Below are 55,783 nucleotides of genomic sequence, written 5' to 3'. Positions count from 1 at the left end.
GCGAGAAGTCGACGTCCGGCAGCATGCCGCGATGCGGACGCCGGCGCGTCTCGGCGTGCACCGCCGACGAGTAAGTCTCGCCGATCAGCAGCGCCCAGGTCGCCACCTTGCGCTCATGCAAGCTTCTTGAACCCGGTATTTTAAAGGGATCGAACATCGGTCCGTCCTCCATGTGCAAATGCGTTAAAAAGGGTGATGCGAGCTCGACCTCCGGCATTCGGCCGGAGGGACGCGACGCAGTCAGGACATGACGGCAAGCGTCAGTCCCGACATGACGGCCAGCGTCGGTGTCGACACGTTCAGGCGGGGCGCGGCGCCGCTTTGGCAGTTTGAGAAACATCGCAAGATTCCTTCGAAGGCCGAAAACTGGGTTCGGCGGGAATCGGTGCGATGAGGTCTTAAAGTGTCAGAAGAATCGTCGTACCGAAACCGCCGTTGGGCATACGTGGGCCCCAAAGAGGAGCTGCCCGGAGAAGGGCTGGAAGTGCATGGTCATCATGTGGTCCCTCTCCTTCGGTTCGGGTTGACGATGATGGGCGTATACTCGACTTCGCAGAAAATGGCCACCCGCCAGTCTAGAAATCGCCAAAAGCCGGAGCCGCCTGTGGCCGTTCTGCCACTTATTAGAAGGATGCGGAAATGAACGACCGTCTCCGCATCGGGCTCTACCAACCGGATATCGCCGGCAATACCGGGACGATCCTGCGCTTCGCCGCCTGCCTTGATCTTGGCGTCGACATCATCGAGCCGGCCGGTTTCCCGCTCTCCGATCGGGCGCTGAAACGCGCCGGCATGGACTATCTCGAAATGGCGGCGCTTACCCGCCATGCCGACTGGCACGCCTTCGAGGAATGGCGCCGAACGAACGCGCGGCGCCTTGTGCTGCTCACCACCAAGGCCGAGACCGCCTACACGCAGTTTGCTTTCGCCGCCGGCGACGTGCTTCTGTTCGGCCGCGAATCCGCCGGCGTGCCGGAAGAGGTTCATCAGGCAGCGGATGCGCGACTGACCATTCCGATGCGGCCGGGCGCCCGCAGCATCAATGTCGCACTGTCCGTCGCGATGGTCGCGGGCGAAGCGGTCCGCCAGCTCGGATAGGCTGCCCAAGCCCTGCTCGTCGTCGCGAACGCCTCCCACTTGCGGCGTCAGTCTCACCCAGGCGCACATCGCCTTCTCCTCAATTTGCCTTGTCAGGCTTTCCTCGCTACAAGCTCAACCTAACTTGAGGTCAAGCGGAAAGTGCGAGATGGCTCCGGTGAAGGAATTGACGGTCGGTCAGGTGGCGATGCGCAGTGGCGTCGCGGTCTCGGCGCTCCATTTTTACGAAGCGCGCGGGCTGATCCGCAGCCATCGCACCGCGGGTAACCAACGGCGCTACGGCCGCGACGTGCTGCGACGGGTGGCGATCATCCGCGTCGCCCAGGAGGTCGGCATCTCGCTCGCCGAAATCGCCGCGGCATTCCAATCCCTGCCCGAGGGCCGCACCCCGACGCGCGAGGATTGGAATCTGCTTTCAACGGCTTGGCGCGACGGCCTCGATCATAAGATCGCCCAATTGAAGAAGCTGCGCGACGGCCTGACCGACTGCATCGGCTGCGGTTGCATGTCGATCGACAAATGCCCGCTTCGGAACAAGGAGGACCGACTGGCCAGAGAGGGAACTGGAGCGAGACGGCTACTGGTGCCCTGAGGATTTTTCAATCTGCCGCCGGCAGCCGTCGCATGGTGAATTCGATGACGTCGCCCGGGCGCTCGAACCAGCTTTCGATCTCGGTCCAATAGGCCTGCTTGGGAAAGCGCTCGAACCATTCCTTGGCCTTGAGGCGCGCGGCCGGCCGCGGCAGCACGAAAGTCTCGCGCAAAAATCCGTCGCGCGGCTCTCTTTCGCGCTCGGCCCGTGAGCGCTCCAGCCTCTTCTTCAAGCCATCCAGCGGCGGTCTTGCCGGGGTGCGCACGAGCAAACTCCTTGCACCTTGGTCAGACAGGACTTGACCCTTGCCCTTAAGAGATTAGGGATCGCGCGCAGAAAAAACGAGTCATTTGTCGGGCAAGCAGCCTGGACTGGAGACGGAATTGGAACGACCCGACATTGCGGTGGGCCTGCCTGACGACATCGAGCAGAAGAAGATGAAGGCCCGCCTCTGGTTCGAAGCGCTGCGCGAGCGCATCTGCGCCGCCTTCGAGCAGATCGAGCAGGAACTCACTGGACCGCAATCGGCATGGTCGCCTGGGCATTTCGAGAGGACGCCTTGGGAGCGCGACGAGGGCAAAGGTGGCGGCGGCACCATGTCGATGATGCACGGGCGCGTCTTCGAGAAGGTCGGCGTGCATACCTCGACCGTCCACGGCGAATTCTCTCCCGAATTCCGCAAGCAGATCCCGGGCGCCGACGAGGATCCGCGCTTCTGGGCGAGCGGCGTTTCGCTGATCGCGCACCCCTGGAACCCCAACGTTCCGGCCGTGCATATGAACACGCGCATGGTCGTGACCACCCGCCACTGGTTTGGCGGCGGCGCCGACCTGACGCCGGTGCTCGACCGCCGCCGTACCCAGGACGATCCCGACACGATCGCCTTCCACCGCGCCATGCAGTTCGCCTGCGAGAAGAACGCCGGGGTGGCCGACTACCCGAAATTCAAGGCGTGGTGCGACGAGTACTTCTTCCTGCCGCATCGCAACGAGGCGCGCGGAGTCGGCGGCATCTTTTTCGACTGGCTGCATTCCGATGAGGGCAAGGGCGGCTGGGACGCCGATTTCAATTTCGTCCAGGATGTCGGCCGCTCTTTCCTCGTCGTCTATTCCCATCTGGTGCGGGGCAATTTCAACCAGAACTGGACCGACGGCGACCGCGAGGAACAGCTCGTCCGGCGCGGCCGTTACGTCGAATTCAACTTGCTTCACGATCGCGGCACCATCTTCGGCCTGAAAACCGGCGGCAATGTCGCCTCGATCCTTTCCAGCCTGCCGCCCGAGGTAAAGTGGCCGTAAAAATCCGGTGAGCGGAAGGACAGCCGCATTGCTGTCCCATTCGCCGAATTTTGACCGGCAATGTGGCAGGGGCGATTTCTTTTTCGTCTAATATCCTTTTGAAAAAATTGATCTATTTAACGTGCCGGGTCGGGAAGCGCCGGCGGCTCGTCACTGCTACGAGCCGCGACCCGACGCGTCCGGACGGCCCTGATCGAGCGGAGTGCCTTCCCAATGGTGCCCGCATCCCAGGAGAACATCCTATGCGCAAGCTTATTGTGACGGCGGCAACCGCCGCCTTTCTCGCCTCCGGTGGCGCCGCGTTCGCCGCGGTCAAGCACACCACGGGAACAGTGAAGAGCTTTGATGGAACGGCCATGAGCCTTGTTCTGGACAACGGATCGACCTTCACGCTGTCCAAGGCCTTCAAGGATCCGGGCATCAAGCCGGGCGAGAAGGTTCGCGTTTCCTGGGACATGAGCGGCAAGAACAAGATTGCCGAGGCTGTCAAGATCATGAAGTGACGGCCTGCACGGCCAGCATTTGCAGAAACGTTGAAGCGGTTTCCGCCGGAATTGCGTCAAAACAAAAAGACAGTGCGGTTCATCGTTTCACGGAAACCAGGTGGCAACGGGCGGAGCAGCAATGCTCCGCCTTTGATTCGCGCGGAGACCGTGAAAAAACAATTCGCCACCGGCTCCAATGCAACCGAAGCCGGCGACATGTGTTATGGTTTTCCACCGGGGCAATTTCAGGAAAATGCGATGCGGCTTTCCATGCGGAATTGCATGACAACAAGGAGCGGAATCAGGGCTCCGGACCTAGGAAAGGAAAAACCATGAAGGAGTTCCAATGCGGGACACTCGTCCCGGGCTGCGATTGGCACACGCGCGCCGAGGAGGAAGCCGAGGTCATGCGCCGCGCCGTCGAGCACATGCGTGAAACCCATGGCGAAACCACCATCCGCGAGACCATGATCGAGGCGATCCGCTCGCGCATCCAAAAGGTCCGCGACGCGGCCTGAGGCATCGGGTCACCGTTTTCGGACGACCATTGGCAAAGCCGGCGAGTTGGATGCAGCATCCGGCGCATCTCGCTTCGTTTGCGTCTGATCGCTGGCAACGGCCTGGCTTCGCCGAATTCAAGCAAAAACTTATATTCGTACCGGCTTGGATAACCCCGCGGTAACGGTCTCCATGCGATCGTCGCGCATGATCCGGCGACCGCGGCTGCCCGAGGAGCCGTCCGCCACAAGGCGCGTCTGGATCCGGTGGGGCGAGGTGCTTCGCGCATGCGCGAAAGATCCAACAAACGAGACGGTTTCGGCGCAGCCGCACTGTTGCTGTGCCTAGTCGTTGGCGCCTCGCCGTCGATGGCCCAGGAAATGACCACGTCGCTCGTGAACATCCACCAGGGGTCATGGCTCAGCGACCGCGCCAGAGCTCTCGGCAATGGCGGCTATGAGCTGCAGGACGGGAGCTGGGTCTCATTCAATCGTTGGTACCACAGCGATTGGGTCGACATGCACGTCGACTTCATCACGCAACTTACCGAAGACAGCGGCTTTCTGTGGGGAGTGGGAACCGGGGAACAAGCCGAGAAGTACCGCATCGCGCCGAGCCTCAAGCTCGGTTTTCTCACCCAGACCCATCCGAGCCTCAACAGCACTCTCTCCCTTTCGGTTACCTCGACCTTCGGCGGCAACCTGAGCGAAAAGCCATGCGTGGCCGACTACGGGGATCTGGGCACCTACAGCGTCAACTGCCGGCTTGCGGCCGGGGAGACGGCGCCTGAGGACACGCTGAAATATCTGGTTAACGCTACGCCCGAAAGGCTGCGCCTGTGGCTCAACTACCGTGTTACTTTCTGATCGCCGGGATGCCGCGCATGAGAAATCTTCCTGATCCCGAACTTCGCGATCGTCCGTCCTCGTTCCTGCTTTGACCGGGAGTAAGACCATGTCTGGTAATTTCTGGAAGCTCGGCATTGCCGCGGCACTGACCATTCTGCCGGCATGCCTGGCGTCGGCGCAGGAAGCTCTCGACGCGGACCAAGCGGCCGCGCTGTGCCACGGCGGCGGGTCCATATGCGTAAGCGCAAAGATACCGGTTGCGCGAACGACACAAGCGGTGCAGAGCTGGATGAGTCCCGATGTCGGCGCCGCGTGGGCGGCTGGCTATAAGGGCAAGGGCGTCACCATCACCATCGTCGACGACTTCAGCAGTTCATCGCGCTTCTCCGGCAATTTTGGCATCGGCACGCAATATCAGCGGCACGGAGAGTGGACGCGCGAGGAAGCAAGCATGATCGCTCCTGCGGCGACCATCCGCTCCAAGGACTTCTCGACGGGTTCGGCCGTCCCGCTGGCAAGTGGCCGCAACGTTCTCAACCTCAGCTACGGCATGTACGCGAACGCGGGTTACAGCGTGAACCAGATCCGCTGGGCCCCGGAGGAGCAATCGATCATCTCCTACGCCAGCAAGGGATCGGCCATCGTCTCGAAAGCGGCTGGCAACGATTCGGTTGCGGTCGGCGGCGTCACCAGCGGACAGCAGGATTATCTCGATCTCGCTCTGATCGGCAAACCGACGGCGATCTTTGTTGGCGCGCTGTCCACAAACGGCACGGCGTCAAACAAGGCTCAGCTTGCCTGGTATTCCAATTACGCCGGCTCCGACCCGACCGTGCAGAGCCATTTCCTGGTGGTCGGCGTCGAAGGCGACAAGACCGGCCTTTACGGCACATCGTTCGCAGCGCCTATCATCTCCGGATATGCCGCAATCATCGGCAGCAAATTCACCAAGGCGACCCCGGTTCAGATCACCAACGACCTGCTCAACACGGCTCGCACCGACACGCTGGTCAACTACAACCCCTCAGTCTACGGCAAGGGCGAGGCAAGCCTTTCGCGCGCCCTGGCCCCGGTGGCGATACGCTGAGCGACGCCACGATTTAGGGACTCATCTAAGCCTCGAGTGCCTGCGCGGCGCGTTTGAGCAGCGCGCCGCGATCCATGGCGAATGCTGAATCCACCCATTCCCTTTCGAGATTCTTCAGCGTGGCGCCAAGCTTCGGGCCGGGCGCGGCGCCGAGTTCGGTCAGGTCGGCCCCCTTGATCGGAAAGCTCGGCTTTTGCCATTTCAAGGCGAAGCCGAGCAGGCGCGAGAAACCGCCGGCTTCCATCATCGCCTGATCGTCCTCGATGGCCCGTGTCCGCGCGGCGGCGAGCGCGAGCCGCAGCCGATCGACGAAGCCTTCGCGGTCGCCGAAATAGAGCTTTTTCGACAATTCCGTCTCGGTCGTCTTGGGTTCAGTCGGAACCGTCAGTGCCCAGTGCCGCAGGCGCGCCGCCTCGTCGGTCGAAAATCTCAGCCTTTCGGCAAGCGTCTTCATGCGCGCGGCATCCGGCGGAACGACGGCCTCCAGCCTGAGCAGCGGATCGGCATCCCAGCCGAGATCCTTTTCGGTCCTGACCAGCCCGTGGATGGCGTCGATGCCCCATTTCTCGCTCTCCGGCAGCACGGCGGTGAGGACACCGGCCTGGCGCATCCACAGCAGGGCACGCGATGGGTCGGGCGCCGAAAGCAGCTTCTTCAGTTCGGACCACACGCGTTCGGCTGACAGCCTGCCGAGCCCGTCCTTCAGCCTGGCGCAGGCCTTCAAGCCCTCGGCGTCCGGCCGGCCGTCGCCATACCAGGCGAAGAAGCGGAAGAAGCGCAGGATACGCAGATAATCCTCGCGGATGCGCGCTTCCGGATCGCCGATGAAGCGCAGCCGCCGCACCTCGATATCGGCGACGCCGCCGACAAGGTCGACGATGGTGCCGTCGGCTTCGGCATAAAGCGCATTGATGGTGAAGTCGCGCCGCGCGGCGTCGGCCTTCCAGTCGCGCCCGAAGATGACTTTCGCCCGCCGACCGTCGGTCTCGATGTCGGCCCGGAGCGTCGTGACCTCATAGGCCTTGCCGCCGGCGATTGCCGTGACCGTGCCGTGCTCGATCCCTGTCGGCACGGTCTTGAAGCCGGCTGCCTGGGCGCGGCGGATCGTGTCCTCGGGCACCGTCGTGGTGGCAATGTCAATGTCGGCCACCGGCTGGCCGATCAGCGCATTACGGACCGCTCCACCGGCCACCCGCGCCTCCTCGCCGCCCTCCTTCAGCGCGGCAAGCAGCTTCTGCAGATGCTTTTCGCCCAGCCAATCGGCCCTGCCCGAGAGAGACACCTCAGCGCTCACGCATAGAGCCTTTCATAGAGTGTGCGGATGATGCCGGCGGTGACGCCCCAGATCCGCTGGCCGCCATAGGGCATCTCGTAGAAGAACCATTCGAGGTCGTTCCACATGCGGCTGTCGCGCGCGTGGTTGACAGGGTCCATCAGGAAGCGCAGCGGCACCTCGAAGGCGGCGTCGACCTCGTCGGCGTTGAGCATCAGCGAAAAGCCCGGCCGCACCACCGAAAGCACCGGCACGATGCGGTAGCCGCTGCCGGAGACATAATCGGGCATGCGGCCGACAATTTCGATGTGATCGCGGTCGAGGCCGATCTCCTCGAATGTCTCCCGCAGCGCTGTGGCCTCAGGACTGGGATCGGTCGGATCGATGGTGCCGCCGGGAAAGGCGACTTGGCCGGAATGGCTGCGCAGCTTCTCCGCCCGCTTGGTGAGCAGCACCGTGGCGCCGTCGGCGTGATCGATGACCGGGATCAGCACCGCTGCGTCGCGCAGCGGTGCTATGTGCTTCAGCCTGGGATGCCCTGGATTGAAGCGGTGGTCGCCGAACTCGTCGCCGGATTGGACCTCGGCCTTGGCCGCTGCGCGGGCGCGAAAATCCGCGATCGAGAACTGCACCGGCGCCACTTGGTCCATCACGCGCTTAGCCGCTCGAGCTTTTCGGCCGGCATGATCGGATAGACTTCGCCGCCGGAGCGGACGGCGAACATTGCCCTGCCGCCGACGTCGATCACCTCTCCATGCTCGACCAATTCGTACATCACCGGCCGCGCCACCAAGGCTTCCAGCCGCCCGCGCACCAGCACATAGGGCTTGAGCCCGCCGGTGGCGTCCTCGTCGACGAAGCGCAGCGGATGGCCGGGCCCGGCGGCAACCACGTCCCCGACATTGGTGCGGAACGTGATGATCTGGCCGTCACCGGTCCCGGACACGTTCATCTCGACGGCGATGAAGGGCGCATCGGCGACGCGGATGCGGACGCGCTCCACCGGCGTCACCAGGTAGATCTTGCCGTCGGCGTCCTTGCGCAACACGCTGGAAAAGAGCTGCACCAGCGGCATGCGCCCGATCGGCGTGCCGAGGTAGAACCAGGTGCCGTCGGCCCTGATCTCCATATCGAGGTCGCCGCAGAAGTCCGGATTCCAGCGCTCCACCGGAGCGGGCCCCTTGCCGGCGCGCGCCGCGCGCGAGATCAGCGCCTCCAGCCCGCGCGCCTCGGTGGCGCTGGTCAGGCCCTTTTCACCGGATTCTGTGCGATGCGTCATGGTCACGAAATAGTCACTGTTGTCCGGATTGTCAGCCTTGTCAGCCCAAGCCTGTGATTTAAGTTCAATCGCAGGCGCCGGGCGAGGCCGAATCGCGGCATTCTGCGAATCGAGAATGCAAGCCGGTATTTCCAACCACAAGGATCGAACGGCATGAGCGTGATGATCAAGGAAAGCCCGTTGAGCGACAAGGCGATGATCGAGCAGGCCGAGAAGGCGCTGTCCGACATCTCCAAGGTCCGCGACGCCGTAGGCCGCGTGATCTTCGGCCAGGAAGCCGTTGTCGAGCGCACGCTGGTTGCGCTGCTTGCCGGCGGGCATGCGCTCCTCGTCGGCGTGCCAGGCCTCGCCAAGACCAAGCTGGTCGAGACACTGGGCATCGTGCTCGGCCTCGATTCCCGCCGCATCCAGTTCACGCCCGACCTGATGCCGTCCGACATCCTCGGCTCCGAAGTCATGGAGCAGGATGAGCTTGGCAAACGATCCTTCCGCTTCCTCCGCGGGCCTATTTTTTCGCAGCTTTTGATGGCCGACGAGATCAACCGTGCCTCGCCGCGCACCCAGTCGGCGCTGCTGCAGGCGATGCAGGAATATCACGTCACCATTGCCGGCGTTCGCCACGACCTGCCCTCGCCCTTCCACGTGCTGGCGACGCAGAACCCGCTGGAGCAGGAAGGCACCTATCCGCTGCCGGAAGCGCAGCTCGATCGTTTCCTGATGCAGGTCGACATCCTCTATCCGGAGATCGAGGCCGAACGCCGCATCCTGCTCGAAACCACCGGCGTCGAGGAGGCCAGGGCCGACAATGTGCTGCAGCCAGCCAGGCTGAGGGAGATTCAGACGCTGATCCGCCGCATGCCGGTGCCCGAAAGCGTCGTCGAAGCGATCCTCAAGCTGGTGCGCTCGGCTCGTCCCGGTCAGGGGATTGCCGACACCGACAAGCATGTCGCCTGGGGTCCTGGTCCGCGCGCCAGCCAGGCGCTGACCCTGTGCGCCCGAGCACGGGCTCTATATGATGGCAGGCTGGCGCCGTCGGTCGACGACATCCGTGCCCTCGCCGAGCCGGTGCTGCAGCATCGCATGGCGCTGACCTTCGCCGCCCGCGCCGAAGGCACATCCGTGCGCGACGTGGTGGCGAAACTGGCAAAAGGCATCTGATGGGTCGAATAGGCGAGGTCCAGGCACCGGTTGCGACGCGCGACGCGCTCGCCCGTGGCCGGTTGCGGGCCTCTCTGGTGCCGGATCTGCTGGTCGAGGCGCGCCGCATCGTCAACACGGTGATCGCCGGCTGGCATGGCCGCCGCAAGCGCGGCATCGGCGAGAATTTCTGGCAGTTCCGCCCCTATGTCGAAGGCGATGCCTCGCGCATCGACTGGCGCCGCTCGGCCCGCGACGACCACACCTATGTGCGCGACCGCGAGTGGGAGGCGGCCCATACCGTCTGGCTCTGGTCGGACCCCTCCCCGTCGATGCTCTACAAATCCTCGGGAGCCGGCGTTTCCAAGGAATCGCGCGCGCTGGTGCTGGCGCTTGCGTTGGCCGAGCTCCTGTCGCGCAGCGGCGAGCGCATCGCCTGGCCGGGCCTCACCGACCCGTTCACCGCCCGCAACGGCGCCGAACGCATTGCGGCCCAGCTCAGCCATGCCGGCAACCTGGCGGCGAAGCCCGATCTCTCCACCATCCGCCGCTTCTGCGACATCGTCATCGTCAGCGACTTTCTCGATCCGGTCGAGGAGACCATGGCCTGGCTCGACGTGCTCGCCCGTCACGGCGTGCGCGCGCATCTGATCGAGGTCGCCGACCCGGCCGAGGAGACCTTCCCCTATGCCGGCCGCACCGAATTCACCGATCCCGAGACCGGCGACAAGCTGACCGCCGGCCGCGCCGAAACGCTTAAAGACGAATACCGCCTGCTCTATATCGCTCGCCGCCAGGAACTGGCCGGCTGGTGCAAGCGCCTCGGCTGGAGCTTTACCGTCAATCATACCGACCGCCTCGCCTCCGAGGCGCTCGTGCGCGTCCACATGGCGATGACCGCCGACAGCAGCCGTCCGGGTCTGACCTCGGGTCATGCCGGGCTGACCGCCGGTGGCGGTCATGCAGGGCTGACCGCGGGCGGTGATGCCGGAAAGGCGGTCGCATGAGTTGGCTGCCGCTTTCCTTCGGCGCGCCGATGGTGCTGTGGGGGCTGCTGGCCCTGCCGGTGATCTGGTACCTGCTGAGGCTGACGCCACCCAGGCCGCGGACTGAGGTCTTTCCGCCGCTGAGGATCCTCGCCCGCGTCCTGAGGCGCGAGGAGACGCCGCATCAAAGCCCCTGGTGGCTGACGCTGCTTCGCCTGCTGATGGCCGCCCTTGTCGTCACCGCGCTCGCCGAGCCGATCTTCAATCCGCGCGAAAAGCTGCCGGCCGAGGGCTCGGCGCTCGCGCTGGTCATCGACAATGACTGGGCAAGCGCCGCCGACTGGGGCAAGCGCGTCGCCACCGCCGAGCGGCTGATTGCCGATGCAGGCTCGAACGGCGTGCCGGTCGTCATCGCCTTTACCGCCGAGAAGCCGAATGCCGAGATCGGCCCCTTCGATGCATCGGCCGCGCTCGACCGCCTGCGCGCGGCAAAGCCGCGCCCGATCCCGACCGACCGCCCCGCCGTCTATGCCCGCGTCGCAGCCACTTTGGAGCGCCTGCCCGGCGCCAGCGTCGCCGTGCTTGCCGATGGCCTTGCCGCCACCGGTGACGAAGCAGCGTTCAAGACGCTCCTGGAAAGGAATGCCGCGAGGCTGGTCTGGGCTACCTCGGACCGGCTCTCGCTCACCGGCCTGACCGGCGCCGACAATCAGGTCGACGGCTTCACGCTGACCGCCATCCGCGCGCCGGGCGATCCGGCGCCGGCGCAGATCACCGCGGGCGCCTTCGACGACAAGGGCCGCCGCATCGCCGACGCGACTCTGACCTTCGCGCCGGGTCAGACCACCGCCACCGGAACGATGAAGGTGCCGTTCGAATTGCGCAACGACTTCGCCTCGATAGCACTCGATGGCGAGCACCAGGCCGGTGCCGTTCGTGTGCTGGACGAGAGCTCCAAGCGCCGCCGCGTCGGTCTGCTTTCGCAGGCCGAGGCAGACCAGGCGCAGCCGCTGCTGTCGCCGCTCTATTACATTCGCCGCGCGCTGCAGCCTTTCGCCGATCTGGTGGAGCCGTCGAGCGCCGATCTGGCCGATGCCATTCCGCAGCTTCTCGACCAGAAGCCGGCGATGATCATCATGGCCGATGTCGGCACCATCCCTGCGCAGGTCCGGCAACGGCTGGTCGACTGGGTGAACAATGGCGGCACGCTGGTGCGTTTTGCCGGTTCAAGGCTGGCTGCCGCCGGCAACGACGATGATCTCTTGCCGGTCCGGCTGCGCAGCGGCGAGCGCGCGCTGGGCGGCGCGCTTTCCTGGACGACGCCGCAACCGGTCACCGAATTCCCGAAGAACGGCCCGTTCGCCGATCTCGCGCCGCCGACGGAGGTGACGGTCAGCCGGCAGGTGCTGGCCGAGCCGACGCCCGACATCGTCGAGCGCACCTGGGCGACGCTTGCCGACGGCACGCCGCTGGTCACGGGCATGAAGAAGGACAAGGGAACGCTGGCGCTCTTCCACGTGACACCGGAGGCGACCTGGTCGAACCTGCCGATCTCCGGCAGCTTCGTCGAGATGCTGAGACGCATAGTGCAATTGTCGCGCAACCAGGGCGCCGCGGTCGCCAATGCCGAGGCGGCCGCCGCTTCGCTGGCGCCCTATCGCATGATCGGCGCCGACGGCGCGCTGGTGCCGCCGACACCCGATGCGCGGCCGCTCGTGCCCGCCGCCGGCCCGCTTCCGGTGACGCTGGAAAACCCGCCCGGCCTCTACGGTTCGGAAACCGGCGTTTTCGCGCATAACCTGCTCAACGCCTCGAGCACATTCACGCCGCTTGCTCGGCCACAGGTCTCGCTGCCGGTGACGGCCATCGCTTACGCCTTCGACGAATCGGAGAACCTGAAAGGCCCGCTGGTCACATTGGCCCTCTTGCTGATGGTGCTCGACACGCTTGCCGTGTTCTGGATGGGTGGGCTGTTCTCGCGCCGGCCGCGCCGCGCCGCGGCGACCGCCGCTGCCCTGCTGATCGTGTTCGGCGGGCTCTTCGGCCACGCCGACTTTGCCCGCGCCGATGATTCGAAGCCGGGCGATTCCCAGGCCATCGAGGACATTTCGAAAACTCGGATCGCCTATGTCATCACCGGCGAGCCCGGCGTCGATTCAATCAGCCGCGCCGGCCTCGAAGGCCTCACTCGCTTTCTGATCGAGAAGACCGCGCTGGAACCCGGCCCGCCGGCGGGCGTCGACATCTCCAAGGACGAACTGACCTTCTATCCGCTGATCTACTGGCCGATCGACGCCACCGCGCCGATGCCCAGCGAAGCCGCGATCGCCCGCATCGACGCCTATATGCAGCAGGGCGGCACGGTTCTCTTCGACACGCGCGACCAGTTCTCCAACGGCATCGGCGCCGGCTCGGCAAGCTCGGCCACCGAGCGGCTGCGCGATATTCTCGGCAATCTGAACGTGCCGCCGCTGGAGCCGGTGCCCTCGGACCATGTGCTGACGAAGTCCTTCTTCATCCTTCCCGAGTTTCCCGGCCGCTTCAACGGCAGTCCGCTCTGGGTCGAAGCCTCGCTCGATGCCAGCAATACCGAGAACCGTCCCGTGCGCACCGGCGACGGCGTCTCCCCGATCATGATCACCGGCAATGATTTCGCCGGCGCCTGGGCGGTCGACGAGAACGGCGATCCGATGCTGCCGACCGTGCCGCCGGATCCGATGCAACGCGTCTACGCGCTGCGCGCCGGCGTCAACATCATGATGTACATGCTGACCGGCAACTACAAATCCGACCAGGTGCATGTGCCCGTCCTGCTCGAACGGCTGGGACAGTAGATCATGAACTGGTCGATCTCCTTCGAGCCGCTCGTTTCCTGGCCGCTGTTCTGGGTCGTCATCGTGCCGCTCGCGCTGCTCGCGCTGGCCGGCCTGTGGTTCCGTCAGCGCGGCTCTGTCCTGCGCTTCATCGCCCTGCTCGCGCTGGGCGCGGCACTGCTCAATCCCGTTTTCCTCGACGAGGAACGCGAGGCATTGAAAAGCGTCGTCGCTGTCATCGTCGATCGCAGCCAGAGCCAGGACATCGGCGACCGCACCAAGCAGACCGACGAAGCGCTGACGGGCCTTCAGCAGCGCCTCGGCCGCTTCAAGCAATTCGACGTCCGCGTCGTCGAGGCCGGCAAATCCGAGGCCGCCGATGAGCGCACGGAAACCAGGCTGTTCGGCGCGCTGGAAAGCGCTTTCCGCGATGTGCCGCCCTCTCGCATCGGCGGCGCCATCATGATCACCGATGGCGAGGTGCATGACGCGCCGGCCGGCGCTCCGGAATTCAATGCGCCGCTGCATGCGCTGATCACCGGCAACGAGCACGAGAAGGACCGCCGCATCCGCTTCGAGAACGCGCCGCGGTTTGGCCTCGTCGGCAAGCCGCTCGACATGAGCTATCGGGTCCTTTCCACGGAAGGCCAGGGCGGCCCGGTCGACGTGCGGGTCTCGGTCAATGGCGAGCAGGTCTCTGTCGAGCATGCGACCATCGGTCAGCCGATGAAGCTTGAAGTCACCATTCCCAACGCGGGCCGCAACATCGTCCAGCTTTCGATCGATCACGAGCCGGGCGAGCTGACCGACACCAACAACCGCGCCATCGCGCTGGTCGACGGCATTCGCGATCATCTGCGCGTGCTTCTGGTCTCCGGCGAGCCGCATGCCGGCGAGCGCACCTGGCGCAACCTGTTGAAATCCGACGCTTCGGTCGACCTCGTCCACTTCACCATTCTGCGACCGCCGGAAAAGCAGGACGGCACGCCGATCAACGAGCTGTCGCTGATCGCCTTCCCGACGCGCGAGCTGTTCGTCGAGAAGATCAAGGACTTCGATCTGATCATCTTCGACCGCTATCAGCACCGCGACGTGCTGCCGATCCTGTATTACGACTACATCTCCGAATATGTCGAAAAGGGTGGCGCGCTGCTGATTGCCGCCGGCCCCGAATATGCCGGCGAAAGCTCCATCGCCCGAACGCCGCTGATGTCGGCCCTGCCCGCGATGCCGAGCGGCGAGGTCGTCGATAAGGCCTTCTATCCGCGTCTCACCGATCTCGGCCAGCGCCACCCAGTCACGCGCGGGCTCGACGGCTCCGCCGCCGATCCGCCCCGCTGGAGCCGCTGGTTCCGCACCATCGGCGTCAAGAATCCCGAGGGCGCGGTGGTGATGAAAGGGGCCGACGACCGCCCCCTGCTTGTGCTCGACCGCAAGGGCGAAGGCCGGGTCGGCATGCTGCTTTCCGATCAGGGCTGGCTGTGGGCGCGCGGCTTCGAAGGCGGTGGACCGCATGTCCAGCTCTATCGGCGCATCGCCCATTGGCTGATGAAGGAACCCGAACTTGAAGAAGAACGGCTGACCGCCGACGGCCGCGGCATGGTGCTGGAAATCCGCCGCCAGACGATGAGCGACGATCCCGGCCCCGCCCAGGTGATCACGCCTTCCGGCAAGACGATGACGGTCAAGCTGGAAAAAGCCGAACCAGGGATTTTCACGGGCAGCCTGCAGACCAGCGAGATCGGCCTCTATCAGGTCGGCAACGGCGACCTCACCGCGCTTGCCCATGTCGGCCCGATCAATGCGCCTGAATTCGCCGATGTCGTTTCCACCGAGGACAGGCTGAAGGCGCCGGCCGAGGCGACCGGCGGCAGCGTGCGCCGGCTCGCGCCATCCTCCATGCTTGGCGATCTTGCCGGCGGTGTGGCATTGCCTTCGATCGTACCGGTCCGCTCCTCGGGGGCGGCATCGGGGAACGATTGGATCGGGCTGCGCACCACCGACGACAGCACGCTGAAGGCCGTCTCGCGCGTGCCGCTGTTCGGCGGCTTCCTCGGCCTCGGCTTGCTGCTCCTGGCCATCGGCTCGATGTGGTATCGAGAAGGAAGGTAGAGCCTTTTCCTTCTCCCCTTCCGGGGAAAGGTGCCCGAAAGGGCGGATGAGGGGCGGCGCGCAACAATCAATACGGCGCTTGCCCCCACCCTCACCCTGCTCGGCCGGCGGCCTCGCTTTCCCTCTCCAGGACACGGGCGAGGCAGAGCCGCCCTACTCTTCCGGCTCGGTCGTGAACAGCAGCGGATAGCCCTTGGCCTTACCGGCGTCGGTTGCTCGCGCGGCCTTGGTCTCGGCAACGTCGCGCGTGAAGACGGCGACCACGCAGACGCCGCGCGTATGCGCGGTGATCATCACGCGATGCGCCTGATCCTCGCTGAGCTTGAACTCGCCTTTAAGCACCGTCACCACGAACTCCCGCGGCGTGAAGTCGTCATTGACCAGGATGACCTTGTAGAGCTTCGGCCGCTCGGTCTTCGGCTGCGTCTTGGTACGCGGTTTAAGGACGGTCTCAGGCATTGGAATTCACCAGTTGGAAACTGGGTCTGGCTTGCACTTCCTCAGGCAGGGAAGCATTTGTCCATTTGTCCGCTGGAGAGCGGAGAATCGAGGGACGATGAAGGCTTATGTGGGATAGCGCTGTTTGCGCTTCAACGCCCCTGCCGACCGATCGTGCGACGCACCGTCGTCCATGTTGGAACCGCGCTCCATGAACGCGCCAATCATCCAGGCGGCGATGCCGATCAGCGTCGCGCCCGTCAACACGATCAGGACCCAGCTCTGTGCCGGCGTGATGTAGTCGAAGCTCGATGAGATGGCCGGCGCGAAAAGTTCCGGCTCGGTCCTGCCGCTGGCGGGATCCGGCACTGGGCTGGCTGTCAAGATGATCAGCGCTCTTGCTGCCGCGGTGGCAACCAAGCCGCCGAGAGCCAGCGAGCGCATCATGGACGAAAGCCGCTTCTTCATGCGGATTGTCCTACGGCACCGGCATTGCGATCGGGTTAAGGAAGTGGCGCGGCGCAAGCTGCCGGTGTCAGGATTCGGCCGCTGGAAGCCGCCCCGGCCGGTTTCGGCCGGAACGGTCTTGAAAGATCAGGATCGAAGCCTGGATTAGGACTTCTTCGCGTCCTTCTTCGGGGCCTTCTTGACCGGGCACTTGTGGGTCTTGGTCACCTTGCAGGCCTTCTTGGCGGCGACCTTCTTCGGAGCGGTCTTCGCCGTAGCGTCAGCGGCCGGAGCCGTGGTCGTGGTCGAGGCGGCCGGAGCGGCGGTCGTCGTGGCGGCGGCGTTGCTGACAGCCGGCATCGAGAAAGCGAGAGCAACAGCGAGGCCGAGGGCGGAGAGGAGGGACTTTGTCATGGCTTCATTTCCTTTTTCATGCGGGTCGAGGAGTTGAGCGTCACTGAACCGGGTCGATCGGTGTCACTCCAAGCAGCTTCAAAGCGTTTGCGAGCATCCGGATGCCCTGCGCCTGTTTCTTGGCAGCGCAGAACCGGTTTCCCTTTCTTTGAAGTGCCTTCGCCGCGGTGACCTGCGTTGCCGCGGCATGGGTTTCGAGGGCTTCGTCAACTTGACGGTTGAGATTGGTGCAGCGCTCGGTCCGGGTCAGCGGCGTTACCTTTGCGTTGGAGGCCCCGATTGCGGCTGTGATGAGCGACATGCTAAGCAAAGCACCCATCGCGCTGATCCAGAACCTCTGCATCGGTCTTGCCCGTTACTCCGGAAACTTGCGTCGCAGCCGATGACCTGACCGCCACGGCAGCAGTTATGCCCTTGAAATTTTTCACGAGTTTTTCCCGAGTGTAGAATTTTGTTTCTGAAGTGTTTCTGGGGAAGCCATTCCGTCCCACGTCGCCGCCACTGGCCAAGATGTGGCCCGAATTCTATCGTGTGGGTGATCACAGAAGGGCAGCTTGGCTACACAAATCGCGGGGTTCTCGTGAAATCCGACTCGCACATACTGATCGTCGATGACGACAAGGGCATACGCGACCTGCTTCAGGAGTTTTTCCAGAAGCGGGGGCTGCGCACGACAGTGGCCGCCGACGGCACCGAGATGGAGTCGATCCTGCGCCGGGCGCAGGTCGACCTGATCGTGCTCGATGTGATGCTTCCCGGTAAAAGCGGGCTGGAACTGTGCCGCGAGATCCGCGCCAATCACACGACACCGATCATCATGCTGACCGCGGTGACCGAGACGACGGATCGCGTCGTCGGGCTCGAGATGGGGGCTGATGACTATGTGCCGAAACCCTTCGATCCGCGCGAATTGCTCGCCCGCATCCGAGCGGTGCTGAGGCGCAACGGCACGGCCGAGCCGCGGCGGCCCACAGCCAAGCAGATCTACCGCTTTGCCGGCTGGACCATGGATTGCTCGCGCCGCCGGCTGACGGCGCCCGACGAAGTGCGGGTGGAACTGACGATGGCGGAGTTCAACCTGCTGCAGACCTTCGTCAAGAGCGCGCAACGCGTTCTCACCCGCGAGCAGCTCATCGAGTTGTCCGGCGGCGACACCGGTTACAGCTTCGATCGCAGCGTCGACATCCTGGTCAGCCGCCTGCGCCGCAAGATGGAGGACGATCCCAAGACGCCGAAACTGATCTTGACTGTTCGCAGCGGTGGCTATCAGTTTCTGCCCGAAACGACCTCCGAATGAGACGCTTGCTGCCGCAAACCCTGCCTGTCTGGGTTCTGCTCATCGTCATTGCCGGCCTGATGATCAGCCAGGTCGCGACGCTTTATATCGTGGCGCGCGACCGCGCCGCCGCCAACGATGTGGTTGATCTCTACCGGCTGAACGACCGCGCCTATTCGCTGGTGCAGCTTATGCATGACGCCACGCCTGAAGAACGCAAGACGACCGCTTCCGGTCTGTTCAATGCCACCTACGCATTGACCGTTTCGGACACCCCCGCCGTCACTTCCTCGATCGCCGGCGATGACCAGCTAGCCGAGTTGGAGGACATCCTGGTCGGCCGCCTGTCCAAGTTCGGCATCACCGACGCGCGTGTGCGGCGCGATCCGGCAACGCAGGAAGCCGATGTCCCGGACGGGCAGGTGATGAACAAGGATGTCGGCCAGGTCGAGCGCGATCTGCTGGTGCTGGCCGCGGATTTCGCCCAGAGCGACAAGCTGACGGCATCGCTGCGCTTTTCCGACGGCCAGTGGCTGAACTTCACCGAGCCGATCACGCCGGCTGGGCCGATCCTGAGTTGGGACAGCCTGCCGCTCTATTCGCTGATAGCGGGACTGATCATCGTGATGTCGATCTGGTCGCTGCGCCGGCTGACCGCACCCTATCGCATGATGGAGACCGCGGTGAACCGCATCGGCAAGGACCTCAAAAGCCCGCCCATCGCCGAGACCGGCAGCCGCGAGATCCGCGCCGCGGCAAAGGCGGTCAACGCCATGCAGATGCGCCTGCGCGACTATGTCGAGGACCGCGAGCACCTGGCGGCGGCACTGGCGCATGATCTGCGCACGCCGCTGACCAGGATGCGATTGCGTCTCGAGCTGCTGCGCAAATCGCCGGCCCGTGAAGCGCTGGCGCATGACCTTGCCGACATCGAGAGCATCGCAAGCTCGGTGATCGACTTCGCCAAATTCGAGGTCACCGAGGAAAAGGCCGAGCGGATCGACTTCTGGTCGCTGGTGGAGGCGGTCGCCGACATGTTCGAGGACGCTTCGTTCGACGAGGACGCCACGCCGTCGCGCGGCCTGGTCTGCATCGCGCGGCCGGTGGCGCTGCGCCGCTGCATCACCAATCTAGTCCAGAACGCCGTCACCTATGGCAAGAAGGCGCATATCGGCGTGCAGCGCTCTGGCGATACAATCACGCTCAGCATCCGCGATGAAGGGCCGGGCATTCCGCAGGCAAAGCTGGATCAGGTGTTCGGTTCCTTCGTGCGCCTCGAACAGTCGCGCAACCGCGAGACCGGCGGGCTCGGCCTCGGCCTGACCATCGCCCGCAACATCGCCCGCGGCGCCGGCGGCGAGATCAGCCTTTCCAACCATCCCGGCGGCGGCCTGTTGACGGAGCTGCGCCTGCCGCTGGCAGCTTGAGTCAGCAAGCGCTTTCCCGGCTGCTCCAGAGGACTGGATCAGCCGCGCCATCCTTGTGATAGTGCAGCCCGCCCTAAAGCGCCGTGCGTCCTCCAGGACGCGGGATGCTGTAGCACTTCAATTTGGTGCATGACCCTTACCGAACCGAAGGTCAGCGACGCAAAAATCGATTCTGATTTTCGGATCCCCGCACGAGGAACCGAACCATGTTCTACGCAATCCTTGCCTATCACGTCGAAGAGACCGTCCAGTCCTGGACGCCCGACGAGGATGCAGCCGTCATGAAAGACCTGCTCGAGATCAACGACAGGCTGACCCGCGCCGGCAAGCTGGGCCCGGCGGCAAGGCTGGGCGAGACGGCGAAAGCCGTCACGCTGCGCGGTCCGGGCGACGGCATGGTGATCGACGGCCCCTTTGCCGAGACCAAGGAGCAGTTGCTGGGCCTCTATGTGCTGGATTGCGCCAACCAGGACGAGGCGATAGCGGTGGCGCGCGATCTCAGGCGCGTCAATCCCACCGCCGTCTACGAGATCCGGCCGATTGCGCTTTATCTGCCGGGCGCGCCGCTGGCCTGAATTCCGGGAGTAGCGACGGATTCACCGCAGCGGGCGGCGCCCGGCGGTGCGGCTGCGCGCCGCAGCATCCGCGGGGGCTTCATCGGCCGGATAGCCGAAATCCTTCAGCTCCGAAATGGACAGACCGGCCAAAGCCCTGCGCTGCATGGCGTCCTGATACCGGCGCTGGAACCCGGCGAAGATTAACGCGATCTTGGCGGCGAGCGTGCCGGCAACTCGGGTGCTCGGCTGGCAGGTTCTGATATTGATGTAGGTCATTGTCATTCTCCCTCGTTCGAACTCACGAGGGCAGTGTCTCATCGGCGCGCTTTGGCAACGTTCGTCCAGGCGTGAAACCGCAGGAAAAAGCCCGCAAAATCGTCGTTAAGTCGGCGGCGGGACATGGTATTCTGCTTAACGCTGTTTCACGGGGCCCCGGATGTACATTCGATTGCTTGGCGGCATCGAGGTTGTCTCCGCAGGCGGGCAACCTCTGCACTTCGCGACGCGCAAGACGTCGCTGCTCTTTGCCGCGCTGGTTCTGGCCGGCCCGAAAGGGCTTCGCCGCGAGAAGGTGGCGGCGATGCTGTGGACCGGCAGCGGCGAGCAGCAGGCGCGAAACAGCCTGCGCCAGGCCCTGGTCGACATCAGGCGGCTGTTTCCGTCCACCGGCAACGAGGCCATTCGCATCGAAGGCAATGCCGACACCATCTGGGTGGTGGCGAATGACAACGAGGCCGACATCTGGATTTTCGACCGGAACTGCCAGGCCGATGACGGCGCGAGCCTCGCGGCAGCTGCCGACCTGTACCGGGGTGACCTGCTCGACGGACTGCCATCCCCCGGCGAAATCGACGAATGGCTTGCGCCGCTTCGGGCGAACTACACCCGCAAGGCGTTGGACCTGGCCGAACGGCTGAGCCTCCTGCCGGAACTCGGTGAACGCGAGGAGCAGGCCTGCGAAAGACTGGCTGAGCGGCTAGTGACGTCCGACCCATGCGCCGAGCAGGCCCACCGCGCCCTGATCCGCGTCTTCCGCCGCCACGGCCGCACCAACGACGCCTTTCGCCAGTTCCTGGCCTGTAAGGAAGCGCTCAAGCGCGAGCTCGGTGTCGAGCCTGAGGAAGCGACGCGGGCGCTGATCGAACGCATCGAGGCGCCAATGGAGCTGAAGGGTTCGATAGCCGACTATGGCCAACCCGAGGCCGAACTTTCCCGCCTGGAAGCGAAGGCGCCTCGCTCTGTCGTTTCGGTGCCGGAAAAGCCGTCGATCGCGGTCCTGCCGTTCCAGAACATGAGCGGCGACGCCGAGCAGGAATATTTCACTGACGGCGTTGTCGAGGAGATCACGACGGCGCTGTCGCATGTCAGCTGGCTGTTCGTGATCGCGCGGAATTCTGCCTTCGCCTACAAGGGCCAGGCGGTTGACGTCACCCGCGTGGCACGCGAGCTCGGGGTGCGCTATGTGCTGGAGGGCAGTGTCCGCAAGGCCGGCAGCCGGCTTCGGGTGGCAGGTCAGCTTATCGAGGCGTCGGCGGGAGTAAATCTCTGGGCCGACCGCTTCGAAGGCGATGTCTCGGAAGTGTTCGAACTGCAGGACCTCGTTGCCTCCAGTGTCATCGGCGCAATTTCACCCAGACTCGAACAGGCCGAGATGGCGCGCGCCAAGCGCAAGCCCACCGAGAGCCTCGACGCTTATGACCACTATCTGCGCGGCATGGCGAGCCTTTACCGCTGGACGAGAGAAGGGCTGGAGGAGGCGTTGCCACAGTTCTACAGGGCCATCCAGCTCGACCCCGATTTTGCCGCCGCGGAAGGCGCTGCCGCCTGGTGCTATTTCTGGCGCATGGCGAATGGCTGGATGATCGACCGGCAGAAGGAAACAGCCGAGGTATCCAGGCTGGTCGGCGACGTGGCTATCGCCGGCAAGGACGATGCGGTGGCGCTGGCTTTCAGCGGCCTGGCGCTGGGTTATGTCACCGGCGATTACGAGGCCGGATCGGCACTGGCCGACCGCGCGCTCGTGCTCAACCCGAACTGCGCAGCCGCCTGGAGCGCCAGCGGCTGCCTCAAGGCCTGCCATGACGACCCGGACATCGCAATCGAGCACATGTCGCGGGCAAGGCGGCTGAGCCCGCTCGATCCGCTGACCTTCTTTATGCAGACCTTCACTGCCTTCGCTCACTTCGTGGCCGGCCGCTACGACGCCGCCTGGCCGCTCGCCGAGGCGGCGTCGCGCGCGCAGCCCTATTATCTCACCGGCCTGCGTGTGGCGGCCGCCAGCAACGCCATGGCCGGCAGGCTGGATGCCGCGAGCAGGCACATCGCGCGCTCGCTGGAGCTCGACCCGCAACTGAAGCTTTCCAACCTCAAGCATCGGGTAGGGCAGATCAGGCCAGAATATTTCGCCAAATATGTCGAGGCGCTACGGCTAGCCGGCCTCCCGGAATGACATGTCTTGGCGCTCTCTCGTCAGTCTGGTAGCGCCGCGGTCTTGATTTCCGCTCCGATGCGAAGCGTCTCACGCAGCAGGAGATCGAGGTCGTCGCGGCGGGTGCGGTGGTTGGTGATCGCGACCCGCAGGCAGTGCTGCCCGTGCACCGTGGTGTCGGACACGGCTGCAATGCCTTCTTCCTGCAGCCTGAGCATGATTTCGGTGTTGAACGACTTGAGCTGTTCCTCGGAGGCGCCGTCCAGGCGATGGCGGAAGCAGACGATGTTGATGGTGGTCGGCGCCGTCAGCTCGAGCGCCGCCTCGACCCGGATCAGCTCGGTCAGATAGCCGGCCTGGGCGATGTTCTGGTCGATCAGCCGCCCGAATTTCTCGATGCCATGCTCCTTGAGCGACATCCAGATCTTGAGCGCGCGAAAACCGCGCGATGTCTGCAGGCCATAGTCGTGCAGCCATTGCCCTGAGGCGAGGCCACGCGGCGTCGATTCCAGATATTCCGGCGTGACGGCGAAGGCGTTGCGGTGGGCGACGGCGTCGCGAACCAGCGCACAGCCCGCTTCGAAGGGCGCGTGCAGCCATTTGTGCGGGTCGAGCGCGACGGAATGGGCGCGTTCGATGCCGGCGACGAGCGATCTGTTTTCAGGCGCGAGGGCGATCAGGGCGCCGATGCAGCCATCGACATGAAACCAGAGGTCTTCCTCTGCCGCCAACACGGCCAGCGCCCGCAAGTCGTCGATCGCGCCCGTGTTGACGGTTCCTGCGGTGCCGATGATGCAAGCCGGCTTGAAACCTGCCGCGCGGTCTTCCGCGATGGCGGTCTTGAGCGCATCGACATCGATGCGCAGATCGGCGTCGGTCGAGACCCGCCGCAGCGCCCGGTTGCCGAGGCCGAGCGCTTCCATGGCCTTGCGGTGGCAGGAATGGACCTGGTCCGAGGCGTAGAAGCGCAACGGTTTTGGGATCGCCCCGACACCCCTTTCGCGCACGTCGACGCCTGCTTTGGCATTGCGCGCCACGGTCAAACCGATGAGGTTGGCCATCGAGCCGCCGCTGACAAGCGTGCCGCTGGCCGAAGCCGGGAAGCCCACCATCTCCTTGCACCAGTCGACCACCTGGCTGTCCATCAGCCCGGCGGCGTGATTGCCGCCGCCGAGGTTCGAGCCCTGGATCGCCGCCAGGAAATCGCCCAGCGCGCCCGTGAAATTGCTCGAGCCCATATACCAGGACCAGAAGCGCGGATGGATGTTGCCCATCGGATAGGCCATGACGTTGCGGGCGACATCGCCATAGACGTCGGCTATCGGTGCCGGCGAGCGCGGCAGCGGCGCCGAGAAGAAGGCGCGAACCTCGACCGGCATTTGGCGCCACACCGGACGGTCCCGGACATCCTTGAGATAAGCGACGGCATCCTCGACGATCCGATGCGACAGGGCCTGCATCTCAGCCCAGTCTGGCGGGTCGAGCGTCTCATCCATCACCGCTGCTTCCTGCAAAGTGTCCATTCGCTGCTCCCCCGCCATCATTCCTGGATCGTCGCGCGGCGCCGCCATCCGAGTGGACAGCAGCGCCGCGATTTGTCCTCAGGCGTCGAACCGGCAGCCTGGTGTGGAGCGCGACAGTGCCGTCTCCTCGACATCCATCTCAGCCTCGATGCCGTCGAAGAGCGGGGTCGACATGTAGCGCTCGCCGGTGTCGGGCAGCATGCACAAGATCACCGAGCCAGCCGGAGCGGTGCCCGCGATCTGGCGCGCGACGGCGAAGGTGGCGCCGCCTGAAATGCCGGTGAAGATGCCTTCCTGCTGCGCCAGGGCCTTGGCCCATTTAATGCCCTCCGGGCCGGCGATCGGCACCACATCGTCATAGTAGCGCTTGTCGATCGCCTCCTGCAGCACGTTGGGGATGAAGTCCGGCGTCCAGCCCTGGATCGGATGCGGCTCGAAGGCCGGATGGCTGGCGGACGGCGCACCGCCCTGGCCACGCTCCTGCGGCTTGCCGCTGCCGATAAGCTGCGCGTTCGCCGGTTCGGCAAGCACGATGCGGACATCCGGCCGCTCGCGGCGCAGCACCCGGCCGACGCCGGCCACGGTCCCGCCGGTGCCGTAGCCGGTGACCAGCACGTCGAGGCGCGACCCTGCGAAATCGTTGATGATCTCGCGCGCCGTGGTCGCCTCGTGGATGGCGGCATTGGCTTCCGTCTCGAACTGGCGCGCCAGGAACCAGCCGTTGGCGTTGGCGAGTTCCACCGCCTTCTTGTACATCCCGAAACCCTTCTGGGCGCGCGGCGTCAGCACCACCTTGGCGCCAAGCATGCGCATCAGCTTGCGGCGCTCGATCGAGAAGCTGTCGGCCATCGTCACCACCAGCGGGTAGCCCTTCTGCGCGCAGACCATGGCAAGGCCGATACCGGTGTTGCCGCTGGTCGCCTCGACGACGGTCTGGCCCGGCTTCAGCTTGCCGCTACGCTCGCCTTCCTCGATGATGTTGAGCGCCAGCCGATCCTTCACCGAGGCCGCCGGATTGAAGAACTCGGCCTTCACATAGATGGTCGCGTGGCCGGGGCCGAGATTGTTGATACGGATGACCGGCGTGTCGCCGACGGTGTCGAGAATGCTGTCGAACAGCCGGCCGCGACCGGCAGTGGTCCTGATTTTCAACTTCTGCAACATGGGCTTTTCTCCTCGCGATCTCACGCGCCGGTTACAGACCGGCGGCTTGGGCGGCGCGGTTTCGACACCTTGCCGCGTTAGGTTGCTTGACCTGCCGCGAATGCGGCAACGGCGGCATTCCGGCATGGAATTGGGCTGCCGGATGCTTCCTGTCGTCTTTAGTGATAGAACATGGACCAACTGGTGAGCGTTGGAGAAAGCGTGGGAACATACGTGGAATCCAGCCGATCGAGCCCGAACGACACTGCCGCCGCCCTGTCCTTGCGACTGCTTGGGCAACTGACGATCGCGCGTGGCGGCGAGCCGGTTAAATTGCCTTCTTCGCGCAAGTTGCGCGCGTTGCTGGCCTATCTGGCGCTCGCGCCACATCCCGTCAGCCGCAGCCGGCTTTGCGAGCTTCTGTGGGACGTGCCGAACGATCCTCGCGGCGAGCTTCGCTGGTGCCTGAGCAAGCTTCGCGGCGCGCTTAACCAACCGGGCCGGCAGAGGGTCGAGACCGAGGGCGACACCGTGGCGCTTCGTCTTGCCGATACGAACGTCGATGCCGTCGAAGCCGCCGCAGCGGTCGCCGAAGGGATCGAGACGCTCAGCCTCGGGCGTCTTCGGACGCTTGCGCAGCTCTTCGCCGGCGATTTCCTTGACGGGCTGGAGCTCGATCGGAGCCCGCATTTCACCAGTTGGCTGACCGCGCAACGCCGCCGTTTCAGCTCGTGCCACATCGCCGTTCTGGAGCACATCATCGGCCTGCTCCCCCAGGGAGCCGATGAAGCGGGCGCCTATCTGGACAGATGGCTGGAACTCGCGCCCTTCGATGGCCGCGCCCATGTGGCGCTGCTGGAAAACCTTGCGCGGCGGGGACAGATCGGCGCCGGTGAGGAGCATATTGCAACCGCGGCGGAACTCTTCCGCTCCGAGGAGCTGGATGTCGCTCCGTTGCGGGAAGCATGGCACGAGATCAAGGCACGCCATTCCAGCGCAACGCCATGCGCGCGATCCGGACTAGCTCTTCCGGCCCCACAAGCACCGATCGTTGCCGTCGAATCCGAACCCGCATCGGTGCGCCGGGCCTCGTTGGCGGTGATGCCGTTCGCGGAAAGCGCCGTCAATTTCCGTGGCGGGCTTGCCGATGGCTTGACCCACGACATCATAACGCGGCTCGCCAAGCTTCGCGATTTCTTCGTCATTGCCCGCGGATCGGTTTTCGCGCTGGCCGAGAAGGACATCGCGCCGGAGGACGCCGGGCGCCGGCTGAATGTCGACTATGTGGCGACAGGCTCGGTCCGCAGCCGTTCGGGCAGGGTGATCGTCTCGGTCGAGCTCGTCGAGGTCCGCACCGCGAGGATTGTGTGGGCCGAGACCTTCGAGCACAGGCTGGACGAGATCTTCACGGTGATAGACGACATCGGCAACAGCATCGTCTCTTCGATCGCCGCCGAGATCGCGACCGTCGAGCGAAACCGGGCAATGCTTAAGGCGCCGAATTCGCTGAATGCGTGGGAAGCCTATCATCGCGGGCTCTGGCACATGTACCGCTTCACCCGCCAGGAAAACGAACTGGCGCAGCAGTTCTTCAATGACGCCCTGAAGCTCGACCCGACCTTCGCCCGAGCCTATGCAGGCCTCTCCTTCACGCATTGGCAGAATGCCTTTCAGCGTTGGGGCGATCGCGACCGTGAGGCGTCGCTGGCTTTTGCAACTGCCGGTCACAGCCTCCTGGTCGATGACCGCAATCCGGCCGCGCACTGGGCGATGGGCCGCGCCTTGTGGCTGCGCGGCGAGCAGGACGGCTCGCTGCTTGAGCTGGCGAAGGCCGTCGACCTCAGCCCGAACTTCGCGCTCGGCCACTATGCCCTGTCCTTTGTCCATTCGCAGTCGGGCGATCCGCAATCTGCGATCGGCTCCTCCGATCACTCGCGCCATCTCAGCCCCTTTGACCCATTGCTGTTCGGCATGATGGGCGCGCGGGCCATGGCCCATGCACGCTTGGGCGAATACGATGAAGCCGCCGAATGGGCGCTGAAAGCTGCGGCTAGGCCCAACGCGCATGTCATCATCCTGGCGATCGCCGCGCATTGCCTGGCGCTGGCCGGCCGCCAGGACGAGGCACGAAACTTCGCCGCCGCGATCCGCACCACGTGGCCCGACTATCGGGCGGACGATTTCATCGCCACCTTCCGCTTCGACCGGGACGGCGAAGCCCTGTTCCGCAGAGGCGCGAAGCTGATCGGATTGAATTGATTTTCTGGCACATCCAAGGGCGTGTTGCGATTGAGGTCAGGCCGAGCCGAGAATGGCGGGTTCCGAGAACCTGAGCGGAGCGTAGTTGAAGTACACGAGCACCAGGAAACGCGCGTTTGCAGGCCGGCATCACCTGAATATCGACAGGTCTCAGTGCATCAGCGGACCGCTGGCCTTCCGCCACGCATCGATGCCGCCCTCGATGTGGCGGGCGCTCGATATCCCGCGGTCCTGCGCCGCCTGCACGGCCATCGCCGAGCGCTCGCCGAAGGCGCAATAGAACAGGATCTGCTTGGCTGTCGATTTCGCCAGCTCGTGCAGCATGCCGCCGGCGGCGATATTCTCCTGCAGCCGCGCATAGGGCAGATGGATCGCGCCGGGGATGACGCCGTGGCGATCCCGTTCGGATTGCTCGCGCAGATCGATCAGCGCCACGTCGGGCCGACCGACCAGCGCCAGCGCCTGTTCGGCGGTTACTGCCCAGCCGCGGCTGGCGATGTCGTCCTGATGCAGCCCCACCCGCATGTTGGCCGGCACGGCCACATCCATCATCTTCGGATTGGACAGCTTCAGGTTGTTCATGATGTTCACGTATTCGTCCACCGACTTCACCTGCAGGCGCGGATTGAAGGCCTTTTCCTCGCCGATCGTCGACACGGTTTCGCCCTTGTAGTCGTGTGCCGGAAAGATCAGCGTCTCGTCGGGAAGCTTGAGCAGTCGGCCGAAGATCGATTCGTATTGCTGGCGCGGATCGCCGTTCTGGAAGTCGGTGCGGCCGGTGCCGCGAATGAGCAGCGTGTCGCCGGTGAAGACGCGGTCCGGCAGGACGAAGCTGTAGGAATCGTCGGTGTGGCCGGGCGTATAGACGACGTCCAGCGCCAGCCCCTCGATGGCAAGCTTGTCGCCGTCGGCAAGCCGCATCGACACAACGTCGGCCTTGGTCTGCTCACCCATCACGGTGACGCAATGCGTCCTGTCGCGCAGCGCGCCGAGCCCGGTGATGTGGTCGGCATGAAGATGTGTGTCGACCGCTTTGACCAGTCTGAGGTCGAGCTCGTTGACCAGTTGCAGGTAGCGTTCGACCTTCTCCAGCACCGGATCGATGATCAGTGCCTCGCCGCCGCGGCGGCTGGCGAGGAGATAGGAATAAGTGCCCGAAACGGAATCGAAAAGCTGACGGAAGATCATTTTATCGGCCCCATGCGCGAGCGGCCCACCCCGGCTGCCGACCAAGTCTAGATCAAGCATGAGGTGCCCGCCAGCGAACACTTCATGCTTGAGTTAAGGCCGAGCTCCTACCGCCTGAGCACCGCGCTCAGCACGTCGCGGATGCCGATCGCGCCGACGAAGCGCGAGCCTTCGTCGAACAGCGCCACCGGTGCCGTCTGCGAGCGGTGCATGGCGAGCATCACCGTCTTCAGCGACGTGCCGGGATTGGCCCAGAACACCTGCGCACCCTCCTCCGGCTGCCTCTCGACCTCGGCGCAGGATACCCACACCGCCGGCTTGCCGTCGCGTTCGGCCGCCGCCACCAGGCCATGCTCGTCGATCTTGAAGCGCGTCGTCTTGCGCCGGTCGAGCCAGACCCAGCCATTCTCGCCCTGCTCGAGATCGCGGCGGTCGCGCATCACGTTCCAGGCGGTGAGCACCGAGAGCGGATTCACATTGGCGATGAAGTCGCGGACATAGTCGTTGGCCGGCCTGAGCACGATGTCTTCCGGCGCGCCGGTCTGGACGATGCGCCCGCCTTCCATGATGGTGATGTGGCTGCCGATCTTCAGCGCCTCCTCGAGGTCATGGCTGACGAAGATGATGGTCTTCTTCAGCGCCGCCTGGAGCTGCAGGAGTTCGTCCTGCAGCTTGGTGCGGATCAGCGGATCGAGGGCCGAGAACGGCTCGTCCATCAACAGGATCGGCGCCTCGGTGGCGAAGGCGCGGGCGAGGCCGACGCGCTGCTGCATGCCGCCAGAAAGTTCATGCGCGTATTTCTTCGACCACTGGTCGAGATGGACCAGCTGGAGCTGCTTCTGCACCCGTGCCTTGCGCTCGGCCTCCGGCACGCCGGCGAGCTCCAGGCCGAAGCCGACATTCTCCTCGACCGTTCGCCACGGTAGCAGGCCGAACTGCTGGAACACCATCGCCACCTGCTTCTGCCGCAGACGTCTCAGTGTCGGCTCATCGCAGGTGACCACGTCGACCGTGCGGTCGCCGTCATTGACCAGCACTTGGCCGCGCGACACCACGTTCAACCGGTTGACGGCTCTCAGCAGCGTCGACTTGCCGGAGCCGGAAAGGCCCATCAGCACCGAGATCTCGCCCTCATGCACGGTGAGGTTGGCGCCGGCGCAGCCCAGCACGTTGCCGGTCTTTTCGAGGATTTCGGCGCGGGTTGCGCCCTGGTCGATCAGCGCGAGGGATTGCGCCTGGTCGGCACCGAAGACGATATCGACATTCTTGAAATCGACGGCGACGGTCATTTCTTGCCTCCAACGCCGATGCGGGTCATGCGATCGAGCACGATGGCGAGCACGACGATGGCAAGGCCTGCTTCAAGCCCGAGGTCGATCTTGCGGGAGCCCAGCGCGCGGTTGATTTCGGTGCCGAGACCGCCGGCGCCGATCAGCGCCGCGAACACCACCATCGACAGCGACAGCATGATCGACTGGGTCAGCCCCGCCATGATCGTGGGCAGCGCCGAGGGCAATTCGACCTTCCACAGAAGCTGGTTCTTGGTGGCGCCGAAGGACTCGCCCGCCTCGATGATCGCCTTGGGCACCGAGACAATGCCGAGATGGGTGAGACGCACCGCCGTCGGGATGACGAAGATGATGGTGACGATGAGGCCGGGCGCGTTGCCCAGCCCGAACAGCGTCAGCACCGGGATCAGGTAGACGAAGGTCGGCAGCGTCTGCATCAGGTCAAGCACCGGCAGCATCACGCGGTAGACCTTCGGCTTGTGCGCCGCCCAGATGCCGAGCGGCACGCCGATCGCCATTGCCATGGCGGCGGCGGCCACCACCAGCACCAGGGTCTGCACCGTCTGCTTCCAGAGGTTCTGGTTAATGATGAAGATGAGGCCGATGAAGACGCCGATGGCGAGCGGCCGCGAGCGTTGCAGGAACCAGGCGATGACGGCGACGACCAGCGCCAGCAGAACCGGCGGCAGCATCAGCAGGAGGTCCACCGCCCCGTCGAGGATGAAGTTCAGGCCGTTCGAAAAGGCCCTGAAGACGGTATCGAAATTCTCGGTGAGGAAGCCGAAGAAGGCCTTGCCCCATGGACCTATGGGAATCTTGTAGGCGACCAGAAATTTCGAGATCGGATCCATCTTTCCCCTCTTTGATCCTTGCCGCCCTTGCCGAGCGGTCACCTTCTCACAGCATATGAAAAAGGGCAGCCTTTTCCAGCGGCTGCCCCTTTCCGGAGATCATGCCGGACTCAAAGCCGGCTCAGCTCCCGAGCGCGGTCTTGATGGCCGCAGCCGCATCGCCGCCGTCGAAGGTGGTCACGCCGGCGATCCAGGGCGCGATCGCGTCCGGATGCTTCTTCAGCCAGTCGGTGGCGACCGTCTGGGCATCGCCGCCTTTCAGGATCGCGTCCATCATCTCGCCTTCCATGTCGAGATTGAATTTCAGGTTGGAGATGAACTTGCCGGCATTCGGGCACTCGGTGGTGTAGCCCTTGCGCGTGTTCGTATAGACGGTGGCGGCGCCGAAACCGCTGTCGCCCATCCCTTCGAGATAGGTGATCTTCATCGCGCCCATCACCGGATGCGGCGTCCAGCCGAGGAAGGCGATCCACTCATTGTTCTTCATCGACTGCTCGGCCTGCGTCAGCATGCCGGCTTCCGAGGACTCGACCAGCTCGAAGCCTTCGAGATTGTCCTTCGGGTTCTTGATCATGTCGAGGATGATGCGGTTGCCGTCATTGCCGGCCTCGATGCCGTAGATCTTGCCGTTGAACTTGTCCTTGAACTTGCCGAGATCGGTCAGCGTCTTGACGCCCGCATCCGCGACATAGGTCGGCACGACGATGCCGTAGCCGGCGCCGGTCAGATTGGTGCTTACCGTCTCGACCGAGCCGTCGGCGGTATAGTCCTTGATGTCATTGGTCATCGACGGCATCCAGTTGCCGAGAAAGACGTCGAGGTCCTTGTTCTTCAGCGACGCATAGGTCACCGGCACCGAAAGCTGGATCACCTGCGGCTCGTAGCCGAGCGCGGTGAGCAGCACCGAAGCCAGCCCGGTGGTTGCCTGGATATCGGTCCAGCCGACATCGGACAGTCGGACGGCCTTGCAGCTCGCCGGATCGCCGGCATAGGCCGCGGTCGTGGACAGAAGCGCCGCCAGCCCGAGGCCGGCGACGAAGGATTTCATACGCGACATGAACTTTCTCCCATTGCGGTTTTTTAAAGCGGCGCGAAGTCACGGTTCTTGCGCCCGCCTTGTTTCGCCAGCCAAACACCATTTTGATGCGGTTTCAAGCGGTTCCACACCGCGATCAACGGCGCGCGCTTGCCATTCAGCGACATGCCGCGCTTTCCGGCGGGCCCGCTTTTTTGGTGGAAGGAGCCCGCGGCCCCTTCCCCGCCCCGCGGCAATTGAGCTTAAACACCCATATGGCCAAGCTCTACTTCAACTACGCAACGATGAATGCCGGCAAGACGACGATGCTCCTGCAGGCATCCTACAACTATCGCGAACGCGGCATGACGACGATGCTGTTCGTCGCCGGCCATTATCGCAACGGCGACAAGGGACTGATCTCGTCGCGCATCGGTCTCGAGACCGAGGCCGAGATGTTCCGCGACGGCGACGATCTCTACGCCCGCGTCGCCGAGCATCATGAGCACACCATCGTGCATTGCATCTTCGTCGACGAGGCGCAGTTCCTCGAGGAGGAGCAGGTCTGGCAGCTGGCCCGCATCGCCGACCGGCTGAACATCCCGGTCATGTGCTACGGCCTGCGCACCGATTTCCAAGGCAAGTTGTTTTCCGGCTCGCGCGCGCTGCTCGCCATCGCCGACGATCTGCGCGAAGTGCGCACCATCTGCCGCTGCGGCCGCAAGGCGACGATGGTCGTTCGCCTCGGTCCCGACGGCAAGGTGGCAAAGCAAGGCGAGCAGGTGGCGATCGGCAAGGACGTCTATGTCTCGCTCTGCCGCCGGCACTGGGAAGAGGAAATGGGCAGGGCTGCGCCCGACGACTTCATCGGCTTTGCCCGCAACTGAGACGGGGAGCCTCGCGACTTCCGACTAAGTTGGGCAATCGCTGCCATCGGCCGGCCGATGGCCGCTTGATTGCCACGATTCGGCACAACAGATTTGCACACTTCCCAGCGCCGCAGCTTGTCCGCAAAAACAAGAGCTTAAGGCATACCAGCTAAAGCTGCCTGAAGGCGGCGCGCATTACTCGGCATGAGCATGCTTGCCTTATCTTTCAAGGACCTGGCCAATTCTTTTGTTTTGCCACGTCTCCCTGTCTTCCTTCTTTCAATCCCTTGAGCCCCCACATATATTCGGCGACGTGCGACACGAAACCGGATGCCGAAGCGGGAGGCCCCTATGGCGACGTTGCAGAATTTCGATGCCGAAATTGCCAAGACCAAGCGGGTCGTCGAGGACATGCGCACCAAGATCGAGCAGTCCGGAACCGTGCTCGACACGCTGGCGCAGGCCGACAGGAAGATCGGCGATGCCAATTTCGACCTCGAGAACGCCCGCATCGAGGACGTGCTGAAACAGCAGAAGGTCATGGAAGGCAATATCGCCGACCTGATCATCGGGCTGGAGGACGCCACCAATGTCTTCGGCGCCGAATTCGAGAGCATGAAGAGCTACACCGGCTGGGAAAATCTCGTCGGCGTCTTCTCCGAGCAGCGCAAGCAGCGCATGCGCACCGACCGCGTGCGCAACATGTCGCTCGCCGGCAATTTGCAGGAGCTGCTGGCGAAATCGGACACCATCGTCGGCATCCTGAAAGCCCAGAAGCAGATCCTCGACCAGCGCTACAAGACCTCCGAGGCTAGCCTGTCGCAGGTGATCGAGCGCCGCAAGGCGACCATGACCAATCTCGAGGCGGTGCAGAAACGCATTGAGGAACTCAACCCGATGCTGCTCGACATCGAGAACAAGATCGCCGCCTCGACCAGCCAGAAGGAGCGCACCCAGCTCGAGGGCGAGCGTTCGAAGATGGCGACCGAATACAACGAGAAGCAGGCCAAGGAGCAGGAGCTGCTGGCCGAAAGCCAGACGCTGGAGCGCTACACCTCGATGTTTCAGACGTTTGTCGATTCCCTCAACAACCAGATCGCCGCGCAGTCGACGCTGATCAACAAGCTGACAATCGACACCGAGCAGCGCATCGTGCTCTACAAAGCTCTGGAAGACTCGCTGAAGACGGCCGCCCAGCAGGACGTCGCCCACAAGATCAACACGCTGGGCAGCCAGGTCGACAACACGGCCGAGGAGACGATGGCCGGCATCGGCGCCGCTTCGCAGAAGCACATCGGCGATCTCTTGGAGATGCACGAGAAGAATATGGTGGCCACCGCTGACATCCAGCGCCGCAAGAAACTCGCCGACGACGCCTTCGCCCGCCGCTTCGACGAGGTGATGAAGAAGCACAATTCGGCGAACTACGTGCAGCAGTAGGCGGTGTGACGGCATTCTTCGACACGGCGGTGCCATGACCCCCGAAAATGAAGCGGCGGCGCGCTACTTCTTCGCCATCACCGCGGCGCTGAGCGGGCTGGAACTGTTCATGCGCGACGACCGCTCGCCGCTCTACCGGCACGGCATCGTCGCCAAGATCGTCGCCGAATACATCGCCCGGCTGGAAAACTCATTCGACTGCTGGCGCAACCGGCTGGGCTTCATGGATACGTTCCGCATTTCGCGCGCCGACAGCGGCTATCCGGTGTTCCAGAATCTGCTCGAATTGGAGAACGACCGCCGACAGGCAGATAGCCGGCTGGCCAACATTCCGCAGGCCGGCGAGTTGCGCGAGGAGATGGCCGACTTCATCCTGCGCCACAAGGAATTCCCGGTGGCGCTGCAAAGGTCGATGGCCGAGCGGCTCTATCTGGAGGGTGTCAAGAGCGAGACCACCTTCGGTCCGTTCACCCTGGCGCAGACGGCCAAAGTCTCGGTCAATCCGAAGACCATGCGGCCTTACTACCTCGTCCACTGGGCCTCGTTCGACGGCAGCGCCAACCTGCCGCTGATCTATATGGTGACGGTCGAGGACTCCTCCGAGAGCATGATGCGACAGCTCGTCGACGCGAACGGCAAGCTGAACGAGAAGATCGACATTCCGCTTCCTGTCGATGGCCTGCTCAACCCCGAGCTTGCCCACCGCTTCGACGATTTCACCGAGAAGAATTCCGCCTACACGCTGTCGCCGGCGACCATCGCGGTCAATCTCGACAAGGATTTCGAGCCACTGCACCCGAAGCAGTTGCGGCGCGTCGTGCTCGGCCCGTTCTATTCGGCCGGGATCACCGAGAACAATTCGACGGTTACCGAGGTTCTGGCCAAGGTGCGCAAGCCGGAGAACGCCTGGCTGCTCACCTGGACCATCCAGGAAGTCTTTTCCAAGTCCGAGAAGCCCGGCCGCAAGGGGCTGTTCTCCAGCGAAAAGTCTACGCAGGAATTCTTCATCAACACCGACGACCTCGAAGCGGCGCGCCAAGGCGTCTCCAGCTACGAGAACCACGCGCTGATCCCGCACGAGGCCTATCAGGCGCTCTATGCCGCGGGCGAAGCGCAGAAGATCTTTTCCGGCTACAAGGTCCACATCCTGTCCAAAGGGCAGGTCATCAGCGATGTGTGACCGTCGAATCGCGGAGTATCCGTAATGGACACCGGGCTGACCACGATCTCGGAATCGACAATCGAAAAGCATTGCGCCACCGCGCAGAGCTTCATCACCCGCATCGTCGTGCTGGAGGATCCATCGCGCGAGTCCGGCACCGCGCTCGCCGGCACCAACCGGCGCTTCGTCTCGACCGTCTCGGCCGGTTCGGTGCGCCGCACGCGCGAGGTCGAACTGTCGAAAACGGTCGCCGCGATCCATCCCGACGACCAGCTGATGAGCATCCCCCAGCACATGCTTCTCTACCGCGCCCGCCGCGGCCTGGCGATCGCGCTGGCCATATCGGATGTCTTTGCCGAGGGATCCGATCTCGAAAGCCTGCAGGCCAAGAACGCGCGTGCCCCGCTCGAAGGCGACGAGGCGGCGACATTCAAGAAGCTGCTGTCGGCCTCCGCCTACGTTTCGGCTTTCAGCTTCGCCTCCTACCTGTTCCAGCTGATCGACAGCGACGGCGAGGCGCCGAACGACAGTCCCGAACCCGACTTCCTGTTCGACACGCCGCAGGACGCGGTGAAGTCGATCGTGGCCGGCCTCGACAAGGCGATTGCCGGCTCCAAGGACGATGCCGATCTGATGACCAGGGCGCGCGCATTCGCCCGCGTCGCCATCGACGGGCTGCTCGCGCGCAAGGGGCGCTTCGACGGCATCGGTCCGTTCGAGAACGCGCATATCCGCATTGATGCCGACGACTTCACCCTCGACGGTTTCGACGTCGCGCCCGGCAAGCGCTTGAAGCCGCTGGTGATGACCTTCAAGAAGCCGGAAGAGGTCGTCGGCAATCACATTGCCAAATACCAGTCGGTAAAGCTTGCCAAGATGCTGATGGCCTATGATTTCGACCGCGAGCTGAACCCCTTCGTCGAGCTCGGCGGCTTTCTGTTCACCTTCATCGGCGACGGCGCGCCAGGCACCGGCAAGACGACGCTGATCCAGATGATCGCCGGCCTCGTCAACAACTACTGTCAGGTCGCCGGCTATCCCTTCGTCTACGAGAATTTCGGGGTCGACCAGATTTCTTCCTACCAGGGCAAGTCCGGCCAGAACTGCCGGCAGTTCATCAACAATGTGCTCAATCCGCGGGCCATCGGTTTCGGCACCATCGACGACATCGACCAGGTTGCGGCGCGCCGCTCCGATGACCGCGCATCCGCCGGCCAGCAGGAGATCACGGGCGTCCTCATGGACGCATTCGCCGGCGCTTCCACCGTGGTGCGCGGCAACTGCTCCTTCGGCATGTTTTCCAACTACCCCGAAAATGTCGACGATGCGCTGCGCCAGCGCGCCGGCGCCCGCTGGCTGGTCGACGGCCCGCAGAGCCGTGACGACTACATCGACGTCTTCGTGCTGCTCGCCGGCAAGAACCACAAGATCCCGCTGGGCGAGCACGAGCTCTATGCCGCGCAGGAAATCCAGCGTGCGGTGACTGCCGCTTATGAGGAGCACGAGAAGCCGCAGGAAGATGGGCTGATGAAGGTCTATGAGCGCTATATGAAGGAGAACGGCGCGCCGAAGACGATGGCCGATATCGGCACCTACCTGCACATGATCAAGAATGCCGAGCCGCGCTTCACCGGCCGCGCCATCAAGAATGTGACCGACGCCATCAAGATGCGCGCCATGGATATCGAGCTGCCGGACGACTGGTTCGAGAAGCCGGAAGCCTTCATGCACAAGAGCTACGACGACAAGAAGGCGATGATCGAGGAGTTGCGCGGGCCGTTCTCGATGGACATGGTCATGCAGGAGATCAACCGCTACGCCGATTCCGAATTCCGCTACTCCGACAAGTCCGACGACGCGGCGGTCGAGAAGCTTTTGCGCGACGCGCGGCTCCGCGAACGCGCCGCGCGCGAGATGGAGGAGCTGAAGAACAAGGGGCTTTGGAATGCGTAGGCTTCCTTCGCTGCCCGCAAGTGCGGAAGGATGTGGTGCCAACGTCGGCGCCTCCCTCTCCCCGTCCTTCACGGGGAGAGGGTAAGGGTGAGGGGCAGCGCCGTGCGTGGACCAGAAGTCGCTACAACGAAACGGGCAAGACGCCTCCGGCAGTCGGATAACGACGCGGAAACAGCTCTTTGGATGGAACTGCGCGACAGACGATTGAATGGCCATAAGTTTGTGCGGCAGTTTCCGATAGGCAATTATTTCGCTGATTTTGCCTGCAGGGAGTGCCAGCTCGTTGTCGAGGTCGATGGCAGCCAGCATGCAGGCAACAGCTACGACCAGATCAGGGATCGCTTCCTGGTCTCAAACAATTGGTCCGTTCTCCGCTTCTGGAATGTCGATGTCTTGAAGAAGCGGGATGAGGTGCTCGAAACCATACTTGCTGCGATCGAATGCCGTCTCGATCGTCTGATCGAGACGCACGAGCTTCGATTCATTGCTGCCAGCGGCTACGGGGAGACAAATCTTTGATCGTTGGCGCCGCCCCTCACCCTTACCCTCTCCCCGTCAAGAACGGGGAGAGGGGGGCGTCGGCGTTGCCGCTTCGCCTTTCGAGGCTACATCCGTCGGACCTTTGCCAATGACCCGTCCCGCCAAAAAGCCCGACCTTCTGCGCGACAACGAGCTGATCTATGGCAGGCTGCTCGTCGTCGATGAACCGCATCTCATCCAGCGCTACAACAAGGCTCTCGTCGCCTTCGGCCTCGAGCCGACCAAGCTGACGAGCTTCCAGATCGACCGCACTGGTTTCTCGCCCGAGGTGGCCGAGGAATGCGGCGACTACGGCTATCTCGATCCCAACGAGGTCAACCGGCGCTTCATCATCCTGACGCCGTCGCAGATCGATCTGCCGGTCGTGCACACCGCCTTCTCCAACACCTCGCAGCTGATGTTCGAGTTCATGTCCAAGAACCAGCGCGCCATCGACGCGCTGACCATCAAGGACGTCATCTACGGCGAGATCGAGGACTCCGTCCCCAAGGTCGACGACATCGAGGACCTGCTGTCGATCAATCAGGTCGAGTTCAAGGTATTGTCGGCCGAGGACGTGCTCGGCAAGGCGGCCGAACTCGGCAAGCTGGTCGACCGGCTGAAGCAGGAACCCGACGCCTGGCGCGACAACGCCATGCTCGAGCGAATGGTCGGCCTCGCCAAGGTCTGCGGCGACATCCGCGAGAACGCGCTGGTGCCCGATCAGGTGATCTTCCGCCACAACGCCTACTGGACCAGCCATTTCGGCGGGCTCTACGTCTTCGTCGACCCCGACATGACGACGGTGATCAGCGATCCGGCTGCGCCCGGCTTCCGCCGCTCGCGGCCCTGGCAGGTGAGCTATCTGTCGATCAACGACGCCGACAAGGTATTCCGCTTCCTCGCCGCCACGGGCCGCCTGGACCTGCCGCGCGCTTCCTGGATCGAGACCTCGGGCTATCTGGAGCACCGCGCCGAGATGGTGGTGAGGGCGCTGATCCGCGATGCCGAGCCCAACCGCAACTTGACGGACGTCGACAAGGTCTGGCTGCAGACCTGGATCCACAGCCATGCCGACCTGATTGCCAGCGACGGCAATTTCCCTTTCCTCAACGCCGCCAAGCGCGAGATCGCCCAGTTCGGCCACCTGAAGCTTGAAGATGTGCCGCCGCGCCAGCGCTTCCTGGTTGTGCGCGCCAAGCCCGATCATCCCGATGCCTGGCTCACCAATCAGTTGATCTCGGATTTCGTGCCGCAGGACTTCGTCTCGCGCTACGTCTTCAATAAACCGGGGTTCTACAAGGACTTCGACGGCTTCAGCGATGCATGGCGATCGCATGTTGTGGACGTTCTGAAAACCACATATTTGAAGGACAAGGCCGCGTTCCGCGCGCGCCTTTACGGCTTGACGGACTGAGGGGGTGACGAGAGCCATGCTTGATCCGATCGTGAATTTCTTCACCCGGATTTTCCAGTGGATCGGCCGCGGCATAGGCTTCGTCGTCGGCATTATTCTCTGGCCGTTCATATGGGCCGGCCGCTGGTATGGCCAGCGCGGCTGGATCCTGAAGGCGGTGGTCGGCCTCGCCTTGCTGGTTTTGATCGGCCTTTACGCCAACTTCTTCTACGCCACCCAGTGGTGGAACAATTTCGACCCGAACTATCCCGACAAATACACCTTCGAGAAGCGCAGCGTCTCGGCCGGCGAGCAGGTCTCCGCCGGCGCTGGCACCGACACCGCCAAGACCTGCGGCAACTCAGGGATAGCCCAAGTGGCTGCCGATCTGACGGACTTTAACGTCAACCAGAATGCCTGGGTCTCCTCGATGATCCTTTACAAGCTCGGCTTGTTCGGCATCGACTGGGACCATACGCCGTGGATGGACAACAAGGCCTCTTTCCAGCGCGGCATCAACCAGGCGGTCCGGCGCACCGCCACCGAGCTAGCCGACAATCTCGGCCGCGTGCGCACCACCTCACAGATCGACGCCGACCTGCAGGATGCACGCGGCAATCTGCAATTCGACGAAGAGACCTGGTATTTCGGCCTCAACCCGTTCGGCCCCAAGACGCCGACGCCGAGCTACTACCGCGATGCCGTGCGCAAGCTGCGCTCCTTCAACGCTCGCCTTGCCAGCTGTCAGGCGACGTTCGATGCCCGCGCCGACAATCTGAAGCAATATATCGACCGCATCGCCAGCGACATCGGCTCGACCTCCGCGATCTTGAAGGAGCGCGCCGAGAACCATAATGACGGCTGGTTCGACTTCCGCGCCGACGACCGCTTCTGGTTCGCCTATGGCCAGCTCTACGCCTATTACGGCCTGATGAAAGCGGCGCAGGCCGACTTCGAGGACGTGATCAAGGAAAAGCACCTGCAGAATTTGTGGGACACCATGGACGCGCAATTCGTCTCGGCACTGCGCATCCAGCCCTTCATCATCGCCAACGGCCGCGAGGACGGCTGGCTGTTGCCGACGCATCTGACAACCATGGGCTTCTATATCCTGCGCGTGCGCTCCAACATGGTCGAGATCAGCAACGTGCTCAGCCAATAGCGCGGCCGCCACAGCAGGAGGGTGGCGGATTTGCGCCGTCGCGTCTGTCGCATTCCGCGCATTGCGCGGCTGTTTTGAGACGGCGGAACGATCCCTGCTCTGGCTTCTATACGCTCGCAACGACCGAGCGCCAAAGACCCTTGAGAAGGTCGGCCGGGAACGCAATAATTTCTTCGCAGGAAACATAGTTGCATGAAAGTTGACGCCGTGACAGCGACAGGGTTAGAACATGCCCTTGCGTCCGGGCGGAAACGCAGAACCGCCCTGTTTCCTCGTTTAACGCAATTCCGGACGGCAGACCGTCTCACACTTTTCCTGGAATTGCTGTAGTGATCGAACCCCTCCCCTCCACCGCCCAATCCAGAGGAAAGCCGTCATGGCCGAAGTGAAGTCCGACATCGAGATCGCGCGCGCCGCCAGGAAGAAACCGATCCAGGAGATCGGCGCCAAGATCGGCATCCCTTACGAGCACCTTTTGCCCTATGGCCACGACAAGGCGAAGGTCTCGGCCGAATTCATCAAATCGGTGAGGGGCAACAAGGACGGCAAGCTGATCCTCGTCACCGCCATCAACCCGACGCCGGCCGGCGAAGGCAAGACGACCACCACGGTCGGCCTCGGCGACGGCCTCAACCGCATCGGCAAGAAGGCGATCGTGTGCATCCGCGAAGCCTCGCTCGGCCCGAACTTCGGCATGAAGGGTGGCGCCGCCGGCGGCGGCCTGGCCCAGGTGGTGCCGATGGACGATATGAACCTCCACTTCACCGGCGACTTCCACGCCATCACCACGGCCCACAACCTGCTTTCGGCGCTGATCGACAACCACATCTACTGGGGCAACGAGCTCGGCATCGATACCCGCCGCGTCGCCTGGCGCCGCGTCATGGACATGAACGACCGGGCGCTGCGCGAGATCATCTGCTCGCTGGGAGGCGTCGCCAACGGCTTCCCCCGTGAAGCAGGCTTCGACATCACCGTCGCTTCGGAAGTCATGGCGATCCTGTGCCTTGCCACCGACCTCAAGGATCTTGAGAAGCGCCTCGGCGACATCATCGTTGCCTACCGCCGCGACAAGTCGCCGGTCTATGCCCGCGATCTCAAGGCCGACGGCGCCATGGCCGTGCTTTTGAAGGACGCCATCCAGCCCAACCTGGTGCAGACGCTGGAGAACAACCCGGCCTTCGTGCATGGCGGCCCGTTCGCCAACATCGCGCATGGCTGCAACTCGGTCGTCGCCACCACGACGGCGCTGAAGCTTGCCGACTACGTCGTGACCGAAGCCGGCTTCGGCGCCGACCTGGGAGCCGAAAAATTCTTCGACATCAAGTGCCGCAAGGCCGGGCTCCAGCCGGCGGCCGCCGTGATCGTCGCCACCGTGCGCGCCATGAAGATGAATGGCGGCGTCAAGAAGGAAGATCTCGGCAAGGAAAACATCGAAGCGGTCAAGAAGGGCTGCCTCAACCTCGGCCGTCACATCGAGAACGTGAAGCAGTTCGGCGTGCCGGCGGTGGTAGCGATCAACCACTTCACCACCGACACCGACGCCGAAATCCAGGCGATGAAGGACTTCGTCAAGGCGCAGGGCGCCGAGGCGATCCTGTGCAAGCACTGGGCTCAAGGCTCGGCCGGCATCGAGGACCTGGCGAAGAAGGTTGTCGAGATCGCCGAATCCGGCGCCTCGCAGTTCTCGCCACTTTACCCGGACGAGATGCCGCTGTTCGAGAAGGTCAACACCATCGTCAAGCGCATCTATCGCGGCGACGAGGCGATCGCCGACAAGTCGATCCGCGACCAGTTGCATGCGTGGGAACAGGCAGGCTACGGCAATCTGCCGGTCTGCATGGCCAAGACCCAGTACTCCTTCTCGACCGACCCGAACCTGCGCGGCGCGCCGACCGGCCATACCGTGCCGGTGCGCGAGGTCAGGCTCTCGGCCGGCGCCGGCTTCGTCGTCATCATCTGCGGCGAGATCATGACCATGCCCGGCCTGCCCAAGTCGCCCTCCTCGGAGAAGATCTTCCTCAATGAGCAGGGCCAGATCGAGGGCCTGTTCTAGGCAGCGTTGGGAGCTGAAACGACCAAGGGCGCCGCACTGCTGCCGCGCCCTTTTTCTTTCGGAGTTGGTGCGGCTAGAGCAGTTCCAGGAAAAGTGTGAGCCGTTTTCCGTCCGGAATTGCGTCAAAAACAAAAAGCCAGAGCATTTCGCCGTTTCCGTGAAACGGTGAATGCTTTAGGCAGCGTTCCGCTTCAGCGCCCGCTGGTTCGACGCATAGATCGTGTCGCGCTCCGGCAGGGCGCCGGTCTTCAGGCAATCGATCCATTCGGCGGTCTTGAGCACCGCGGCGAAGCGCGACTGCAGCACCACGCTCACCACGCGATGGATTTCTTCGGCAGACGCGTAGCCGGCGCTGTTGGCGTAGGGAACCGAGCCGCTGGCATCCGAGAGGAACTCGACGGCAAAGCCCATATGCACCGCATGGATGATGGTCGACAGGTCGCAATTATGCGTCATGTAGCCGACGACCGCGATCGTATCGATGTGGTTGGCGCGTAGCCAGTTCTCGAAGTCGGTGCCTGTGAAGGCGGAGGGCAGCGTCTTCTCGACATAGTGGTCGCGGGCGCGCCCGGCGATCTCGGGATGCAGTTCGCCGCCATGGCTGCCCTTGGCGAAGATCGGCGAAGTCTCCGGCGCCATCTGCTTCACGACAACGACCTTGATGCCGGCAGCAGTGGCGGCGTCCATGGCGCGCGCCACGTTGGCGACGCTGTCGGCGAAGGGCGGATGCTGGATGGCGAGATTGCCGCCATTGTAGTCGTTCTGGACATCGACGACGACGAGTGCGCGGCGTGGCTGGGTGGCTGGTGCTGACATGGCGGTTCCTTTCGAGCGGGTTGATAGGTGGCGAAGCTAGGCCGAACATCTATTCCCAGGAAGTGGCCCAATTGACATTATTCGAAAGAATTGGGACACTCTTTGCCGTAACCTGGTGATGTCTGCCATGCGCACTCCGATCGTCGCCGTCGTCGCCTTCGACGGCATCAGCCCGTTCCACCTTTCCGTGCCTTGCCTGGTCTTCGGCGCGGACCGCACCAAGCTCGGTCTGCCGCGCTTCGACTTCCGCGTTTGCGCGGCGGAGCAAGGACCTATCCATACCGATGCCGGTTTGAGCATTTCGGTCCCGCACGATCTTTCGGCGCTCGACCAGGCCGACATCGTCATCATCCCAAGCTGGAAAGATCTCGATGCTCCTCTGGCCGCTGCGCTCAAGCATGCGCTCGAACGGGCACATGAGCGCGGCGCGCTGATCGTCGGCCTCTGCCTCGGCACCTTCGCCATCGCCGCCGCCGGACTGCTGGCGGGACGCAAGGCCACCACGCATTGGGCCTATACCGACCAGTTGCAGACGCTGCACCCCGATATCGCCGTCGATGCCGACGTGCTCTATGTCGATGAAGGCGACATCGTTACCTCGGCCGGCGTCGCCGCCGGGCTGGACTGCTGCCTGCACATTGTGCGCGCCCGCTACGGCGCCGAGGCAGCGCTTCGGCTCGCCCGCCACGTCGTGCTGTCGCCGCACCGGCAGGGCGGACAAGCTCAGTTCATCGAGCGCCCGCTCGCGCCGACGCCAAACGCCGACCGGTTCACAAAGGCACTTGACGGGGTGCGGGCAACGCTTGGCGAAGCTCACACCCTGGACAGCGTCGCCGAAGCAGCTGGCCTCACCCGCCGCACCTTCACGCGTCGCTTCCAGAAGACGACCGGCACCAGCTTCGGCAGCTGGTTGGCCGAACAGCGCTTGGCGCTGGCGCAGAGGCTGCTGGAACAGACCGACAAATCGATGGACATGGTGGCCTTCGAGGCCGGCTTCGGCAGCGCCACGTCGCTGCGCCAGCATTTCGCGGCGCGGCTCAGAACCTCCCCGATGCAGTACCGGCGCGAATTCTCGAAGGGCAGCGCGCAGGTCGCCCTCAGCGGCGTGTAACCACCCGCGCCGGGTTGCCGACCACGGTCGCATTGGCCGGAACGTCGCGCGTCACCACCGCGCCGGCGCCGACGATGGCGCCTTCGCCGATGCTGACGCCGGCGAGGATCACCGCGCTGCCGCCGATCCACGCGTTGTCGCCGATCGTCACCGATTTGGCGATCTCCAATCCGGCCAGCCGCCCGGCGGCCTCGCGGTGATGCTCGGCGCAATAGATCTGCACATTGGGGCCAAGCAGCGTCCTCCTGCCGATCTTCACCGGAGCGGTATCGAGAATGGTGCAACCGGCGTTCAGGAAGGCGCCCTCGCCGAGAAACAGGTTGAAGCCGTAAGCGCAGTGGAACGGCGCCTCGATGCGCGCGCCCTCGCCTAGGCCGCCGAGCAGCGCTCGCAGTGTCGCGCCGATGTCGCCGCGCTGCCGGGGCGGCATGCTGTTGTGCTCGAACACTGCGCCGCGGGCGGCCACCCGCATCGCCTCCAGCTCCGGGTCGATGCAGCTATACCATTCACCCGCCGCCATCTTCATGCGCTCGCTTGTCGTCATGGCTGCTCCTCCATTCCCGTCCCGCTGCCAAAGCACAATCCGCCCGACCGGAAAAGCCCATGGCCAAACGCCAGGCCTATGCTAGCTTGCCATCCGCGGAACCGTGCGGAGCTCCGAATTTGAGGGGATGATGATGCTCTACATTCTGGCATTGCTGATTGGCGTCGTCGCCGGCCTTCGCGCCATGACCGCGCCAGCGACCGTTGCCTGGGGTTCGTATCTCGGCTGGATCCCGGTTGCCGGCACCTGGGCAAGCTTCATGGGCCACTGGATCGCGGTCGGCATGTTCACCGTCCTGGCGATCGTGGAGCTCGTCACCGACCAGTTGCCGTCAACGCCGAGCCGCAAGGTGCCGCAGCAGTTCGGCGCGCGCATCGTCACGGGCGCCTTCTGCGGCGCGGTGATCGGCGCCACGGTCGGCGCCACCATCGGCTGCCTCATCGCCGGCGCGATCGGCGCGGTGATCGGCACGCTGGGCGGCGCGGAAGCACGCGCAAGGATGGCTGCCGCCTTCGGCAAGGATCCGCCCGCCGCCTTCATCGAGGACGCGGTGGCGATCATCGGCGGCCTGCTGATCGTGGCAGCGGTCGCATGAGCGCGAAAAACTTCGACGCCATCGTCATCGGCGCCGGCCAGGCCGGCCCTTCGCTCGCCGGCCGGCTCGACGCCGCCGGCATGAGCGTTGCGCTGATCGAGCGCAAGCTTATCGGCGGAACCTGTGTCAACACCGGCTGCATGCCGACCAAGGCGATGGTGGCGAGCGCCTACGCCGCGCATCTTGCCCGCCGCGCCGCCGACTATGGCGTCGCGCTCTCCGGTCCGGTCGGGGTCGACTATCAAAGAATCAAGGCACGCAAGGACAAGGTGACCAACGACGCCCGCGGCAATCTCGAAAGCTGGATCGCGGGGATGAAGGGCTGCACGCTTTATCGCGGCCATGCCAGATTCGAATCCGCTAATACAGTGCGCGTCGGCGACGACCTGCTGACCGCGCCAAAAATCTTCCTCAACACCGGCGGCCGCGCCTCCGTGCCGGACCTGCCCGGCGTCAACGACGTCCCCTATCTCACCAACTCCTCGATGATGGATCTCGATGTGCTGCCCAGCCATCTGGTCGTCGTCGGCGGCAGCTATATCTCGCTCGAATTCGCCCAGATGTTCCGCCGTTTCGGCTCCGAGGTCACGGTGATAGAGAAAGCGCCGCGGCTGACGGGCCGTGAGGACGAGGACGTCTCGGCCGCGATCCAGTCCATCCTCGAAAACGAAGGCATCACCGTCCATGTCGGCGCGGAGGACATCGGCTTTGCCAGGCAGGGCAACGGTATCGCCGTGACCTTCTCTGCCGGCAAGCCGCCGGCGGTCGGCTCGCATGTGCTGCTGGCGCTCGGCCGCGTCCCCAACACCGATGACCTCGGCCTCGACAAGGCCGGCGTCGAGGTCGACAAGCGCGGCTACATCGTCGTCGACGACCAGTTGCGCACCAATGTGCCCGGCATCTGGGCCATGGGCGACTGCAACGGCAAGGGCGCCTTCACCCACACCTCCTACAACGACTACGAGATCGTCGCCGCCAACCTGCTCGACAACGATCCGCGCAAGGTCACCGATCGCATCGAGGCCTATGCGCTCTACATCGATCCGCCGCTCGGCCGCTGCGGCATGACCGAGACCGCTGTCAAGAAATCCGGCCGCCGCGCGCTTGTCGGCCAGCGGCCGATGACCCGTGTCGGCCGCGCCGTCGAAAAGGGCGAGACGCAAGGCTTCATGAAGATCCTGGCCGACGCCGACACCGGCGAGATCCTCGGCTGTTCGGTGCTCGGACCGGGCGGCGACGAGGCGATCCACTCAGTGCTCGACCTGATGTATGCCAAGGCGCCGATCTCGACGCTGGCGCGCGCCATGCACATCCACCCCAACGTCTCGGAGCTTCTGCCGACCATCGCCCAGGACTTGAAGCCGCTGGCGTAACGGCAGATCGCCGCTCCACGTCGGGGCCTCTCGGTCTTGGCAAACAGTGCTCAAGGCGTCCGACGGTCGGCTTGCGCCTATCGCGCGGGCGGACTGGACCACTGACACCCTGGCCGCAACCATGCATGTCTGGCCACCCACCGGAGGAACTCCATGCAAAAGACCATCGAGCGCATCGCAGGCGACAGCGAAGGCGTTGCTTATGAATTCCCGGTTTTCCGCTTCGAGGGCACGGACAAGGCGGCGCCCTCGGCCTATCTGCAGGCGGCGCTTCATGCCGGAGAATTGCCGGGTGTCGTCGCCATCGACGCGCTGATGCCGATGCTTGCCAAGGCGGAAGCGGAGGGCCGCATCAGGGGCGCCATCACGTCGGTGCCCTGGGCCAATCCAATCGGTCGGGCGCAATACCATTTCGGCGAGCACCAGGGCCGATTCAATCTCGGCACCCGCACCAACTTCAACCGTGCTTTCCCGCTGCTTGCCGCGCCGGACGCCAAGCTTTTAGCGGATGTCAACATCGGCGGCGCCGATCGCCGGCTGAAGAAGCGGCTCGTCCAACTCTCGCTCGGCAACGACATCGTGCTCGATCTCCACTGCGACGATGAGGGCCTTGCCTATCTCTACATCCACATCAGCCTGTGGCCGCATATGGCCGACTGCGCGGCTGCGATGGGCATCGATGCCGTCCTGCTGTGGAGCGAGGACAGTAGCGGCACCTTCGAGGGCGCCTCGATCATGCCCTATCAAAATGTGCCTGCGAGCGTCGCGCGCTTCGACCGGCGCGTCGCCACCACGGTCGAATATCGCGGCATGCTGGATGTCCACAGCGGCTTGGCCGCCTCCGATGCCGCCGGCCTCTACCGCTTGCTGGTGACGCGCGGCGTCATCCAGGACCCTTCCGTCCCGAAGGCGAGCAGCTTCTCCGGCGCCGTCGTACCGCTGGAAAACATCGAGATGATGCCTTCGCCCAAGGCCGGCGCCATCCTTTACGACGTCAAGCCCGGCGACCGCGTCAACAAGGGCGACCGGCTGGCGACGATCGTCCATGCGCCCGGCGAAGCCGGCGGCCGCACCGAGGTGTTCGCGCCCCAGTCGGGTTTCATCCTGACCCGTCGTTCGCGCCGCATCATTCGCGCCGGCGAGGATCTTTTGAAGCTTGCCGGCGACAAGAGGAGCGCCGACGCGCGCTCCGGCACGCTGGAGGACTGACGGGCCGGCTTTACCGTTCGCGTGAAATCCAGTTGCGTGGGCCGTCATTCGCCGCTATGGGAGTCGCCATGAACATGCGTTCGAACAAGACCGTTTGGTGGTGGGCTCGCTGACAGCGGCCGGTTCGAACGCGCATGCGTGAAAATGAGGGTGGCCGCAGCGGAATGTCCGGGCGGCCATTTGTTTTTCCAAGCCATTCCCGGGTCCGTTGCCCAAAACGCTGATGGAGACGGCAATGACGACTACAGTTCTGGACAACGGGGCGGAGCGCTTCGTCACCGCGGGCGGGGTGACGATCACCCGCGAACGCCATGACCAGCCCTATGAAGGCGCGATTGACGCCTATGTCGACGGCCTGAATTCCCGCCGCGGCGCGGTGTTCTCCTCGAACTACGAATATCCGGGCCGTTACACGCGCTGGGACACGGCCATCATCGATCCGCCGCTGGTGATCTCGGCGCGCGGCCGCGCCATGCGCATCGAGGCGCTCAACCAGCGCGGCGAAGTGCTGCTGCCGGTGATCGGCAAGGCGCTTGGCGAGCTGAGCGAGGTGGCGATTGCCGAGAGCTCGAAAAAGCTGATCCGCCTCGATGTCGCCAAGCCCGGCCGCGTCTTCACCGAGGAAGAGCGCAGCCGCGTGCCGTCCGTCTTCACGGTGCTGCGCGCCATCACGGCTTTGTTCAAGACTGCCGAGGACGCCAATCTCGGCCTTTACGGCGCCTTCGGCTACGATCTCGCCTTCCAGTTCGACCCGGTCGACTACAAGCTCGAGCGTAAGCAGAGCCAGCGCGACCTGGTGCTGTTCCTGCCCGACGAGATCCTCGTCGTCGACCACTATTCGACCAAGGCCTGGACCGACCGCTACGACTATTCCGGCGAAGGGTTTTCCACGGAAGGCTTGGCCCGCGATGCTCATGTCGAGCCGTTCAGGACCGCCGACCGCATCCCTCCGCGAGGCGATCACGAACCCGGCGAATATGCCAATTTGGTGCGCCGGGCGATGGAGAGCTTCAAGCGCGGCGACCTGTTCGAGGTCGTGCCTGGACAGATGTTCTACGAGCGTTGCGAGACCCAGCCCTCCGACATTTCCCGCAAGCTGAAGTCGATCAACCCCTCTCCCTATTCCTTCTTCATCAATCTCGGTGAAAACGAGTATCTGATCGGCGCCTCGCCGGAGATGTTCGTGCGCGTCAACGGGCGTCGGGTCGAGACCTGCCCTATCTCCGGCACCATCAAGCGCGGCGACGACGCCATCTCCGACAGCGAGCAGATCCTCAAGCTGCTCAACTCCAAGAAGGACGAGTCCGAGCTCACCATGTGCTCGGACGTCGACCGCAACGACAAGTCGCGCGTCTGCGAGCCGGGCTCGGTGCGCGTCATCGGCCGCCGCCAGATCGAGATGTATTCGCGCCTGATCCACACCGTCGATCACATCGAGGGACGGCTGCGCGAAGGCATGGACGCCTTCGACGCCTTCCTGTCACACGCCTGGGCGGTCACCGTCACCGGCGCGCCGAAGCTGTGGGCCATGCGTTTCATCGAGCAGAACGAGAAGAGCCCGCGCGCCTGGTATGGCGGGGCGATCGGCATGGTCAATTTCAACGGCGACATGAACACCGGGCTGACGCTGCGCACCATCCGCATCAAGGACGGTATCGCCGAAGTGCGCGCCGGCGCCACATTGCTTTTCGACAGCGTTCCTGAGGAAGAAGAAGCCGAAACCGAACTGAAGGCATCCGCCATGCTCTCCGCCATACGCGACGCCAAGACCGGCAACGCCGCAGGCACCGAACGCACCACCGCGCGCGTCGGCGACGGCGTCAACATCCTGCTCGTCGACCACGAGGACTCGTTCGTCCACACGCTGGCCAACTACTTCCGCCAGACCGGCGCCACTGTTTCCACCGTGCGCACGCCGGTGCCGGAAGAGGTGTTCGAGCGGCTGAAGCCCGATCTCGTCGTGCTCTCCCCCGGCCCGGGTACGCCGAAGGATTTCGATTGCGCCGCGACCATCAGACGAGCGCGCGCCCGCGACCTGCCGGTCTTCGGCGTCTGTCTTGGCCTGCAGGCGCTGGCCGAAGCCTATGGCGGCGAGTTGCGGCAGTTGCACATTCCGATGCACGGCAAGCCCTCGCGCATCCGTGTCTCGAAGCCGGGCATCATCTTCTCGGGGCTGCCCAAGGAAGTGACCGTCGGCCGCTATCATTCGATCTTCGCCGATCCGGTGCGCCTGCCCGAAGGTTTCGTGGTGACGGCCGAGACCGAGGACGGCGTCATCATGGCCTTCGAGCACCGCAAGGAGCCGATCGCCGCCGTTCAGTTCCACCCGGAATCGATCATGACGCTCGGCCACAATGCCGGCATGCGCATCATCGAGAACATCGTTGCGCATCTGCCGCGCAAGGCCAAGGAAAAGGCTGCCTAGCAACGATGGCCGCGGTGGAAGACACGGCGACGGCGGCCGCAAGAGCCGCCGCGAAGCGCAAGATCGCCAGCCTCGCTTTCTGGTCGATCGTCATCGCCTTCCTGGTGATGGGGCTGAAATTCGTTGCCTGGCAGATGACCGGCTCCGTGGCCCTCTATTCCGATGCTTTGGAATCCATCGTCAACGTCATCACTTCAGCAGCCGCTCTCTGGGCGATCCGCATCAGCCATAAGCCCGCCGATAGCGACCATCCCTTCGGCCATCACAAGGCCGAGTATTTTTCTGCGGTGCTCGAGGGTGTTCTGATCGTCGTTGCGGCGCTGCTGATCATCGCCAAGGTGTGGCAATCGCTGCAGAATCCCGCGTCGCTCGAACAGCCCTGGCAGGGCTTAGCGATCAATGCCGGCGCGGCGCTCGTCAATGCCGTCTGGGCATTCGTGCTGATCCGCAACGGCCGCAGCGAACGATCGCCGGCCCTGGTCGCCGACGGCCAGCACATCATGACCGACGTGCTTACCTCGGTCGGCGTCATCGTGGGCCTTGTCGCCGCGGTGATGACTGGATGGCATATCCTCGACCCGCTGCTTGCGCTTCTTGTTGCGCTAAACATTCTCTATCAGGGCTGGAAGCTTACCGGAGAGTCGCTGAGCGGACTGATGGATCGTGCCGTCGACACCCAGGAGCACATGCAGATCCGCGATATCATCTCGGCCAATTCGAAGGGTGCGCTGGAGGTGCATGACCTGAAAACCCGCATCGCCGGGCGAGCGACCTTCATCGAGTTCCACCTCGTCGTCGACGCCGACATGACGGTCGGCGCCAGCCATGTCATTTGCGACCGCATCGAGGACGCGCTGAAGGCCGAGATCCCCTCGGTGCGCGTCACCATCCATGTCGAGCCGGACGACGAGGCGAAGCTGCCGAAAGGCACAACGGCGGTGCCTTTCGCCTGAAGCGATTTCCAGGCACGCCTTGGAAAATTGGCCGGGCCTCCGCGGTGTCGTCATCCCTGGAAGAAGCAGGAGCGAAGCTCCATCGCCGAGACCCCTGGGATCCATGCCGTGGCCTTGGCCGAAGCATGCAGCGAAGCAGAGTTCTGCACCGTTTCAACGCTTTAGCATAACGGCATGGATCCTATGGCTGCGCGCGTCGCTTCCCTCCTTGCTCCGCATAGGATGACGAAGCGCCACACTTTAGAGTGACGAAGTGGCACACTCACGGCGTGCAGGCCGACTGCGGCATCGGATTGAGTCTGTACACCTTGTCGTCGGACGTGGTCTTGCCGCCCGCCATCTTCGAGCAGAGGTCGACGATGGCGAGCGCATTGTTGGGGTTGGCCAGCAGCATCGTGCCGCTGGCGCCCCGCTTGAGAAAAATCTCCTTCTGCGAGATGTCGCAGGCAAAGTCGCTCATCTTGGAGCTGGCCGAGCAGCGCCACTGATCGGCCTCGCCCTGGCAGGAATAGGTCTGCGTAACCTTGGCCTCTTTCTGCCTGGTCGTCACCGAGATGGCGATGTCGGCGCCGTCTGGCCAGTTGGCGGCATCGCCACCGGCGGCAAAGGAAGCGAGCTCGATCGGCCCGCGGAAGACGCGGATCGACTGCGTCATCTGGTCCGGATGGGATTTCAGATGCGCGTCGTCATAGTCGCGGCCGTAGCAGAAGGGCTGGTCCGGCTTCAGCCGCTCGCGCAGCGGGGCCCCGATCGCCGGGTCGATCGGATCGATGCGCGCGAACTCCGCCTTGCAGGTGTCGGCCGGCATCGGATCGAGACGGAAATTATCGTCTTCGCTGCCCAGCGCCTGCTCGTTGTATTTCGCCTTGCCGAGATCCTCCTCCGCGCCGGCGTCGAGATAGACGTCAGGCTGCACGTTGGAGAGGATCAGCCGGCCCTTGTCGTCGACTTTCAGCGAGGCCAGCGTGCGGTCGCATTCCATGCCGCAGCGGATGCCGCTCGCCTTGTCGCTCGGATCCTCCTTGTTGCACCAGCCAGCCGCCCATTCCGGCTTCTTGGCGCCGCGCACCGTGGTGGTGAGAAAGCCGTTATAGGCAGCGTCGGACATCGAGCTCGGCTCCTCGTTCGGCCGGCTGGCCGGATCGTGGCCATGGTAGAAGAAGATGCGCGCCACCTTCTGGTGCGGATGCGCCTTGAGATGGGCGGCATCATAGACCCGGCCGAAGCAGACGTCGGCGCCGTTCGGGCTGAGTTCGGTCAGCTTGGGGGCATCATCTGCGAGCGCCGCGCCGGCAATGAACAGCGCGGCACCCAGCATCGCGCCTGCCACCATCCTCGACGTCATGTGATCCTCTCCTCGCACCGACAAGACGTGATTGCGATTCATGCTAGTCTAGGCACGAAGGCTGGGCCACGCAAACTTGCGAGGGCCGCCGGATCGAGGAGGATGCGATGCTGCGCCGTGACGTTTTCAGCGCCGGTCTTGCCGGAGCGGCCGGTTTTTTCGGTCTTCGCCAGGCGAGCGCCGGCACCGGCGAGGACAGGCTGAAGGTCGCCTACCATCTCAGCGACGCCGAGAAGGTCAACTTGGTCCTCGGCAACATCAAGAACCACTATGAGGGCACCGGCGGCAATGTCGAGGTCGTGCTGGTCGTTCACGGGCCGGCGCTTGCGGCCTTCAAGTCAAAGAGCGCTTCCGGCGCGACCTCCAGCCGCTTTGCCGGCCTCGTCCAGCAGGGACTTGTTCCGCAGGCCTGCAGCAACACCATGCATGGCATGGACATCGCACTGACCGACCTGCTTGCCGGCTTCCAGGTCGCGGAGAAAGGCGGCGTGGTCAAGCTCGCGGAGCTGCAGCGCCAGGGCTATGTCTATCTGCGGCCCTGAATTCGCGCCCTGATCTTGCCTTGACTTGAACACCTGGCCGGGAAGCGTCTACCAATTGCCAGCGCAATCCTGGAGATATCGACGTGCCAACTGACCCGACCACGCTTGTCATTCCCGATCTTGCCGGCAAGGCGGTGCTGGTCACCGGCGCGTCGACCGGGATCGGAGCAGCCCTCGCCCTCGCCTATGCCCGGCAGAAATGCCGCGTTGCGCTGCATTACAACTCAAGCCGGGAAGCCGCCGAAGAGCTCGCCAAAACCATCCGCGACGACGGCGGCGAGGTGTTCTTGACGCAGGGCGATTTTTCGGTTCCCGCCGACGTCGAGCGCGTGGTCGAGGGGAGCGCTGAACATTTCGGCCGGCTCGACGGGCTGGTCAACAATGCCGGCGGCATGCTCGGCCGCGTTGCCTATGCCGAGCAGACCGAGGCCCATTACGATGCGGTGATGGATCTCAACGCGCGCTCGGTGCTGACGGCCTCGCGCAGAGCGATCCCATGGCTGAAGCGCCAGGGCGGCTTCATCATCAACACCACCTCGATCGCCGCCCGCAACGGCGCCGGCGGCGGCGCCGGCCTCTATGGCTCGTCCAAGGCCTTCGTCTCCAACGTGACGCGCGGCATGGCCAAGGAGCTGATCGGCTTCGGCATCCGCGTCAACGCCGTGGCGCCCGGCACCATCCTGACCCCGTTCCACGAGCGCTATTCCACCGCCGAGCAGATGAAGGGCATGGTCGCCACCATTCCGCAGGGTCGCGCCGGAAGGGCCGAAGATTGCGTCGGCGCTTACCTGTTCCTGTCTTCCGACCGCTTGAGCGGCTACATCATCGGCCAGGTGATCGAGGTCAATGGTGGCCAGTTGATGCCGTGAGCTGGCGATTGCATACTCAGCTCAGCGTGCAACCTGGAGGGAGAGGAAGGGAATGTTCGGACTGATCGGCAAGATGCGGGCGGCACGCGGCCAGCGCGATGCAGTCATGGACGTGCTGCGTGAGACGACCGGTGCCCTGCCCGGCTGCCTGAGCTACATCATCGCCACCGATCCGGCCGATGCCGACGCGATCTGGGTCACCGAAGTGTGGACCGATCAGGCAAGCCATAAGGCGTCCCTGCAACTGCCCGAAGTCCAGGCGGCAATCGCCAAGGCGCGTCCTTTCATCGCCGGCTTCGAATTCCAGGTCGAGACCCATCCTGTCGGCGGCTTCGGCCTTCCGGCCCCCGAGAAGGGCAGCTGAGCGCGAGACCGTCGCCAACGGCATTTCCGCGGGAAAATGGGTTCGCATTTGTCCGTGCCCGGGCTAAGAGCCGGATATGGACTCTTCATCAGAAGGACCGTCACTGGAGCAACCGTCTGTTCAACGCATGACGCGATTGCGCCCGCTGCAGCAGTGGCTGGCGCTGGTGGTGCTCTCGCTGCTCTTTGCCGGCGCGCTGGAATTGGCCGCCTTGCCTGCGGCGCTGCTGATCGGCCCGATGCTTGCCGCGATCCTGGCCGGCACCAACGGCGCCACGGTGCGCGTACCCCGCGCGCTGTTCGGTTCCGCTCAGGCCGTGGTCGGCTGCCTGGTGGCGAATTCGATCTCGGTCGACATATTTCCGGTCTTCTACGCCGAATGGGCGCTCTTCTTCGGGATGGTGGTGGCGACGCTCACCGCCTCCAGCCTGCTAGGCTGGCTGATCAGTCGCTGGCGCATCCTGCCCGGCACCACGGCGGTCTGGGGTTCCTCGCCGGGCGCCGCCACCGCCATGGTGCTGATGGCCGGCGCCTTCGGTGCCGACCAGCGCCTCGTCGCCTTCATGCAATATCTGCGCGTCATCTTCGTTTCGGTGACGGCGGCGCTCGTCGCCAAGATGTGGGTCGACACGTCGGGCGTCGAAGTGCCGCCCATCATCTGGTTTCCGCCGATCGATCCATTGGCCTTTGGCGCCACCCTTGGCATCGCGGTCGTCGGCGGCCTGCTCGGCAAGCTGCTCAGACTGCCCTCGCCCTTCTTCCTTGGCACCTTCATCTTTGGCGCGGTAATCCATCTCGGCTTCAGCGTGCCGATGCAATTGCCGCCCTGGCTGCTGGCCGTCAGCTACGCCATGGTCGGCTGGTTGATCGGGCTGAACTTCACCCGGCCGATCCTGCGCCACGCGGCACGCGCCCTGCCGCAGATCATCGCCTCGATCGTAGCGCTGATCGCCTTCTGCGGCGGCATGGCTTTCGTCATCAGCGGCGTGCTCGGCATCGATCCGCTGACCGCCTATCTGGCGACCAGCCCCGGCGGCATGGACAGCGTCGCCATCATCGCCGCCGCCGCGCAGAACGTCGACATCTCCTTCGTCATGGCGCTGCAATCGGCCCGTTTCCTCGTCGTGCTGCTTGTTGGGCCAAGCGTCGCCAAGCTTGTGGCGCGAAACGTCAGGGACTGATCCGCGCTACCAAGTGCATGGAGAAGCAGAGGAAGCGACCATGAACCGTCGTTTGAATGCTGTCGATCTCTCTGGCCGCGTCGGGGTCGTGACGGGCGGCGCGCAAGGCATCGGCCTTGCGGTCGCCCCCCGCCGGCGG

The 55,783-nt window shown here is 64.1% G+C and carries 54 protein-coding genes and 1 pseudogene (1 of these 55 running past the window's edge); 35 read left to right on the top strand and 20 right to left on the bottom strand.

The genetic code is table 11. The features are described 5' to 3' along the window. On the bottom strand, window positions 1-157 hold the 5' portion of the coding sequence (locus tag P9217_RS15725) for a hypothetical protein (protein WP_095781273.1). 239 nt of this gene lie to the left of the window's left edge; the window shows 157 of its 396 coding nt (coding positions 1-157); the start codon lies at window positions 155-157; its stop codon lies beyond the left edge, outside the window. A 482-nt stretch (window positions 158-639) separates the two neighbouring features. Here P9217_RS15725 and P9217_RS15720 point away from each other — a divergent pair, with 482 nt between their 5' ends. Together P9217_RS15720 and soxR are read left to right on the top strand one after the other, a co-directional pair. Then, window positions 640-1,098, top strand: coding sequence for a tRNA (cytidine(34)-2'-O)-methyltransferase (locus tag P9217_RS15720; RefSeq protein WP_127404040.1), 459 nt, complete (start codon window positions 640-642; stop codon window positions 1,096-1,098). A gap of 148 nt (window positions 1,099-1,246) precedes the next feature. Beyond that, window positions 1,247-1,690: a redox-sensitive transcriptional activator SoxR gene (soxR, locus tag P9217_RS15715; protein ID WP_095801677.1), complete on the top strand. Its 444-nt coding sequence runs from the start codon at window positions 1,247-1,249 to the stop codon at window positions 1,688-1,690. Window positions 1,691-1,697: 7 nt separating this feature from the next. Here the strand turns inward: soxR and P9217_RS15710 are convergent, their stop codons facing one another. Beyond that, the gene (locus P9217_RS15710) at window positions 1,698-1,955 is read right to left on the bottom strand and encodes a hypothetical protein (protein ID WP_066994316.1); all 258 of its coding nucleotides are present in this window, start codon (window positions 1,953-1,955) and stop codon (window positions 1,698-1,700) included. Between the two features lie 118 nt (window positions 1,956-2,073). Between P9217_RS15710 and hemF the strand changes: the two genes are divergently transcribed. The 5 genes from hemF to P9217_RS15685 all read left to right on the top strand — a co-directional run bounded on the left by hemF (window position 2,074) and on the right by P9217_RS15685 (window position 5,906). After that, window positions 2,074-2,988, top strand: a complete 915-nt coding sequence (gene hemF / locus P9217_RS15705) for an oxygen-dependent coproporphyrinogen oxidase (RefSeq protein ID WP_278087223.1) — start codon at window positions 2,074-2,076, stop codon at window positions 2,986-2,988. Between the two features lie 242 nt (window positions 2,989-3,230). Beyond that, window positions 3,231-3,491, top strand: coding sequence for a DUF1344 domain-containing protein (locus tag P9217_RS15700; protein ID WP_066994313.1), 261 nt, complete (start codon window positions 3,231-3,233; stop codon window positions 3,489-3,491). 314 nt (window positions 3,492-3,805) lie between these two features. Continuing rightward, window positions 3,806-3,991 (top strand): DUF1059 domain-containing protein, encoded by a 186-nt coding sequence (locus tag P9217_RS15695; protein WP_066994310.1) that lies wholly within the window; start codon window positions 3,806-3,808, stop codon window positions 3,989-3,991. Window positions 3,992-4,258: 267 nt separating this feature from the next. Then, window positions 4,259-4,837: a hypothetical protein gene (locus P9217_RS15690; RefSeq protein ID WP_066994307.1), complete on the top strand. Its 579-nt coding sequence runs from the start codon at window positions 4,259-4,261 to the stop codon at window positions 4,835-4,837. A gap of 88 nt (window positions 4,838-4,925) precedes the next feature. Next, window positions 4,926-5,906, top strand: coding sequence for a S8/S53 family peptidase (locus P9217_RS15685; RefSeq protein WP_095823279.1), 981 nt, complete (start codon window positions 4,926-4,928; stop codon window positions 5,904-5,906). Window positions 5,907-5,931: 25 nt separating this feature from the next. Here P9217_RS15685 and P9217_RS15680 read toward each other — a convergent pair whose 3' ends face one another. Genes P9217_RS15680 through P9217_RS15670 form a run of 3 tightly spaced genes read right to left on the bottom strand, consistent with a single transcriptional unit; the run spans window position 5,932 to window position 8,458 of the window. After that, window positions 5,932-7,200, bottom strand: a complete 1,269-nt coding sequence (locus P9217_RS15680; RefSeq protein ID WP_278087222.1) for a CCA tRNA nucleotidyltransferase — start codon at window positions 7,198-7,200, stop codon at window positions 5,932-5,934. Then, window positions 7,197-7,829, bottom strand: coding sequence for a CoA pyrophosphatase (locus tag P9217_RS15675; RefSeq protein WP_278087403.1), 633 nt, complete (start codon window positions 7,827-7,829; stop codon window positions 7,197-7,199). Before P9217_RS15675 ends, P9217_RS15680 begins: the two co-directional genes overlap by 4 nt. Beyond that, window positions 7,829-8,458 (bottom strand): DUF1285 domain-containing protein, encoded by a 630-nt coding sequence (locus tag P9217_RS15670; protein WP_278087221.1) that lies wholly within the window; start codon window positions 8,456-8,458, stop codon window positions 7,829-7,831. The genes P9217_RS15675 and P9217_RS15670 overlap by 1 nt, the downstream gene beginning before the upstream one ends. 153 nt (window positions 8,459-8,611) lie before the next feature. On the opposite strand from P9217_RS15670, the gene P9217_RS15665 reads away from it, so the two are divergent. From P9217_RS15665 to P9217_RS15650, 4 genes are read left to right on the top strand one after another with little or no spacing between them, the layout of a single operon-like run. After that, window positions 8,612-9,616, top strand: a complete 1,005-nt coding sequence (locus P9217_RS15665; protein ID WP_278087220.1) for a MoxR family ATPase — start codon at window positions 8,612-8,614, stop codon at window positions 9,614-9,616. Then, a complete protein-coding gene (locus P9217_RS15660; RefSeq protein WP_067326514.1) occupies window positions 9,616-10,602 on the top strand; it encodes a DUF58 domain-containing protein in 987 nt (328 codons plus the stop codon). The genes P9217_RS15665 and P9217_RS15660 overlap by 1 nt, the downstream gene beginning before the upstream one ends. After that, window positions 10,599-13,415, top strand: a complete 2,817-nt coding sequence (locus P9217_RS15655; protein WP_278087219.1) for a DUF4159 domain-containing protein — start codon at window positions 10,599-10,601, stop codon at window positions 13,413-13,415. The genes P9217_RS15660 and P9217_RS15655 overlap by 4 nt, the downstream gene beginning before the upstream one ends. 3 nt (window positions 13,416-13,418) lie before the next feature. Next, window positions 13,419-15,506: a hypothetical protein gene (locus tag P9217_RS15650; RefSeq protein WP_095801685.1), complete on the top strand. Its 2,088-nt coding sequence runs from the start codon at window positions 13,419-13,421 to the stop codon at window positions 15,504-15,506. Window positions 15,507-15,659: 153 nt separating this feature from the next. Here the strand turns inward: P9217_RS15650 and clpS are convergent, their stop codons facing one another. The 4 genes from clpS to P9217_RS15630 form a co-directional block, all read right to left on the bottom strand. Next, window positions 15,660-15,965 (bottom strand): ATP-dependent Clp protease adapter ClpS, encoded by a 306-nt coding sequence (gene clpS, locus P9217_RS15645; RefSeq protein WP_040989718.1) that lies wholly within the window; start codon window positions 15,963-15,965, stop codon window positions 15,660-15,662. Window positions 15,966-16,070: 105 nt separating this feature from the next. Then, window positions 16,071-16,412, bottom strand: coding sequence for a hypothetical protein (locus P9217_RS15640; protein WP_245433116.1), 342 nt, complete (start codon window positions 16,410-16,412; stop codon window positions 16,071-16,073). 144 nt (window positions 16,413-16,556) lie between these two features. Further along, complete coding sequence (locus P9217_RS15635) at window positions 16,557-16,805, bottom strand: hypothetical protein (RefSeq protein WP_066994288.1); 249 nt, start codon at window positions 16,803-16,805, stop codon at window positions 16,557-16,559. Window positions 16,806-16,845: 40 nt separating this feature from the next. Further along, window positions 16,846-17,148 (bottom strand): hypothetical protein, encoded by a 303-nt coding sequence (locus P9217_RS15630; RefSeq protein WP_278087218.1) that lies wholly within the window; start codon window positions 17,146-17,148, stop codon window positions 16,846-16,848. Between the two features lie 237 nt (window positions 17,149-17,385). On the opposite strand from P9217_RS15630, the gene P9217_RS15625 reads away from it, so the two are divergent. From P9217_RS15625 to P9217_RS15615, 3 genes are all read left to right on the top strand, one after another. Continuing rightward, window positions 17,386-18,102: a response regulator transcription factor gene (locus P9217_RS15625; RefSeq protein WP_278087217.1), complete on the top strand. Its 717-nt coding sequence runs from the start codon at window positions 17,386-17,388 to the stop codon at window positions 18,100-18,102. After that, on the top strand, window positions 18,099-19,508 hold the full coding sequence (locus P9217_RS15620) for an ATP-binding protein (protein WP_095781266.1): 1,410 nt from the start codon (window positions 18,099-18,101) through the stop codon (window positions 19,506-19,508). The genes P9217_RS15625 and P9217_RS15620 overlap by 4 nt, the downstream gene beginning before the upstream one ends. Window positions 19,509-19,714: 206 nt before the next feature. Next, window positions 19,715-20,083, top strand: coding sequence for a YciI family protein (locus P9217_RS15615; RefSeq protein ID WP_066994274.1), 369 nt, complete (start codon window positions 19,715-19,717; stop codon window positions 20,081-20,083). Window positions 20,084-20,104: 21 nt separating this feature from the next. On the opposite strand, the gene P9217_RS15610 is transcribed toward P9217_RS15615, so the two are convergent. Beyond that, window positions 20,105-20,341 (bottom strand): hypothetical protein, encoded by a 237-nt coding sequence (locus P9217_RS15610; RefSeq protein WP_040996927.1) that lies wholly within the window; start codon window positions 20,339-20,341, stop codon window positions 20,105-20,107. 160 nt (window positions 20,342-20,501) lie between these two features. Between P9217_RS15610 and P9217_RS15605 the strand changes: the two genes are divergently transcribed. After that, complete coding sequence (locus P9217_RS15605; protein ID WP_095801687.1) at window positions 20,502-22,514, top strand: BTAD domain-containing putative transcriptional regulator; 2,013 nt, start codon at window positions 20,502-20,504, stop codon at window positions 22,512-22,514. A 20-nt stretch (window positions 22,515-22,534) separates the two neighbouring features. Here the strand turns inward: P9217_RS15605 and P9217_RS15600 are convergent, their stop codons facing one another. Both P9217_RS15600 and P9217_RS15595 read right to left on the bottom strand, forming a co-directional pair. Beyond that, window positions 22,535-24,016: an aspartate aminotransferase family protein gene (locus tag P9217_RS15600; RefSeq protein ID WP_095801836.1), complete on the bottom strand. Its 1,482-nt coding sequence runs from the start codon at window positions 24,014-24,016 to the stop codon at window positions 22,535-22,537. 78 nt (window positions 24,017-24,094) lie between these two features. Then, window positions 24,095-25,180: a pyridoxal-phosphate dependent enzyme gene (locus P9217_RS15595; protein WP_095801688.1), complete on the bottom strand. Its 1,086-nt coding sequence runs from the start codon at window positions 25,178-25,180 to the stop codon at window positions 24,095-24,097. A gap of 171 nt (window positions 25,181-25,351) precedes the next feature. On the opposite strand from P9217_RS15595, the gene P9217_RS15590 reads away from it, so the two are divergent. Then, complete coding sequence (locus P9217_RS15590) at window positions 25,352-27,418, top strand: BTAD domain-containing putative transcriptional regulator (RefSeq protein WP_278087216.1); 2,067 nt, start codon at window positions 25,352-25,354, stop codon at window positions 27,416-27,418. A 150-nt stretch (window positions 27,419-27,568) separates the two neighbouring features. On the opposite strand, the gene P9217_RS15585 is transcribed toward P9217_RS15590, so the two are convergent. The 5 genes from P9217_RS15585 to P9217_RS15565 form a co-directional block, all read right to left on the bottom strand. After that, window positions 27,569-28,606 (bottom strand): MBL fold metallo-hydrolase, encoded by a 1,038-nt coding sequence (locus P9217_RS15585; protein ID WP_095801690.1) that lies wholly within the window; start codon window positions 28,604-28,606, stop codon window positions 27,569-27,571. 107 nt (window positions 28,607-28,713) lie between these two features. After that, window positions 28,714-29,895 (bottom strand): choline ABC transporter ATP-binding protein, encoded by a 1,182-nt coding sequence (gene choV / locus P9217_RS15580; RefSeq protein ID WP_095777280.1) that lies wholly within the window; start codon window positions 29,893-29,895, stop codon window positions 28,714-28,716. Then, window positions 29,892-30,746, bottom strand: a complete 855-nt coding sequence (choW, locus tag P9217_RS15575; RefSeq protein ID WP_066994259.1) for a choline ABC transporter permease subunit — start codon at window positions 30,744-30,746, stop codon at window positions 29,892-29,894. The genes choV and choW overlap by 4 nt, the downstream gene beginning before the upstream one ends. A gap of 121 nt (window positions 30,747-30,867) precedes the next feature. Continuing rightward, window positions 30,868-31,803 carry a choline ABC transporter substrate-binding protein gene (locus P9217_RS15570; protein WP_278087215.1) on the bottom strand — a complete coding sequence of 312 codons (936 nt, stop codon included), beginning with the start codon at window positions 31,801-31,803 and terminating at the stop codon, window positions 30,868-30,870. Window positions 31,804-31,826: 23 nt separating this feature from the next. Further along, window positions 31,827-31,949, bottom strand: a complete 123-nt coding sequence (locus P9217_RS15565; RefSeq protein WP_259979959.1) for a hypothetical protein — start codon at window positions 31,947-31,949, stop codon at window positions 31,827-31,829. Between the two features lie 87 nt (window positions 31,950-32,036). On the opposite strand from P9217_RS15565, the gene P9217_RS15560 reads away from it, so the two are divergent. The 8 genes from P9217_RS15560 to P9217_RS15525 all read left to right on the top strand — a co-directional run bounded on the left by P9217_RS15560 (window position 32,037) and on the right by P9217_RS15525 (window position 42,318). Then, window positions 32,037-32,648, top strand: a complete 612-nt coding sequence (locus P9217_RS15560; RefSeq protein WP_278087214.1) for a thymidine kinase — start codon at window positions 32,037-32,039, stop codon at window positions 32,646-32,648. 333 nt (window positions 32,649-32,981) lie between these two features. Then, the gene (locus P9217_RS15555; RefSeq protein ID WP_067326485.1) at window positions 32,982-34,070 is read left to right on the top strand and encodes a hypothetical protein; all 1,089 of its coding nucleotides are present in this window, start codon (window positions 32,982-32,984) and stop codon (window positions 34,068-34,070) included. Between the two features lie 34 nt (window positions 34,071-34,104). Further along, complete coding sequence (locus tag P9217_RS15550) at window positions 34,105-35,250, top strand: hypothetical protein (protein WP_278087213.1); 1,146 nt, start codon at window positions 34,105-34,107, stop codon at window positions 35,248-35,250. A 24-nt stretch (window positions 35,251-35,274) separates the two neighbouring features. Beyond that, complete coding sequence (locus P9217_RS15545) at window positions 35,275-37,185, top strand: ATP-binding protein (protein ID WP_278087212.1); 1,911 nt, start codon at window positions 35,275-35,277, stop codon at window positions 37,183-37,185. A gap of 102 nt (window positions 37,186-37,287) precedes the next feature. Continuing rightward, a complete protein-coding gene (locus P9217_RS15540; protein ID WP_278054563.1) occupies window positions 37,288-37,704 on the top strand; it encodes a DUF559 domain-containing protein in 417 nt (138 codons plus the stop codon). Between the two features lie 109 nt (window positions 37,705-37,813). Continuing rightward, the gene (locus P9217_RS15535; RefSeq protein WP_095823294.1) at window positions 37,814-39,121 is read left to right on the top strand and encodes a DUF6638 family protein; all 1,308 of its coding nucleotides are present in this window, start codon (window positions 37,814-37,816) and stop codon (window positions 39,119-39,121) included. Between the two features lie 16 nt (window positions 39,122-39,137). Beyond that, window positions 39,138-40,262, top strand: coding sequence for a DUF2333 family protein (locus tag P9217_RS15530; protein WP_067326471.1), 1,125 nt, complete (start codon window positions 39,138-39,140; stop codon window positions 40,260-40,262). A gap of 376 nt (window positions 40,263-40,638) precedes the next feature. Then, a complete protein-coding gene (locus P9217_RS15525) occupies window positions 40,639-42,318 on the top strand; it encodes a formate--tetrahydrofolate ligase (RefSeq protein ID WP_067326468.1) in 1,680 nt (559 codons plus the stop codon). Window positions 42,319-42,492: 174 nt separating this feature from the next. Here P9217_RS15525 and P9217_RS15520 read toward each other — a convergent pair whose 3' ends face one another. Then, on the bottom strand, window positions 42,493-43,134 hold the full coding sequence (locus P9217_RS15520) for a cysteine hydrolase family protein (protein ID WP_095801697.1): 642 nt from the start codon (window positions 43,132-43,134) through the stop codon (window positions 42,493-42,495). A 127-nt stretch (window positions 43,135-43,261) separates the two neighbouring features. Here P9217_RS15520 and P9217_RS15515 point away from each other — a divergent pair, with 127 nt between their 5' ends. Continuing rightward, entirely contained in the window at window positions 43,262-44,245 is a 984-nt protein-coding gene (locus P9217_RS15515) for a helix-turn-helix domain-containing protein (protein WP_278087211.1), read from the top strand. On the opposite strand, the gene P9217_RS15510 is transcribed toward P9217_RS15515, so the two are convergent. After that, on the bottom strand, window positions 44,232-44,789 hold the full coding sequence (locus P9217_RS15510; protein ID WP_278087210.1) for a sugar O-acetyltransferase: 558 nt from the start codon (window positions 44,787-44,789) through the stop codon (window positions 44,232-44,234). The two genes, P9217_RS15515 and P9217_RS15510, sit on opposite strands and share 14 nt — an antisense overlap. 133 nt (window positions 44,790-44,922) lie before the next feature. Here P9217_RS15510 and P9217_RS15505 point away from each other — a divergent pair, with 133 nt between their 5' ends. From P9217_RS15505 to P9217_RS15485, 5 genes are all read left to right on the top strand, one after another. Then, a complete protein-coding gene (locus tag P9217_RS15505) occupies window positions 44,923-45,384 on the top strand; it encodes a DUF4126 domain-containing protein (RefSeq protein ID WP_278087402.1) in 462 nt (153 codons plus the stop codon). Then, window positions 45,381-46,757: an FAD-containing oxidoreductase gene (locus tag P9217_RS15500; protein ID WP_127323546.1), complete on the top strand. Its 1,377-nt coding sequence runs from the start codon at window positions 45,381-45,383 to the stop codon at window positions 46,755-46,757. The genes P9217_RS15505 and P9217_RS15500 overlap by 4 nt, the downstream gene beginning before the upstream one ends. Before the next feature lie 153 nt (window positions 46,758-46,910). Further along, window positions 46,911-47,966: a succinylglutamate desuccinylase/aspartoacylase family protein gene (locus P9217_RS15495; RefSeq protein WP_278087209.1), complete on the top strand. Its 1,056-nt coding sequence runs from the start codon at window positions 46,911-46,913 to the stop codon at window positions 47,964-47,966. Window positions 47,967-48,201: 235 nt separating this feature from the next. Then, on the top strand, window positions 48,202-50,391 hold the full coding sequence (locus P9217_RS15490) for an anthranilate synthase (RefSeq protein ID WP_095801838.1): 2,190 nt from the start codon (window positions 48,202-48,204) through the stop codon (window positions 50,389-50,391). A gap of 5 nt (window positions 50,392-50,396) precedes the next feature. After that, entirely contained in the window at window positions 50,397-51,344 is a 948-nt protein-coding gene (locus tag P9217_RS15485; protein WP_095801702.1) for a cation diffusion facilitator family transporter, read from the top strand. Between the two features lie 262 nt (window positions 51,345-51,606). Here P9217_RS15485 and P9217_RS15480 read toward each other — a convergent pair whose 3' ends face one another. After that, the gene (locus tag P9217_RS15480) at window positions 51,607-52,689 is read right to left on the bottom strand and encodes a hypothetical protein (RefSeq protein WP_278087208.1); all 1,083 of its coding nucleotides are present in this window, start codon (window positions 52,687-52,689) and stop codon (window positions 51,607-51,609) included. A gap of 107 nt (window positions 52,690-52,796) precedes the next feature. Here P9217_RS15480 and P9217_RS15475 point away from each other — a divergent pair, with 107 nt between their 5' ends. From P9217_RS15475 to P9217_RS15455, 5 genes and pseudogenes are all read left to right on the top strand, one after another. After that, the gene (locus P9217_RS15475) at window positions 52,797-53,231 is read left to right on the top strand and encodes a DsrE family protein (RefSeq protein WP_278053646.1); all 435 of its coding nucleotides are present in this window, start codon (window positions 52,797-52,799) and stop codon (window positions 53,229-53,231) included. Between the two features lie 83 nt (window positions 53,232-53,314). After that, window positions 53,315-54,100: an SDR family oxidoreductase gene (locus P9217_RS15470; RefSeq protein ID WP_082953952.1), complete on the top strand. Its 786-nt coding sequence runs from the start codon at window positions 53,315-53,317 to the stop codon at window positions 54,098-54,100. Between the two features lie 52 nt (window positions 54,101-54,152). Beyond that, window positions 54,153-54,464: a putative quinol monooxygenase gene (locus P9217_RS15465; protein WP_095781246.1), complete on the top strand. Its 312-nt coding sequence runs from the start codon at window positions 54,153-54,155 to the stop codon at window positions 54,462-54,464. A 76-nt stretch (window positions 54,465-54,540) separates the two neighbouring features. Next, window positions 54,541-55,644, top strand: a complete 1,104-nt coding sequence (locus tag P9217_RS15460; RefSeq protein WP_278087207.1) for an AbrB family transcriptional regulator — start codon at window positions 54,541-54,543, stop codon at window positions 55,642-55,644. A 52-nt stretch (window positions 55,645-55,696) separates the two neighbouring features. After that, a pseudogene (locus P9217_RS15455) lies at window positions 55,697-55,783 on the top strand (3-oxoacyl-ACP reductase); the annotation flags it as partial.

The organism is Mesorhizobium sp. WSM4989, from assembly GCF_029625795.1.
GTDB lineage: Bacteria > Pseudomonadota > Alphaproteobacteria > Rhizobiales > Rhizobiaceae > Mesorhizobium.
Note: the sequence above shows the minus strand (reverse complement) of the source record. Positions and strands in the feature narration are given on the sequence as shown.

What these genes read in the sequence shown, in the direction of transcription:
- P9217_RS15610 (WP_040996927.1), bottom strand. Translation starts at nt 20,341, where the DNA reads ATGACCTACATCAATATCAGAACCTGCCAGCCGAGCACCCGAGTTGCC.
- P9217_RS15605 (WP_095801687.1), top strand. Translation starts at nt 20,502, where the DNA reads ATGTACATTCGATTGCTTGGCGGCATCGAGGTTGTCTCCGCAGGCGGG.
- P9217_RS15695 (WP_066994310.1), top strand. Translation starts at nt 3,806, where the DNA reads ATGAAGGAGTTCCAATGCGGGACACTCGTCCCGGGCTGCGATTGGCAC.
- P9217_RS15495 (WP_278087209.1), top strand. Translation starts at nt 46,911, where the DNA reads ATGCAAAAGACCATCGAGCGCATCGCAGGCGACAGCGAAGGCGTTGCT.
- P9217_RS15475 (WP_278053646.1), top strand. Translation starts at nt 52,797, where the DNA reads ATGCTGCGCCGTGACGTTTTCAGCGCCGGTCTTGCCGGAGCGGCCGGT.
- P9217_RS15615 (WP_066994274.1), top strand. Translation starts at nt 19,715, where the DNA reads ATGTTCTACGCAATCCTTGCCTATCACGTCGAAGAGACCGTCCAGTCC.
- P9217_RS15480 (WP_278087208.1), bottom strand. Translation starts at nt 52,689, where the DNA reads ATGACGTCGAGGATGGTGGCAGGCGCGATGCTGGGTGCCGCGCTGTTC.
- P9217_RS15460 (WP_278087207.1), top strand. Translation starts at nt 54,541, where the DNA reads ATGGACTCTTCATCAGAAGGACCGTCACTGGAGCAACCGTCTGTTCAA.
- P9217_RS15595 (WP_095801688.1), bottom strand. Translation starts at nt 25,180, where the DNA reads ATGTTGCAGAAGTTGAAAATCAGGACCACTGCCGGTCGCGGCCGGCTG.
- P9217_RS15650 (WP_095801685.1), top strand. Translation starts at nt 13,419, where the DNA reads ATGAACTGGTCGATCTCCTTCGAGCCGCTCGTTTCCTGGCCGCTGTTC.
- P9217_RS15490 (WP_095801838.1), top strand. Translation starts at nt 48,202, where the DNA reads ATGACGACTACAGTTCTGGACAACGGGGCGGAGCGCTTCGTCACCGCG.
- P9217_RS15520 (WP_095801697.1), bottom strand. Translation starts at nt 43,134, where the DNA reads ATGTCAGCACCAGCCACCCAGCCACGCCGCGCACTCGTCGTCGTCGAT.
- choW (WP_066994259.1), bottom strand. Translation starts at nt 30,746, where the DNA reads ATGGATCCGATCTCGAAATTTCTGGTCGCCTACAAGATTCCCATAGGT.
- P9217_RS15485 (WP_095801702.1), top strand. Translation starts at nt 50,397, where the DNA reads ATGGCCGCGGTGGAAGACACGGCGACGGCGGCCGCAAGAGCCGCCGCG.
- P9217_RS15560 (WP_278087214.1), top strand. Translation starts at nt 32,037, where the DNA reads ATGGCCAAGCTCTACTTCAACTACGCAACGATGAATGCCGGCAAGACG.
- P9217_RS15535 (WP_095823294.1), top strand. Translation starts at nt 37,814, where the DNA reads ATGACCCGTCCCGCCAAAAAGCCCGACCTTCTGCGCGACAACGAGCTG.
- P9217_RS15590 (WP_278087216.1), top strand. Translation starts at nt 25,352, where the DNA reads ATGGACCAACTGGTGAGCGTTGGAGAAAGCGTGGGAACATACGTGGAA.
- P9217_RS15700 (WP_066994313.1), top strand. Translation starts at nt 3,231, where the DNA reads ATGCGCAAGCTTATTGTGACGGCGGCAACCGCCGCCTTTCTCGCCTCC.
- P9217_RS15620 (WP_095781266.1), top strand. Translation starts at nt 18,099, where the DNA reads ATGAGACGCTTGCTGCCGCAAACCCTGCCTGTCTGGGTTCTGCTCATC.
- P9217_RS15510 (WP_278087210.1), bottom strand. Translation starts at nt 44,789, where the DNA reads ATGACGACAAGCGAGCGCATGAAGATGGCGGCGGGTGAATGGTATAGC.
- P9217_RS15555 (WP_067326485.1), top strand. Translation starts at nt 32,982, where the DNA reads ATGGCGACGTTGCAGAATTTCGATGCCGAAATTGCCAAGACCAAGCGG.
- P9217_RS15515 (WP_278087211.1), top strand. Translation starts at nt 43,262, where the DNA reads ATGCGCACTCCGATCGTCGCCGTCGTCGCCTTCGACGGCATCAGCCCG.
- P9217_RS15640 (WP_245433116.1), bottom strand. Translation starts at nt 16,412, where the DNA reads ATGAAGAAGCGGCTTTCGTCCATGATGCGCTCGCTGGCTCTCGGCGGC.
- soxR (WP_095801677.1), top strand. Translation starts at nt 1,247, where the DNA reads ATGGCTCCGGTGAAGGAATTGACGGTCGGTCAGGTGGCGATGCGCAGT.
- P9217_RS15665 (WP_278087220.1), top strand. Translation starts at nt 8,612, where the DNA reads ATGAGCGTGATGATCAAGGAAAGCCCGTTGAGCGACAAGGCGATGATC.
- P9217_RS15585 (WP_095801690.1), bottom strand. Translation starts at nt 28,606, where the DNA reads ATGATCTTCCGTCAGCTTTTCGATTCCGTTTCGGGCACTTATTCCTAT.
- P9217_RS15675 (WP_278087403.1), bottom strand. Translation starts at nt 7,829, where the DNA reads ATGGACCAAGTGGCGCCGGTGCAGTTCTCGATCGCGGATTTTCGCGCC.
- P9217_RS15635 (WP_066994288.1), bottom strand. Translation starts at nt 16,805, where the DNA reads ATGACAAAGTCCCTCCTCTCCGCCCTCGGCCTCGCTGTTGCTCTCGCT.
- P9217_RS15720 (WP_127404040.1), top strand. Translation starts at nt 640, where the DNA reads ATGAACGACCGTCTCCGCATCGGGCTCTACCAACCGGATATCGCCGGC.
- P9217_RS15525 (WP_067326468.1), top strand. Translation starts at nt 40,639, where the DNA reads ATGGCCGAAGTGAAGTCCGACATCGAGATCGCGCGCGCCGCCAGGAAG.
- clpS (WP_040989718.1), bottom strand. Translation starts at nt 15,965, where the DNA reads ATGCCTGAGACCGTCCTTAAACCGCGTACCAAGACGCAGCCGAAGACC.
- choV (WP_095777280.1), bottom strand. Translation starts at nt 29,895, where the DNA reads ATGACCGTCGCCGTCGATTTCAAGAATGTCGATATCGTCTTCGGTGCC.
- P9217_RS15570 (WP_278087215.1), bottom strand. Translation starts at nt 31,803, where the DNA reads ATGTCGCGTATGAAATCCTTCGTCGCCGGCCTCGGGCTGGCGGCGCTT.
- P9217_RS15500 (WP_127323546.1), top strand. Translation starts at nt 45,381, where the DNA reads ATGAGCGCGAAAAACTTCGACGCCATCGTCATCGGCGCCGGCCAGGCC.
- P9217_RS15690 (WP_066994307.1), top strand. Translation starts at nt 4,259, where the DNA reads ATGCGCGAAAGATCCAACAAACGAGACGGTTTCGGCGCAGCCGCACTG.
- P9217_RS15670 (WP_278087221.1), bottom strand. Translation starts at nt 8,458, where the DNA reads ATGACGCATCGCACAGAATCCGGTGAAAAGGGCCTGACCAGCGCCACC.
- P9217_RS15630 (WP_278087218.1), bottom strand. Translation starts at nt 17,148, where the DNA reads ATGCAGAGGTTCTGGATCAGCGCGATGGGTGCTTTGCTTAGCATGTCG.
- P9217_RS15530 (WP_067326471.1), top strand. Translation starts at nt 39,138, where the DNA reads ATGCTTGATCCGATCGTGAATTTCTTCACCCGGATTTTCCAGTGGATC.
- P9217_RS15465 (WP_095781246.1), top strand. Translation starts at nt 54,153, where the DNA reads ATGTTCGGACTGATCGGCAAGATGCGGGCGGCACGCGGCCAGCGCGAT.
- P9217_RS15565 (WP_259979959.1), bottom strand. Translation starts at nt 31,949, where the DNA reads ATGTCGCTGAATGGCAAGCGCGCGCCGTTGATCGCGGTGTGGAACCGC.
- P9217_RS15550 (WP_278087213.1), top strand. Translation starts at nt 34,105, where the DNA reads ATGACCCCCGAAAATGAAGCGGCGGCGCGCTACTTCTTCGCCATCACC.
- P9217_RS15505 (WP_278087402.1), top strand. Translation starts at nt 44,923, where the DNA reads ATGCTCTACATTCTGGCATTGCTGATTGGCGTCGTCGCCGGCCTTCGC.
- P9217_RS15545 (WP_278087212.1), top strand. Translation starts at nt 35,275, where the DNA reads ATGGACACCGGGCTGACCACGATCTCGGAATCGACAATCGAAAAGCAT.
- P9217_RS15660 (WP_067326514.1), top strand. Translation starts at nt 9,616, where the DNA reads ATGGGTCGAATAGGCGAGGTCCAGGCACCGGTTGCGACGCGCGACGCG.
- P9217_RS15685 (WP_095823279.1), top strand. Translation starts at nt 4,926, where the DNA reads ATGTCTGGTAATTTCTGGAAGCTCGGCATTGCCGCGGCACTGACCATT.
- P9217_RS15655 (WP_278087219.1), top strand. Translation starts at nt 10,599, where the DNA reads ATGAGTTGGCTGCCGCTTTCCTTCGGCGCGCCGATGGTGCTGTGGGGG.
- P9217_RS15600 (WP_095801836.1), bottom strand. Translation starts at nt 24,016, where the DNA reads ATGGACACTTTGCAGGAAGCAGCGGTGATGGATGAGACGCTCGACCCG.